Source organism: Veillonellales bacterium, from assembly GCA_039680175.1.
GTDB lineage: Bacteria > Bacillota > Negativicutes > JAAYSF01 > JAAYSF01 > JBDKTO01.
Genome location: JBDKTO010000013.1, coordinates 1 through 57,225 on the forward strand (window position 1 = coordinate 1; position 57,225 = coordinate 57,225).

Sequence of the window (57,225 nt, forward strand, 5' to 3'; positions counted from 1 at the left end):
AGACAGTCGCTCAAATTAAGGAACTGACAAAGCAGATTGAAACATCCATGAATGAGACAGCGGATGCTTCCCAATCCACCTTGGCGGTGACGGAAGAAACATCGGCGGCTGTGGAAGAAGTAAACGCAACAATTGAAGAAATGACCGGTATGGCAAATAGTTTATCCGGTATGGCGGCGAACCTATAGAAAAGGAGCAGGGAGCAATGGCGAAAGATAGTATCAAACTGGTTGTGTTTACGATGGACACAGATCAGACTGTGTACGAGTACGGTATTCCCATTGAACAAGTGCAGGAAATTACCCGGCCCAATAAAATTACCAAATTGCCGGGGATGCCTTCCTTTGTCGAAGGAATTATGAATTTGCGCAAAAGCGTGATTCCGGTTGTCGATATCAAAAAAAGATTTGATATTGGCATCACTACGGCGAAGGATACAACCCGGATTATTGTAGTACAGGTAAACGGACAAAAATGCGGGCTCATTGTTGATGATATATTGGAAATTATTCCTGTGGCAGCGGAAGATATGGAACAAACACCGTCGTTTGCAGGAGGAGTAGGCTCCGAATATATTATTGGTATCGGCAAGGTGGATGATCGACTGATTATTGCCCTTGATATGGATAAAATTCTAACCGGAAGTGAAGAAAATGAACTAGAGAAAATTGCTAATTAATAATGGTTAGAACAAGAAATATAGGCTGAAGATTTCGTTATTGCAAATACAGAAGAACGAAATGGGAAGTAGTACATATAGCCAGTGAAAAGAATAGTTTTATAAGGGCACTTAAAGAAAAAGACGGCTTGCAATAGTAAAGCCGTCTTTTTTTAGGTACATTTGTAAGTACAGGAATATTTTTGGATAAACTTGTCTTACCAGGGAGGAAAATAGTGTAAAAAGCGGAACGTGTATGTAGAAGAAAAAACAGATGGATATCATTCTATTTTCCAAGACAGGATGGGGTTTGCTTGCATTTATATATTCAACTGGAAAGTCCAAGCGGGTTAGAAGTACCGGTTCATTACAATCATATCGTACAGGCGGTTCTTTATCAGACAATTGATGCCGATTTGGCAAAATTTCTTCATGACAGCGGCTTTGTCAGTCAGGGAAGAACCTTTAAACTGTTTTGCTTTTCCCGGCTTAGGGGCAGCTTTGCTAAAAATGGGGCGGCGAACAATCTCATTTTTCGGGATAAAATTCAACTGGTGATTACATCACCGGTCGAAGAATTTTGTCAGTCCCTTGCCAACGGCTTACTGAAAAAGGGAACTCTTTTATTTGGCCGGCAGCCGGTGGAAGTGAAAGAAATTCAAGTGGAGCAGCCCCGGGCAGAAGACGAAGTAACCCAGCTCCGGACGCTGTCGCCCATTGTTGCTTACAGCACACTGCTGCGGCCCGACGGCAGAAAGTATACCTGCTATTTCCAACCGGGGGACCCTGACTACAACTCCCTGATTACAGGCAACCTGCGGAAAAAGTTCCAGGCCTGCTACGGCCGCGAAGCACCGGCAGGCGAGGTCAGAGTGGACAAGCGGGGCGAATTGCGGCAGAATATTATCCGCTACAAAGAAACGATTATCAAAGGCTATTCCGGCCGGATTCGGCTGACCGGTCCGAAAGAGCTTCTGCAAATGGCCCTGGACGCAGGCCTTGGCAGCAAAAACAGCCAGGGATTTGGCTGCGTGGAAATGGAAAAGCCACGCCGCTAGGGCGTGGGGTGAGGGAAAGATTCCTTGTAGGTAGGCTAATAAATCAATAGTAAAATACTAATTTCAATTCCTAGTAGGTATATAAATTTTATTATACATTATATTGAGTTTTGTTTCAATTTATATAAAATATGTTGAATAATTCAATTTAAAATACTATAATAGAAAATGAAAACAGGAGGTGATATAATGCTTGCAGAGTCAGTAATAAGAATAGGAAGGCCTATTATGCAAAGTGACTTATCTTTGGAAGAGCGTATTAGACTTTTAACCGATGTCTCCAGTATTAGTTGTAAAAATTATTTTCAGAATGTAATTGTAGCTGAATTAGGAAAAGATACTGATACTGTCCATTATCTTACCATCGGAATGTTTGATGGAGATCAGAAAAGCTTTCAAGTTGATGCAAGAAGAAATGTCTCTTTTCCTATCACCTTTCCTAATGGCGGGAATCCGTTGGTTCCTCAGGGCGTTTATGCATTACCTTGCTATTTAATGTGGGAGCCACATTTAAAAAAAATGATGAATGCCGAAGCTTTTGCACAGGAGATATTATTACCTAGGCTAAACAGTACAATTGGATATCGAGAATTAATGCAGGAGGAACGTGAAAAGCTTGCGTTACGAATATCTAATTTATTAGCCGAAAATACGCAGCGCTTTTTGCGAGAAGAAAAACAATTGGGAATACTTCTGGTGTTTGATTCTCGTTTAGCGGTTTATAAAATAAAAGAGCAGCTTGCAAGCGAGCCGTCTGATTTATGGATTGCAGATAGTCTGTGTATTTCGGACAGTGCATTATATTTAGATGGCGAAGAATTTTTAAATCAATTTATTACAGCAAAAATGGATGAAGCTGCTAGCTTAGGTAAAGCCCAAAATGCAGTTTCAACATTTTCTAATCAGGTCAGTACAGAAGTGGTTTCTATTTATAATAAATCCTGGTTATGGTTATCTCCCACATGGGAAATGCCTTGTTCAAATGATTGGGGTAAAACAGATTGGATTAAAGGAATTAAAGTCGATGCTGAAAATTATGCGGCTTTTTTGTATGGTAGTCAATTTCTAAAAGAAATTCAAGTCCCTCTTTCGAATAGTCTTTTGAAAGAGATGTTTGCGCCCATTATGAGCGTAGAAGCAAAAAAACATATGAAGACGACTAGTTTTCAGCCGATATATGGGATACCGCTTGTTGTCCCTTTGTTGGACGGGGACTCAAAACAAAATTTTAAAAAGTATCGCCATATGTTAAAGAATCAACAGCATTTAAGTCAAACCGATTTACATATGGAAGTTTTAGCAGGGATGAAAGGAAGCATTATTCCTCAATTCAGCGATGAACATCGACTTACTATTTTATATTATTCAGGCGATTTATCAAGGGGAGACATGCACATTCGAGCAATAATTGAGGATATTGTACCCAGTATAGCGAGTAAAATTCAATCCATTTTATGGAAAATTAAAAATTATGAATGTGGCAGTATTCAAGATGAGTTTGGTGTACAACGACAACCGTTATATAAAACAGAAACACTACCGTCTCTATTAGCTAATGCTTTTGGTCCGGGGTACGTCTGGAATGTTTTGCAAAAAGTTTTTCATAGGCAATCATTAGAAATGAAGCACTTGTTTCAGGCAACCGAAAAAAAATTAAATGAATTGGTAAATAAAGAAGATTATTGGGGGATGAAACAAGAGCTGATTTTCTTTTATGTGTTTATGCTTTTTTACAAGCTATATAATGAACAAATTAGAAATGTAAAAGGAGGTGTCAAAGATTTGGCAGATTGGAAAAAGATTATTGAACAATACTATTCTGGAGAATTAAAGGACGAGGACTTTAATTCATTGGAAAATTTGGGCTTTATAAGTGGTATGCTATTAAAACAATTTTCTCATTCCTATTACATGAAAACAAATAAGGATTTTGTTAAACAGCGTGTAATGAAATTTGGCAGTAAGTTAACTCCCGTCATGATTTGGCAACAAGGTGTACTTAGATGTCAGGAATTGGCCGATCAATGGGACTTGAAACTTGGAGTCAATTTTTGGGGCGTTTTGCCGCTGGTGTTATTAGGATTTTTATCGGCCAATGAAAAGAAAACTTTAGTATCTGAGAAAAATGTATTTATGACCGCTTTTTGGTCGGGATATTTACTTTACCGTAAACCGAAAAATGATAATGATTCAGATGGTACAGAGGAGAGTATAAAAGGAGGTAGTAACTAGTGAAGGTCAATAATGGAGAACTCGTGTTTATAAAAGCGGTAAAAGATGGTATTCCAAACAGGGATCCATTAAATGACAGTGATGCAAGAAGATTATTTTCAGAAGAAGATGGACGTATTTCATTAAGTGATGTAAGTATAAAAAGAGATGTTCGTGATTTTGTAATGGAACTTTATCCAGAGGGAGGTCCAGAACAGTCTAAATTTATTTTTGTACAAGAAAAGAAAAATGAAGCAGGAAAACTTCTGGGAAGAGGCAGTCTGGCACAATTCATTGCAAAACAAACAGGAAAAGAAAAAGAAAGTAAAACAAATATGAAAGATGTTTTACTTGAAACTTGTTTTGATGTACGTACTTTTGGTATTGTTTATTCGGTGAAACCAAAATTTAATTTAACTGGTCCAGTTCAATTTGGCTGGGCGCATTCGATGCATCCTGTTGATAGTCAATATGTTCAAGGAACTGTCGTCATGCCAAGCGCTGATACTACTGAAGAAGGAGAAGGAAAAACACAGGGAACGATTTGGACAAGCTACATTGTGCCATTTGCAGTTTTTATTATGCCCGGCGTTATCAACGCTAAAAATGCTGAACATTCGATGATGAGTGAATCTGATCAAGAATTATTATTACAAGGACTTTGGCAGGGGACTCAGCATAGACAGGCGAGAGGCAGGGGGCAGCAACAACCTTTATCGCTTGTACATGTAGAATATAAAGATCCGTTTTACCGAATCGGCTACTTAGAAGATTTAGTATTCTTGGAACCGGATGCAGAGGAATGGAAAGCTACGGGGAAACAGCCTACATCGGTTAACGAAATTAAGATTAATTTTGAAAGACTACTATCGGTTTTATCCAATCAACGCGATAAAATAGCTCGTTGTCGGATATGGTGCCATCCATCTTTAGTTATTCGGGGAGATATTAGTCAATATCAGCAGCCCTTATGGTAAGGGGGAACATGCAGTGAAAGGTGTAGTTTTTGACTTAGTAGGGACGCTAGCTCATTTTCGTAAACCAGATACTACAGCGACACAAATGACATATCCGTTTATTACTCCGACTGCTGTTAAAGGGATGGTAGGCGCTATATTAGGTAAAGAGGATTTTGTTACTCATGATATTGTTGGTATCAGATTAATGAATCCAGTTCAGATTGTTTCTCAACAAATGTCCATGTTGGGTAAGGATACTGGTAGTTCTTTTAATCGTCCGACTACTATTGAATTGTTGATTAATCCTCATTATCGTATCTATTATGCGGGAGAAGAAAATGTTGATGAACTAAGCACTTATTTGCAGAAAGAATATTCGGTTTATCCCACCTTTTTAGGTGTTGCTTATGCAGTGACAAAACCTAAATTAATTAGCGTTTGGAACCAGGTGGCTCTGGCGGTCAATGAAGCTTACGGATATATTGAAACAAAGGCTGTTGTGCCGAGTGCTCTTGTTGGAGAATTGAAAGTTACACGCGGTCAGCATTATTGCCGGGCTGGTGGCTTTATGTATTGTTATAAAGGGGCTCGTACGTTTGAAAAATCAATTGATTTTATTTACGAATGGGCAGGTAATATGATTGCGTTTAAACCTGCCAAAAAAAAATTATCTTTGAATTTGCAAATTGCTAAATTTGGAGAGGATGTTGTGTGTCTATATTGATTCCATTTAATCAATGTATAGCAAGGCCTTCAGATGAACAATTTGAATATTTTCTATCAGATCATTTGCTCCATGTGAAAAGAAATATTGAAATCCGTTTAGTTGGGTTGGATTCAACTATTGTAAATTTAGCAGGTGTGGCGGGAATTTGTCATGATTTATTAAAAAGTAATCTTGAATGGCAGTTATACATCCAAGGGAAAAAGAAAAAAGGTCCTCCTCATGCACCAGGAGGGGCTTTGCTTTTTTCGTATTTTGCCTATCATTTATTACAATTTTATGAAAAATGGGATGACTATAGCCTTTATTGGCTTTGGTTTATTCGCGATTTAGCCGATCATCATGGCAATTTGAAAAGTTTAGCAGATACTAATTGGATGATGTATCCCGAGTGGAATAAGCTGGATTGGGTGGGAATGGGACAGTTTATTAAGTCTTGTTTTTCAACAATAAAAGATTTAGAAATTTCTCCACAAGCCTTAAAACAATGGATTGGAGATTTACGGGAAATCTACGAAGACGAAAAAGAAAAACTTGATTTAAGCTATCAGCAAATTTCATCAAATATTTTAATGGATAAGCTTCAACTATGGCGAGAATGTAGCACTGCATTGATTGCTAGTGATCGATTAGACGTAGTTTCTGTGTCTGATTCTCATTTTAAAAAAGAAGATCATATAACGAATGAACAGAATTTACAAAGTTTTTGTGAAAATAATAAGCAACACCCATTATCGTATATTCGTATGAAAGCACAACAGGATATTGTTAATCAAATAAATTTTTATCCGGACAACATGGTTTATACACTTGAAATGCCAACAGGGTATGGGAAAACGATTACCGCTTTAAAACTAGCTTCAATATTAGGGAGAGAGCAAGGATATGAGCGGATTGTTTATGTTGCTCCATATTTATCGATTCTAGAACAAACGGCTCAAGTAATTGAAGATGCGATGCATGTTTTAGCTGTAGAGCAGCATTCGCTTGCAACTTTAGAGGGAAGAGCGTCAGATAAATCGGAATCTGAAGAATATCTATTGGAAACTCAGATGGCAATTGAGACTTGGGCATATCCTGTAATTTGTACTAGCTTTCAACAGTGGACCAAAGTTATCTTCCCTGAACGTGCACAGGATTTATTACGTCGGTCGTTTTTAAAAAATGGAATTATTATTATCGATGAACCACAAATTTATGCTCCAGAAAGTTGGAATGTATTCTTGTGTGGGTTAGAAGCGCTAGCGAGAAGAAATAATTTGAGGGTGTTTTTTCTTTCTGCAACAATGCCACCATTTAAATATGGGCTTTCTAAATCTAATGAACCGATACACTTAAGCATAAAAGAGGACACTCCAACTAACAGGTACCAAATTACACGTTGCCCCAGTATGGATGAAACAAGCTTAGCTGAACTTATACTAAAATATAAAAATTTTCAGCAATGTGCTATTTTAAACACAATTGCCGATGCTTATTTAGTGTATAAAAACGTTAATACATTTGATAAGAATGCTAATACCCACTTACTTCATGGCATGATGACGCCGATTCATAAAAAAATGGAAATTAATAAAATTCAGCATTATTTAAATCAAGCAGAACATCATCCAATATGTGTAATTTCTACTCAAATCATGGAGGCAGGTGTTGATCTTAGCTTTCAATATTTAATGCGTGCATTGCCAATTTTACCTTCTGTTATTCAAGCTGCTGGGCGTGTTAATCGTCATAATGAAAATGATATTGGGACTTTCTTTCTTATTCCGTTTTTTAGAAACGGGGAAAAAAATACCCGCAATTCAATTTATGATAAAAAATTACAATATATTACGGATCAATTACTTGAAAAAAAGACAATGTGGTTAGAGTCTGAGATGATGAGTTTAATTAAAATTTATTATCAAGAAATGTTTCGTAATAACACCTATGAGGCAGGAAAACAGGCTATTACCAATGCTTATGAAGGAGATTGGCCTGAGTTAGCGAATATTCAGCCATTTGGACAGGATTATTTTCGACTTCCCATTTTTATACCTTGGACTCCCAATGAGGCAGAGAAGCAGTGGCTACCTAAAACTTTCGTCAGATTACAGAAGAAAATAGGAATAAATACTCCTGAAGAGCTTTATGAAAGATATTCGGATAGAAAATATATGAATAATTTGTCTTTTCAGGCTCGTAAGGAATTTATGATTCTTTTTCATTATTACGTGATTAATGTTCCGGGAGCGTTGGCAATTAAACTTGTGAATAAAGAAGATTATCTAATTCATAAAGTTCCATGCATTCTAGGAAATGATGTGTATCATCCTGTAATGGGATTAGCGCAACGATATGTTGATGGATTTGACAATATTATATGATTATAATTACGTGATAAAAAATTTAATACGAAGGTGCATACATATGACATTTCCTCAACACATCACTGAATATCTTAATCGCCATGATCAGATAAGCGCGCCTGGCTGTTTGGGTCAGTGGCGCAGGGAAAGGCGCGGTAGGACAGTGATATTGATATTGCCATTTTGTTTGTGCCCGGATTAGCCGCAGAGGAACGATTTGATTTAAAGCTGACTATCGCTGTTGAATTGGCCGGGATAGCCGGGCGGGATGTGGATATTGTTGATATGGAGGCAGTTTCTTTTAGAGGAAAGATTTAAGCGATTTTATGATGGCCATTGACCAGTTGTTATAATGCCTGTACGGGGGAGAGTGATGGTATGGGTGAACAGGAAGTCACCGTTGGCGGTACTCTTATTTGGTATTATTACATATGTCCGCGGGAAGTGTGGCTGATCAGTCATCAGATTCAGGCGGACCAGGATAACGACAATATGATGCTGGGCCGGTTTATCGATGAACTGAGCTATTTGCGGGAGAAAAAACAATTATCCGTTGGCGGCAGCAAAATTGATGTGTTTCACATGGATAACGGTGAAATGGTGATCGGTGAGGTGAAAAAGAGCTCAAAATACCGGGAGAGCGCCCGGATGCAGCTGGCATTTTATCTGAGTGAACTGGATCGGCAAGGCATAAAAGCTAAAGGCGAACTGCGTTTCCCCCAGGAAAAGCTGCGGGAAGAAGTGGTACTGGATACAGAAATGCGAGCCAGGCTGGAAAAAACGACTCAGGAAATCTTGCGCCTTGTTTATTTGGAAAAGCCGCTGGCACCTAAAAAGATTTCCTTTTGCCGCAATTGTGCTTATGCTGAATTTTGCTGGTCGTAATTTGAGACGAGGTGGGATGATTGAAAAAGACGTTATATTTTTTTTCTAGCGGGGAACTGCTTCGCAAGGACAATACGCTTTGCTTTGAAGGCGAAAATGGCCGCCGGTATGTGCCGGTAGAGGATGTCAGTGATATTATGGTATTTAGTGAAGTAAATATCAATAAAAAGTTACTGGAGTTTTTGTCACAAAAGGAGATTATTCTTCATTATTTTAACTATTACGGCTATTACATGGGAACCTTTTATCCCCGCGAGCACTTGAATTCTGGGTACGTCATATTAAAACAAGCGGAACATTATTTGGATGAGCATAAACGGCTTGATATTGCCCGAAGGTTTGTTGACGGGGCGGCGCAAAATATAGGTAAAGTATTAAAATATTATCATAGCCGGGGTAAGAATGTAGCCGAGGAGCTGGTCGGTATCGAAACATTGCAGCAATCGATCGGCGCCAGCACGGCGATATCGGAATTAATGGCCTTCGAGGGGAATATTCGGGAAAAATACTATAAATCGTTTGACGCCATTCTTGGCAACGAAGATTTTTGTTTTGAAGAACGCACCCGCCGACCGCCGAAAAACAACTTAAACACCCTAATCAGCTTCGGTAATTCACTGATGTACACGCTTTGCCTGAGTGAAATCTATAAAACCCATCTGGATCCGCGCATTGGCTATTTGCATGCCACCAATTTTCGCCGGTTCAGTTTGAATCTTGATGTAGCGGAGATTTTTAAGCCGATTATGATCGACAGAATTATTTTTACCCTCATTGGCCGTAAAATGCTTGGTAAGAAAGATTTCGAGCATGGCACTGAAGGAATTATGATGAAGGAAAAAGCCAAAAAGATCTTTATACAGGAACTGGATTCGAAATTGAATGCTACCATCAAACACCGGGATATTGGCCGACCGGTGTCATACCGGCGGCTTATTCGCTTGGAGCTTTACAAGCTGGAAAAGCATGTAATGGGTGAAAGCTTATATGAACCTTTCGTTGCCCAATGGTAAAGTAATTTGGGAGGTCAGCAATGTTTGTTATTTTGGTCTATGATGTGAATCAAAAACGCGTGGGAAAAGTCCTCAAAAAATGCCGGCAATATCTTACGTGGGTGCAAAATTCCGTTCTTGAAGGAGAAATATCCGATGCAAATTATACAAAACTGAAGATGGAACTGGCAAGAATCATTGATCGCGAGGAAGATTCCGTGATAACATATAACTTAAGGACAACAAAATATTCAACCCGTGAGATTATGGGAGTGGAGCGTGGGCAGACAGGAAATATGATTTGAATGGTTCCGTTTCTATAGTACCCCGCTATTGCCGTCAATATAGGATAGCGCAAAAATACCGGCCGGTCGACGACACTGAAAATGCTGATAACTCAAGGATTCATCGACTTTTGGAAAATAATTTTAAAAAACCATTTAAGGTGTATTAGAAATTTTTGCTTTTGCGCTGAGCCAGAAAGATACTTGGCTTTTAGTATGTTGCTTTTTGGGAAAATGGGGGTTTTTAGCTTACCTAAGAGGAATTGAAACGCCAGTTCTAATAGCCAGGACGGAGATAAGTATCGAGTTTTTAGCTTACCTAAGAGGAATTGAAACAAGCTGGATGACTCATCAATCACAACCATGTCAAACGTTTTTAGCTTACCTAAGAGGAATTGAAACACATTTTTCATCCGTCCTATAAACGCACCTGTGAGTGTTTTTAGCTTACCTAAGAGGAATTGAAACATCCGGGTTTATTCCCGGTTCAAGCCTTCAACCTTTGGTTTTTAGCTTACCTAAGAGGAATTGAAACCGACAACGGCTTCGGAAGCTGCAGTCAAAGTGGGAAAGTTTTTAGCTTACCTAAGAGGAATTGAAACACTATATATTCCGATCCACATAGAGTACAGATGTCGGTTTTTAGCTTACCTAAGAGGAATTGAAACTGACCACCTCAAACTTCCCGTACCGCGGCCGATAGTCGTTTTTAGCTTACCTAAGAGGAATTGAAACTCAATAGTAATGCGTACCCATAACATACGTCCTTTTGTTTTTAGCTTACCTAAGAGGAATTGAAACCTGGTAATGGCTTTTTCCATAGCGGTAATGCCAAATATGTTTTTAGCTTACCTAAGAGGAATTGAAACAAATAGATGTTCCGTTTGCTGTTCGAGGTGCATAGGGTTTTTAGCTTACCTAAGAGGAATTGAAACACCCCGGAATGGTCATGGTTGCCGGTAATAAATTTCGGTTTTTAGCTTACCTAAGAGGAATTGAAACTGCGCTCCTGCACCTGATCGGCTGCTGATTGTACTGTGTTTTTAGCTTACCTAAGAGGAATTGAAACTTTTTTTCTGCTAATGTCAAGTATCCCATCCCCCTCGTTTTTAGCTTACCTAAGAGGAATTGAAACAATTTTCTTCCTCTATCCATTCAACAGGCGTTCCGCGTTTTTAGCTTACCTAAGAGGAATTGAAACTCAAACACCATGACCGGAGCGGCCTGCAAGCCTCTAGGTTTTTAGCTTACCTAAGAGGAATTGAAACATCTCCATTTGCTTGTATCGCCGCCATCGTGAACAAGTTTTTAGCTTACCTAAGAGGAATTGAAACTTGTGGCAACCTTGTATCCTGCATCCTGGTATGGTTTGTTTTTAGCTTACCTAAGAGGAATTGAAACAAAAATCTTCATGCGCTTTGTCTGCATAATCATCAAGTTTTTAGCTTACCTAAGAGGAATTGAAACCTTGCTGGTGATGGTATCAAGGCTGGTTGTGGTATCGGTTTTTAGCTTACCTAAGAGGAATTGAAACCCCGCAGCGGATGTATATTTATTTAAATATAGTCAATGTTTTTAGCTTACCTAAGAGGAATTGAAACCATAGACGGCAATTAACTCCTAGCCAGCTAGGCATGGTTTTTAGCTTACCTAAGAGGAATTGAAACCGAGCAAGGCAGAAGCATTGCCGAAAGATTTCAACCGGGTTTTTAGCTTACCTAAGAGGAATTGAAACCAAGGCCGAACGCAAGGAGAAAAAGAAAGGTTCCTTGGTTTTTAGCTTACCTAAGAGGAATTGAAACAAGAACAGTCAATTTGCAAACATTGCGGGCATGACAAGTTTTTAGCTTACCTAAGAGGAATTGAAACCAAAGCGATATTGAATAAATCTGATAATGTGCTTGAGTTTTTAGCTTACCTAAGAGGAATTGAAACACTGGAAAGACAACAAAGAATCCAATACAGGTTACCGTTTTTAGCTTACCTAAGAGGAATTGAAACTTGTGCAGTCCGGCAAAGGCTTCCGGTTTCTCTTTACGTTTTTAGCTTACCTAAGAGGAATTGAAACGGAGACGGCAAGCCCCGCTTCTTCATGTCTTTTTTTGGTTTTTAGCTTACCTAAGAGGAATTGAAACACCGACTCTGTCACTAGCTTGCTTGACCATTCCGGCGTTTTTAGCTTACCTAAGAGGAATTGAAACCTATCCACTGCCCTTGCATAGCTATACACATGATAACGTTTTTAGCTTACCTAAGAGGAATTGAAACTCCTCCATTCCATCCAATGTATACTTAATGTTAATCGTTTTTAGCTTACCTAAGAGGAATTGAAACTGTATATTCTCTGAACACCACCAGGACAACCTTCGCCGTTTTTAGCTTACCTAAGAGGAATTGAAACATTTCGGATATAAGCTGGAAAGTGTCATACTGGAAAGTTTTTAGCTTACCTAAGAGGAATTGAAACTGACAAGTTTTAAAACGTGTTCAAGCTTTTCAATGTACGTTTTTAGCTTACCTAAGAGGAATTGAAACTACCTTCAGCAACACCGGTACCGTATTTCTGAATGGTTTTTAGCTTACCTAAGAGGAATTGAAACATTACAGCTTCCGATTTTTGGAACGGCGAAACGGAACGTTTTTAGCTTACCTAAGAGGAATTGAAACTTTTTCAAACCGCTTTTCGTCCGTACGCTAACACGGTTTTTAGCTTACCTAAGAGGAATTGAAACATTTCAATTTTTGCACCTCCTTTAATGTAATTTTAATGTTTTTAGCTTACCTAAGAGGAATTGAAACGAGATATCTGTGCGATAAATCGATATTCCAAATGGGGTTTTTAGCTTACCTAAGAGGAATTGAAACCCTTTAGATTTTCAATAGCCGCCTTGACTTTTGCAAGTTTTTAGCTTACCTAAGAGGAATTGAAACTAAAACGGCTGTTAGGTTCAGCATATGTCGTTGGTAAGTTTTTAGCTTACCTAAGAGGAATTGAAACATGCAATACGCCGGATAACTTCCGGCTCCTATGGTCGGTTTTTAGCTTACCTAAGAGGAATTGAAACTCACTAGCAAGGGATGCAAGATATTCTTTGTCTTCGTTTTTAGCTTACCTAAGAGGAATTGAAACTTCAGTTTCTTGATTCCTTCCTTGGATACTCCCACAGTTTTTAGCTTACCTAAGAGGAATTGAAACGGATTCTATGTATGTCATCGGTTCTTCCCTAGAATCAGTTTTTAGCTTACCTAAGAGGAATTGAAACAAAAAAATATCGGTCTAGTCAGATATGATTCCGGTTGGGTTTTTAGCTTACCTAAGAGGAATTGAAACTTGGATTGTACTTTTCGCCGCCATTGGCAAAAAACTGTTTTTAGCTTACCTAAGAGGAATTGAAACTTTTTTGCTGTTCTTTTCTATCCATGTTCTTACCCCGTTTTTAGCTTACCTAAGAGGAATTGAAACCTCGCTGGTTGGGGTATCAAGGCTGGTGATGGTATCAAGTTTTTAGCTTACCTAAGAGGAATTGAAACTTCTGCAGAAGACATTGGGAATGAACTTGGGATATGCGTTTTTAGCTTACCTAAGAGGAATTGAAACTACAAAATGAAAATCCAAAACAATAAAAATCGAATCGTTTTTAGCTTACCTAAGAGGAATTGAAACGTGGGTACGGAATCGGGGAGTATACGGGCGTTTTAGTTTTTAGCTTACCTAAGAGGAATTGAAACCAATATGGCCAAACACCGTAAAGCGCTTGCGATCCTAGTTTTTAGCTTACCTAAGAGGAATTGAAACATCGCATTCCGATGCCGCTGAACGACGCTCAATTTGTGTTTTTAGCTTACCTAAGAGGAATTGAAACGGTAAAACAGCAATGCAATTAGAGTGGTCAAGACACAGTTTTTAGCTTACCTAAGAGGAATTGAAACATTCAATTCCAATACCCCTGCGTCCCATTTTTACCGCGTTTTTAGCTTACCTAAGAGGAATTGAAACTTTGCGGCATGAAACACAGCCTAACTTCTGAAAGAGTTTTTAGCTTACCTAAGAGGAATTGAAACGCCGCCGCAATGATGACAGCAAGGTTGCATGCACAAGTTTTTAGCTTACCTAAGAGGAATTGAAACTCAAGCAAGCTGGACATTGAAACGAACATTCCTCTGCGTTTTTAGCTTACCTAAGAGGAATTGAAACTATCTAGGTTCAACTTCATTCAAAAACTGGGACAAAGTTTTTAGCTTACCTAAGAGGAATTGAAACGCACACCAGAAATTGAATACGCCGCTCTTGCTATGGTTTTTAGCTTACCTAAGAGGAATTGAAACATTTTCATTCCACTGTACTGCATCAGAATAGGCGGCGGTTTTTAGCTTACCTAAGAGGAATTGAAACAGCAATACTCGCAAGAGTCTGCAGAAGAAATAGCGGCGTTTTTAGCTTACCTAAGAGGAATTGAAACACCAACTTTCCATCTACAACCTTCAATGTCGTGACAGTTTTTAGCTTACCTAAGAGGAATTGAAACAAATACTCATCGGCGTCAACTTATGCACAAATTACCGGTTTTTAGCTTACCTAAGAGGAATTGAAACTTTTTATCAATCCTCCTGCTATCAGCTTTTTCTCATCGTTTTTAGCTTACCTAAGAGGAATTGAAACATTACTTGAATCCACCGCAAGAAATAATCATGCTTTGGTTTTTAGCTTACTTATGAGGATTTCTGAGGGCTTCTTGTAGTTCTAAATAAAATTAGCATTTAGGGGAATTTATGTGGGAAATGGAATGAAAAACTATTGACAAGGCAATAGAGAGAGCGTATTATATTTGCAATTGAAGACGGAGCATTAAATTTCACATCGTGAAATTTAAAATGCTCTGGCAGCAAGTATAAAAATATGCTTTTGGGCGAAGATGCCGTACCAACATTGTTGGTACGGCATCTGTGCTTTTTAAGACGCCTAACAGTATATCAAAAAACGTTTTGTACAGTAAGGAGGTGAGTATTGTGGCTACTGAGCATATTCAATCATTGGAGAGAGCTTTAACTATTCTGGAATCTTTTACTTATGACAACAGTGAACTGAGTATTCGTGAAATCAGTTTGAAGGTAGGATTGCCAGCTCCCACAGTTTGCCGTTTTTTGCATACCTTTGTTAAAACAGGCTACTTAGTCCAAAATCCCCAGAATAAAAAATACCGGGTAGGACATAAAGTGCTGCATTTTGCCGCTGCCGCTTATAAGGAAATCAATCTTAGGCGGATTGCCGCCGATGTCACACGAAAAGTCCGGGATGCTATCGGGGAAACGGCTTATCTCGATATTGTGGAAAATAACGAACGAGTATGCTTGTTTTCTATTCCCGGCAGGCAGGTGTTGAGCTTGACTGTACCGGAAGGACAGCGGTCACCTCTTTATGCCGGTGCCGATTCCCGAATGCTTTTGGGGTCCTTTGCCGAAGAAGCCAGCACCCGCTATATTGATAGCACTCAACTTAAAAAATTTGCCAGCAATACAATATTATCTAAGCAAGATCTCTGTGAAGTCGTGCAGCAATCTTGGGAAGCAAATTTATCGATGAGTGTAAACGAATTTCGGCAGGGAAGTGCTTGTGTTTCCGTTCCTATCAGGGATTATACCCAGGGCATTATTGCCGTCCTTTCGGTGGCCTTTTCGGCGCAAAAAGCAGTTTCCAATACGTTAGTTCGCTATACCGAAGTTATACAGGAGGCGGCACAAGCTGTATCGGAAAGCCTTGGATATCAGAGAAAGCCCGGAAGCAAAGAACAAAACTATGTAAAAAATTGCGAACATATGGAAGAGTTATTAAAAAAGGTGTATCAAAAAAAGGATTTTACGGCAGATACGGCACCGTATTTTAACAGGAATTGAGTCATTTTCAATATTTCAAGAGTAAAAGAATGGGGGAGAGTAAATTGAGTCATGTAGCATTATCCATGGAAAGTTTAGTAGGGCGCATGGAAAGGTTGCCTTTTTCGGGGGTTCACAAGAAAGTATTCGGTCTGTCGGCTGCAGGGTATTTATTTGACGCTTATGATATGGCACTGCTCAGTTTTATTATGCCGGCGTTGTCCAAAGATTTAAATTTGTCTTCAATTCAAATCGGTCTTGTATTTAGCGTTTCTTTTTTTGGCATGCTGGTAGGGGCATTATTGGGAGGAACGGTTTCCGATTATTTGGGGCGGTTGAAGGTTTTTAAATATACGTTGCTGATATTCGCGCTGGGGACTGCGGCTACCGGTTTTGTCAACAGTTATGAAGCGCTGCTGGCACTGCGGTTCATTACCGGATTTGGGCTGGGAGGCGAACAGCCGGTGGTATTTACTTATGTGAGTGAAATGGTGCCGAATCAATACCGGGGCCGTCTTAACGGACTTACGGAGGCGATGTGGGGCTTCGGTATGCTGGTGGCAGCCGGAATATCGTTCTTATTGGTTCCAGTTTACGGCTGGCGCAGTGCTTTTTTTGCCGGCATACTTCCTGCCTGTATGATTTGGTTTTTTCGTCTGGGCATTCCCGAGTCTCCCCGCTGGTATATGATTAACGGCCGGCATCAGGAAGCGGAAGAACAACTGATTTGTATTGAAAAAGAAGTAGAAGCTGAGTTAAAGCATCCTTTGCCGGCACCAAAACCGGTAGAACCGATTTATGTTCAGGAAGGCAATAAATATTCCATTCTGTTCCGTTCCATATACGGAAAACGTACGATTATGCTGTGGCTGATGTGGTTCTGCTCGTTGTTTGGCTATTGGGGACTCAACACCTGGCTGCCTACTCTCTTAAAACAGGCCGGATATTCCATGTATGCTTCCATCGGGTATGTATTTATTATGAATCTCGTCTGGGTGCCAAGCGGTATTCTTGGGTCCTTCCTTTCCGATAAAATCGGCCGCAAAAAACCTATTGTCTTTTATCTTACCTGTGCGGGAATTACCACCCTGGTTTATGGCTGGGCTCTTGCCAACAAGCTTCCCCTTGGCGTAATGCTGAGCTGCGGAATTGCAGCGGTATTATTTATGGCGGGTGCTTTTGCTATTATTTATGCGTATACGCCGGAAAATTATCCCACAGAGGTTAGGGGAACAGGCACGGGTACGGCGAATTCCTGGGGAAGGATCGGTGGCATTTTAGCTCCTACCGTTGTTGGCGTGCTGTATCCGATGATTGGCTTATATCTGACGCTCGCTGTAGTGGCAGCTGCGTTTGTGTTAGCGGGCATTGCCGTAGCGGCCTTGGGTATGGAAACGAAAGGAAAAAATCTGGAGGCTTTGTCCGACGGGGCGAAAGCTATGGAAAAGAAAGCCGGTTAAGCGGACAGAGATACTTTGTGGTTATTCTGAAGCAAGTAAAAAAATATCGCCGGCATATTTCGCCGGCGGTAATCAAAGAAGGTGTTTGGTTATGTATAGAATTGATCTAAATTGTGATTTGGGAGAAAGCTTTGGCGTTTATAAACTGGGTATGGATGAAGAGGTTTTGAAAATTGTAACCTCTGCTAATATCGCCTGCGGTTTTCATGCCGGCGATCCGAGTGTAATGCGTAAAACAGTCAAACTGGCTTTGAACAATCATGTGGCCATTGGTGCTCACCCGGGGTTTCCCGATTTGCTTGGCTTCGGACGGAGAAATATGGCGGTTTCTCCTCAGGAAGCTTATGATATGGTTGTTTATCAAATTGGTGCCCTTGACGCTTTTATTAAAGCCGAGGGGGGAACTATGCAGCATGTTAAACCCCATGGCAACCTAAATAATATGTCCGTCAACAGTAAAGAACTTTCCGAAGCTATTGCAGAAGCTGTATATCAAGTAAATTCGGAATTAATTCTTGTAGGGCAGTCAAATAGTGAATTAATCCGTGCGGGTAAAAAAATTGGGTTAAAAATCGCACAAGAGGTTTTTGCCGATAGGACATATCAGATGGACGGAACTCTGACGCCGAGAACTCAGACGGACGCCTTAATTACCGACAAAGAAAAATCCATATTTCAGGTAGCCCGCATGATTAAGGAAGGGGTTGTTCAATCCCAGCAGGGAAAGGATATTTCGATTACAGCGGATACGGTTTGTATTCACGGTGACGGAATCAAGGCGTTGGAATTTGCCGCCCAGACAAGGAGGTTCTTGGAGGAAGCTGGCATTTCTGTAATGGCCATGGGAGAGAAATAATATCACTTCGTAAGAAGAGGGGATTTTTCATGGGAAAAGTAGCTTTTTCGACTCCTGCCCGGATTCGGGCTGCTATTAGGCGTGGGGAATGGGTTCACCCTACAGCAGGTCTGGCTCCCGGTTTTGCTCAGGCCAACATGGCGATTTTACCGAAGGAACTGGCTTTTGAATTTTTGCTGTTCTGTCAGCGAAATCCAAAGCCCTGTCCGATTCTTGACGTAACGGACCTCGGTTCGCCGGTGCCGAAAAGGATTGCGCCAGATGCGGATATCCGCACGGATTTGCCGAAATATCGGATTTACCGCTATGGCGAGCTGTCAGAAGAAGTAACCGATATCGTAGAGTACTGGCGGGATGATATGGTAGCGTTTCTCATCGGCTGCAGCTTTACCTTTGAACATTCGTTATTAAGAAATAGTATTCCCATCCGTCATATTGAAGAAAGTTGTAATGCGGCGATGTATAAGACCAATATTCCTTGCGTTCCTGCCGGAAGATTTCAGGGACCACTGGTTGTGAGTATGCGGCCGGTACCGGAAAAGGATGTTGTCCGGGCTGTTCAGGTTACTTCCCGTTTTCCTTCCGTGCACGGCGCCCCGGTTCATGTCGGCAATCCTTCCGGTATCGGAATTAAAGATTTGAGCCAGCCGGATTTTGGCGACCGGGTTACAGTGAAAGACGGAGAAGTTCCTATTTTCTGGGCCTGCGGCGTTACGCCCCAGGCCGTCGCGATGGAAGTGAAGCCGGACATTATGATTACTCATGCTCCCGGTTATATGTTTATTACCGATGTAAAAGATGAGCACTACAGTATTTTATAGAGGGAATAGGAAGCCGGCACGGCGGTTATGAATCCGAAGGGAGACGGGGCTCGGATTGTGTGCGCCGCCGGTTGTCCCGGCAATGCCATTCAGATAAGAGGGTCTAATCCTATTTATCCCAGTGATTTCAATTGGCATTTTAACAACAGCGGAGGGAAGGGATGGAATTGATTCAAACGGCAGCCATCGGGCCTACAACGGATGTGGAATTGCTTCCCTTTAGTGAAACGGCGGTTTTAGTTGAATTCGGCAAGGGAATTCATCCGGAAACGTATCGGAAAGTAAGGGCATTAGCGCAATACCTGGACAGGCATCCTTTTCCGGGAATGCGGGAATATATATCGGCCTATTCCAGCGTAACGGTATTATATGATCCGGTTCAGGTGAAGCAGGAGCAGGAGAGAATCCGGGACGACCAACCAGTTTACCAATTTGTAGCCTCTATGTTACAAGAAATGATCGACCATCTGGACTGTTCGACTCGAAAGCAGGTCAGAACAGTCCAGATACCGGTTTGCTACGGCGGTGAATTCGGCCCGGATCTGGAATATGTAGCAAGCTCTCATCAGCTTTTACCGGAAGAAGTGATTGAAATTCATTCCACGGGAAAATATTTGGTGTATATGATTGGGTTTGCTCCAGGATTTCCCTTTTTAGGCGGATTGGATGAAAGAATTGCCACGCCTCGTCGCTCTTCGCCCCGGCTGAAGATTCCGGTAGGATCGGTGGGGATCGCCGGAATGCAGACCGGGGTGTATCCGCTTGAAACGCCGGGAGGATGGCAGTTGATAGGCCGTACGCCCCTCGCTCTTTTCCGACCGGCTGAGAATCCGCCCAGCTTTTTGCGGGCAGGGGATATAATCCGGTTTTCTCCGATTTCTCCGGCTGAATATACAGCCTACAAGGAGGAGAGAACATGCAGATAAGCGTCCTCCGTCCGGGACTCCTGACAACCTTACAGGACTTGGGAAGATACGGATTTCAAAAATACGGAATTATTGTAAGCGGCGGCATGGATTTGTACTCCTTACGGATTGCCAATGTACTGGTTGGCAATGATGAAGCAGAGGCGGCATTGGAGATTACCCTGATGGGACCTTCCCTTATGCTGGAAAAAGGTACTCTTTTCGCTATCACGGGCGGGGATTTGTCGCCCAAAATTGATGGAATTCCCGTACCTACGTGGCGGCCTGTTTTTTTGCGGCAAGACAGTGAATTGCAATTCGGACCTTGTACAGCCGGATGCCGAAGTTATCTGGCTGTGGCAGGCGGGTATGGTTTTTCTCCGGTAATGGGGAGCAAAAGTACCTATCTGCGGGCGGCTATTGGAGGATTCCATGGCCGGGGACTGGAGAAAGGAGATATTTTGCCTTTAGGAAATCCGGGGAAAAAATCTCGTTTGTTGATTTGCCAATTGGAAAATAAAATGACGAAGCAGCCGTTCAGTACAACACCCTGGCAGGCAAAAGCGTCTTATATTACAAAACAGGATCGGATTCGGCAGGTACGGGTTACCCGGGGCAGGCACTTTGATTATTTTACAGAAGAAAGTCAATCCCGTTTCTTCCAAGAAGCATTTGAAATTACAAAAAACTCGGACAGAATGGGGTATCGCCTGTCAGGGCCGACTATGAAGCTGAAAGCTCCGCTGGAAATGGTTTCCGAAGGGATCGTACTAGGAACGGTTCAGGTACCGCCGGACGGAAATCCTATTGCTTTGGTGGCCGACAGGCATTCCGTAGGCGGCTACCCGAAGATCGCTCAGGTGATTATGGCGGATATTCCTGTTCTCGCCCAAATAAAGCCGGGTGAAAAAATTCAGCTGAGAGAAGTTTCTTTAGAAGAAGCAGAAAATATTTATTTAGAAAACGAGAAAATGATTCAAACGATAAAAACGGCAATCCATCTTCAAATAAGGGGTTGATGAAATTGTTTACATTGGCTGAAATAAAAGAAATTATTCAATTGGTTGACCAGGCTTCGCTTCAGTATTTTGAGCTGGAGCAATCGGGTTCGAGGATTATTCTTGATAAAGGGCAGAGGACAGAGCAGGCACAAACCGGGGAGAAAAGCGCAGCAGCTTCACCGGTTTCGGCTGCGAAGGAATCGGTTATCAAGGAAGAGCCGGATAAAGCAACTATTTTTCAGATCACCGCACCGATGGCCGGGACTTTTTATACCGCAGCCGAGCCGGGAGCGGAAGCTTTTGTAAAAGCAGGTCAAGAAGTTGCGGAGGGGACTGTTGTCTGCATTGTAGAATCGATGAAGCTGTTTACAGAAGTGGAGGCTGAGGTCAAAGGGAAAATTGTTGAAATCCTAGTAGAAAATGAAGCGACGGTCGGTTATGGGCAGCCTCTGTTTACCGTCAAGCGGATTTAACTTTTGCCTGTAAGGGGTCACAATATAGGGGGACAATAGGATGCTTAAAAAAATTTTAATTGCCAATCGTGGTGAAATTGCCGTTAGAATCATCCGCACCTGCCGTGAAATGGGAATCAGTACCGTTGCGGTATATTCCGAGCCGGACCGTCAGGGACTGCATGTAAAAATGGCGGATGAAGCATATTGCATCGGCCCCGCTCCGGCAAAAAACAGCTACTTAAATATTAGCAGTATTCTTAGTATCGCAATGGGAAGCGGCTGTGACGCTATACACCCCGGTTATGGATTTCTGGCCGAGAATGCGGGTTTTGCCAGGGCCTGCGCCGATTGCGGCATGACCTTTGTCGGGCCTGCGCCGGAGGCGATCGAGCGAATGGGGGCGAAAGCTGCAGCTCGTGCAACAATGAAGCAGGCCGGTGTTCCTACAGTTCCGGGAAGCGACGGGGTCCTTGGCAAGGCGGAAGATGCTTTGCCGGTGGCAGAGAGAATCGGTTATCCCGTAATTATTAAAGCAACTGCCGGCGGCGGCGGTAAGGGGATGAGGGTGGCTAATAGCCGGGAAGAATTGATTAAGGCGGTTCGTCAGGCCAGTAAAGAGGCGGAAACCGCCTTTGGCGATTCCGCCGTGTATATTGAAAAATATCTGCAGGCGCCCCGGCATGTGGAAATTCAGATTATGGCTGACAAACAAGGGAATGTGGTATATCTTGCGGAGCGGGATTGTTCGATTCAGCGCCGTCATCAAAAATTAATCGAAGAAGCGCCGTCACCTGCTTTAAATCCCAAACTGCGAAGCAAGATGGGTGAAGCGGCGGTTTTGGCAGCTAAGTCCGTACAGTATCATGGTGCCGGGACCGTGGAGTTTTTATTGGACCCGGCAGGTAACTTTTACTTCATGGAAATGAATACCCGGATACAGGTAGAACATCCGGTAACTGAATTGATTACTGGAATCGACTTAATTAGGGAGCAGATTGCAGTAGCGGATGGTCATTCTCTTTCCTTTGGCCAGCAGGATGTAAAAATTAACGGCTGGGCGCTGGAATGCAGGATTAATGCGGAAAATCCTGCTAAGAATTTTATGCCTTCGCCAGGAGTGATTACTGCTTATGTGCCCCCGGGAGGTTTTGGCGTGAGAATTGATAGTGCCGCTTACTCCGGTTATGAAATTTCCCCATTTTATGACTCTATGATCGCAAAGTTAATCGTGAAGGGAAAAGACAGACAGGACGCAATCTGCCGGATGAAACGGGCGCTCGGCGAATTTGTCATTCAGGGAATTGCCACAACCATTCCGTTTCACCGGAGTTTGCTGGAGCAGGAGCAATTTGTCCGGGGAATTTATAATACAGGATTTATGGAAAATGAATTTCCGTTTCAATCTCCGGCATAGGCGGCAGGAAGAGACCAATTGAAACATTCCTGACAAAAGGCAGGAATATCGGAAGGGGTATCTGTATGACCAGTAAATATGCACGACGGGTTAAGAATGCGAAACCATCGGCCATTCGGGAAATTATTAAGTTAACCCAGAAGCCGGAGGTTATTTCTTTTGCCGGGGGATTGCCGGCACCTGAGCTTTTTCCTATACAGGAAATGCAAGCAGTTTGCGATAGGGTGCTTAAAGAAAACGGTAGGCAGGCGCTGCAATATGGGACAACCGAAGGGTATATTCCCCTTAGACAATATATTGTCGATAAAATGAAAAAGCTTTCGATAGACTGCGGCATCGACAATATTGGGATTATTTCCGGTTCCCAGCAGGGATTGGATCTGACCGGCAAAGTATTTCTTGACGAAGGAGATGTAGTTCTTTGCGAAAGTCCAACGTATCCGTCGGCGGTTAACTCACTTCAGCCTTACTCCCCACGGTTTATAGAGGTAAGTATGGATGATCAGGGGATGGATATGCAGGAGCTTAAGCTGCTGCTGGAGGAGAATCCCCGAACGAAATTAATTTATACAATTCCCGATTTTCAAAATCCCAGCGGCAGGACGATGAGTTTGGAACGGCGAAAACAATTAATAGAATTGGCGAATCAGTTTAACGTAATTATTGTTGAGGACAGTCCCTATATTGATCTGCGTTTTCGCGGAGATTTTTTGCCGCCGCTAAAAGCTTTTGATACGGAGGGCCGTGTGGTGTACCAAGGGTCTTTTTCCAAAATCCTTGTTCCGGGGCTGCGGGTGGGCTGGCTTTGCGCTTCCCGAGAAATTTTAAGGAAATATACGATCTTTAAGCAAGGGGTGGATTTGCATACCAGTACCTTTGCCCAAATGCAAATCGCTAATTTTGTAGAGACATTTGATTTACCGGGTCATATCCATAAAGTGATCGAAGTTTATAAAAAACGCTGTGACGTGATGTGTAATAGTATAAAGCGGGAGTTCCCTGCGGGAATCACATACCGCCGGCCTGACGGCGGCCTTTTTATGTGGCTGGAACTGCCGGAAAGCATGAATGCGGCAGAAATTCTGCAAAGCTGTCTGGCAAACGATGTTGCATTTGTACCGGGGCATGCCTTTTTCCCTCGCGGCGGGCATTACAATACCTTGCGGTTAAACTTTGCAACGATGCCGGAAGAAAAAATAATGGAAGGAATTTCCCGGATGGGGAAGGTCCTGAAAGCGGTGTAGGAGGAAAAATGAAAATCATTGCCAGTGTTATGCCTAAATGGAGATTTGAAGCGGCAAATGTAGCCGCCCCGAATGGATGGGATATTCGTTTTATCAGCCCCAAGAAAGATGAAGAATTAATTGAGGCCTGTAAAGAGGCGGAATGTTTGTTGGTGCCCGCGGGGTTTCAAAATGTAACGGCCAATGTACTGCAGCACTGTCAACATTTAAAACTGGTGCAGACGGCGGGTGCCGGCTTCGACGGGGTGGATTATAAGGCGGCCAAAGCAGTAGGCATTCCTGTTGCCAATGTACCGGGACAGAATGCCCATTCGGTAGCGGAATATACGGTCGGACTCATGATCGCCCTGCAGAGGCAACTGTTCATTGCCGACAGGGAGACAAAAGCGGGACGGTACGTAAAAATTCGGCAAGAATTGTTTCAGCGGGGATTGACGGAGATAGCCGGGAGTTCAGTCGGTCTAATCGGTTTGGGAGCTATTGGCCAGAAAGTTGCCGTGATTTTAAGCTGTTTAGGGGCAGCGGTGAGCTATTATAGCCTTCCACGAAGTTCTTCTCAGGTGGAAGCATCCCTGCGGCTTGCTTATAAACCATTGGAACAATTATTGGCGGAAAGCGACATTGTCAGCCTGCATGTGCCATTGACCGACAAGACCCGGGGATTGATCGGTGAGAAGGAAATGCTTCGGATGAAGCCAACCGGACTTTTGGTGAATACGGCCCGGGGGGAAATTGTCGACCAGGCTGCCCTGGCTAAAGTCCTGGAGAAAGGGCGGATAGCCGGAGCAGCCGTTGATGTTTTGTATCCTGAGCCGCCGGAGGAGGATCATCCCCTGCTAACCCTTTCAGCCGCTGCCAATAACAGGCTTCTTGTTACACCCCATATTGCCGGGGTTACGGTACGCAGTTTCCGGTTGATGCTGACAAAAGCCCTGGAAAATATTGATCGGGTGTTACGAGGCGAGCATCCGGAGCACGTTGTCAATGGCTTGTAAGAGAATCGGCTATTTTGTTGGAAAAGGAAACAATATTATTTATGAAAAGTATATGTAGGTTCGCTATTATTTTTGTAGCTTTGTATCACGTACTCACGATTTTTATGCCGGTAAAAGTGCCGCTACTGCTCTTTTTGCTGACGGCTCTCCTCTTTTGTTCCGGGATTTGCCTGCAGGAAAGGGGATTCAGAAAAATTACCTTGTTCTTTTTATTGGCAGGCAGCGGGATTCTGGGTTATTACCGGCTTGCGCCGGAGGTATGGATGGAGTCCTTTGTTTCCATGACCAATGTGATTTCCATCATTGTTGTAATGCAATTTTTCACTCTTCCCATCGAACTCGGCGGATATGCGGGCAGCGTTGAATATTGGTTGAAGAAATCCTTTAAAAAGGAAAGTTCTCTGTATTTATTTGCTATGCTGGTGACCCATGCTTTTTCCAGCTTTCTGCTGTTCGGGACCGTTCCGGTTATGGTATCCTTGTTCAGCAAAGCGCTAAAGAATAATATTGCCGATCATAAACGGTTTTTAGCTACGGCAATTGTGCGGGGATACGCGCTGGTCTTGTTTTGGGCGCCGGGAGCGATTATCATGCTGCTTGTCTTGCAGGTGACTCAGGTTTCCTGGTTTGACCTGGTTGTTCCCGGTTTTTTGCTAAGCTTGATCGGGTTAGCAACGGCCTACGGGTTTGAGCATGTGACTCGGTTAAATAAAATCATTCCGGCAGCAGCGGGACGACCGGAGGACAGGCCGGAGGCTAAGTCGTTGGCCCATACCCAGGCCGTGCACATTCTACTAGTTGTTGTTGGACTTTTGTTGCTGGTAGCCTTGTTTGATGCCTTTTCCATCGGGTTCGGGACCGGAAAAATTTTACTGGCAGGATTGATTGTCGCCGGACTTTGGTTATTTTATTATCGTCGACACGCAAAAATGGGGAGTACGCTAGAGCAGTATTGGCGCGATGGTGTAATGAAGGCGGCTGATCTCTCCGTGTTCTTCATTTCTATGGGGTTATTCGCCGGAGCTGTTGATAAAAGTGGAATTCTTATGCAAATTCAGCCGATTTTGCAGCAGGGAGTTAATCAACTTGGTTCTTTTTCCATTATCGCAGTGCCGCTTCTGTTTATATTTTTAGCGATGGCGGGCATACATCCCCTGATTCTGGCTGTTATTTTTGGCAAGATACTAACAGGTTTGTCATTACCTTTGCCGCTGGTATCCATCGCCTTGCTGCTAGTCCTTGCTAGTGCCGTATCTTTTGTCGTTTCCCCTTTTGCTGGGATGGTGCTAATGACGGCTAAGTTTCTAGAGGTCAAACCTATGGAAGTGGCAGTAAAATGGAATGCGGGGTTTTGTGCTCTTTTTTTAGCCGAGGGAATCCTCTTTGCATACTTTTGGCACTAACGTTTTGTGGGTGATTCATTGTTATTTTGTAAGCAGCAAAAGATATACTGCGAAATTAAAAAGAAGAACAAGCCGATGTTGTCGCTTGTTCTTCTTTTTAATGGTGCGCCCTGGCATGGGCGCAGTCTATAATTACTGTTAAGAGGAAAAGTTTGGATAAAAGTATAGCAGCGGTCGGAGCGTTAGCCCCTATATACGAAGAAGCGGTTGCACCGGCATTTTAAAATTTAAAATACTAGTGCAACCGCCCCTCTTGAATGATTCCCTCAATACAACGTAATAAACAACTTTTCATGAAGCTGCGGCGAAGGCAATGGCGGGAAGATCATTACTGCATTAACCCGATATAGACATCCATATCGATATCGTCAACGGCAAAGGTGACTACGACCACTTTCGCTACGGCAAGCAGTACTTGTCCGTCTTTGCCAATCAGTATAGTCGGTGGTGAAATATCAAGTCCGCTAATCTCCGCCTGACTGAAAAAGGTACAGGCATTAGCACACACCATATTTCCCAGCTCGGAAATGGCACTTTGGGCCAAACTGTTAAATTCGGTAATTTCCATGCCGCCCATCATTTTTCCGGCAACTTTTTTTGCCCCGTCGAGGCTCATGCCGATTAAGATGGACCCCTTCAACGGGCCGACAACGCTGATGTTAATTAATACGCCTTTATTCAGCAGTGTGTTGCCGGATAAGGACAGCCCTTTTCTCTCAATTTTGGCAAATCCCAGCTGGGGAATAATATTGGCGAAGGCATCCAATATGGGATTGATCATTTTTACATCCATAGTACCGACTCCTTCTGGAATCCGATTCCCAGATAGATGGGTCCAAAGTTTGTAGCCCCATGGATACTTTGAATTTGCAAAGTCGGGCTGACCACTTCTGTTGGTGCACCGTAAAATACGTTGGGCGGTGCCACCCTGAGACCCAGGGCCTTTTCTTTTTTGTTCAGCATGGAACAGGCCACTCCGGCGACTATATTGGCAAATTCAGCTCCCAGAGCCAGTACTTCATCTAAATTTTTTGCCTCCCGCCGGAGAATGACCTGAGCCATTTTTTTGGCAGTATCCACCGAAAGATCCAAAATCATTGATCCTGAGTAGCGTCCAATAATCCCGATTACCACGGCAATTCCCTGAGAAGTGAACCGGGTCTCCTGGGGTGATTCATCAACAAAAGAGGCAGTCGCTTTGGTCATGCGGGTTACATTTTGCGCTAGGGCTTCTTTAAAAGCAGCGATGCCAAACGTAGTTAAGCTCTCAAATAAGGAATCCGGAGCGAGAACATTAGTCAATATCCGCCTGAGGACATCGGCATCCACCGGTTTTTGTATATAACCGACAATCCCAATTCGTTTTGCTTCTGTTTCCGTTTCTTCATCTTTCATGGAACTAACCAATACGATTTTCGCTGCCGGATCGTGCAGAAGCAGGGCCTTACTGCACTCAAAACCATCAGCGCCGGGCATTGCGATATCCATAGTTACAATATCAGGTTTACAGTTCGGGTATGTTTCCAGCATCGTTTCCAGAGATTCGGCTTCCCCGACAACTTCGCAGCCATTTTCCTGTAATGTTTCAGCGAGAAGTGTGCGAGAAAAGGGAGAGTCGTCGACGATCATTACCTTAATAAGCCCCATTCGCTATTTTCCCCCATCCCAAAATTAATTGTTCTATTATATATATTAGCAGCGGTGTTTACATTTTCCTGCAAAAAAACAATTGTTTTTCAAAAACCCTATTTCTTTGTTTCTGCTTTCAGGGAAAATACTCTGCCGCGCAGCCATTTGTGGCCGCCGCGGCTGCGGGGAATCCGGTTACACAATTCTTCCCGAATTTTTTCCACCATGTCTCGCCGTATTTTAATATAATTCGTCAAGGCCTGCCGCTCCGCTTCATTGGACAGCCATTCCTCCGGAATTTCCCCTACCAGGCCTTCGATTTGCTCATCCCTGAGCCGGGATACTTTTTCCCGATAGGGACGAAAATCCAGCGGAGTCAGATATTTTTTGAGCAATAAACTAAAGAAATAACCATAGTAGACGTTGCAACTGCTGCGCAGCCTGGCAAGAGATTCAATTGTCCAATTGCCGGAGCGGAACAAATGGGAGTTATCAATGGCATATAGTTTATATCCGGCGGGTTCTTGGCGCAGCAGGAGGTTTTTCCGGTTATAGGTGCGATCCTTATTATGAAACATATGGTCAAATAAAATGATGCCGGCCATGTCGCTGATATTGATAACCTGATTTAGATTATGCTTTTCTACATAACGGCAATTATTCAAATATTTACTGGCAAAGTGAATTCCCGGTTTTGCCCCTGCTTCCGGCAGGCAGGAATTTTTTTGCAGGAGGTCTTCCGTAATTTGAATAATGCCGCCCGGGGGAAAGCATAAGCCCAGCAGCTCGCCGATCTTTGCTGCCAGGAGCTCGCTGGCCAATACTTTAGTGCCTAAGCGGTTGTGCTGCATTTTAACGACATAAACATTTCCGTCATTTCCGCGGAAGAACTGGGGCGTTGTCACTCCCACCCCTACATTTTTCAAATATTCTACAGCCGTGAGCATGCTATCCTCTCCTTCAACTGCCAGGACTAAAAAGACCCGGTAAGGAATACTTACACGGGCCTTTCGCACTGCCTGCTTGTGAATAAGACGCGGGGAAAACACAGGAACTATCAGCCTGAGTTAACTGGGGGTGGTCGTGGATGAAGCTACGGAAGTGATTGCTTCCAGGTTGACGACTACCGTACTGATATCATCGTCGGAAATGGAAGTGCTGGTGCCTGGTCCGAATATATCCTCAACTGTCAATATCGCCAGCTCATCGTCAATAACGCCGAGGATTCCTTCAAACAAAAAGCCGCCAAGGGTGGTTATGGTTACCAGGTCTCCCAGCATCCGTTTCAGCTGGCAGATTAACAAGTGGCTTTCCTGACGTCCGGGAGGGGGTTGAATTCTATTTGGAGGCGGGAACGGCGGTCCTGGCGGGTCAATTGGATCACTGCTGATGGCAGTGCCTTTGCCGACGATAGTCCAAAGATCGACCCGGAGAAATTCAGTCGTTCTCAGTTCTCCCCCCGGAGTAAGAATTTCCACATCGGTTGTTTCTGCCGTGACGGCCGGGCCAAGAGCTGCGATACGGCAGTCTTCGATTCTTTGCAAACGGCCGAAATAGATAAACCCGTCGACGCCAAATAATAATACATCCGTATTGAGCTCGCGCTGCAGTTCTCTAATCAGGGCTTCATTGCGCAGTTCTTTAAAAATACCCATATGAATATATACCTCCTTATTGAGATAAGATAGATTATTTGTGGCTTACTATAACGTATGTAGAAGGCGGCAATAGTGTTACTTATCCCGGATGCATTTCGTAGACTTTGACAGCGATCTTTTATTTGGTTATGCTGCGCAGGTTTTTGTTGTACCAATCAACAGTCAAAGCCAGCCCCTGATGTAAACTGGTCTTAGGGGTGAAGCCGAATTTCTCTGCCGCCCGGGTTGTGTCAAGAGCCCGGCGGGGCTGGCCGTTTGGTTTAGCGGTATCCCAGCATATTTTACCAGTAAAGCCGGTAGCATGGCTGATCAACGCGGCTAATTCTTTTATAGGAACTTCGCGGCCGGTTCCCAGATTTACCGGCGCGCTGTCGTTATAATGTTCGGCGGCAAGGAGGATTCCTTCGGCAGCATCGCCGGCAAAAAGGAATTCCCGGGATGCGCTGCCGTCGCCCCACAGGGTAATCCTATCTTGCCGCCGGTCGATGGCAGCGCAGCATTTTTTGATAAGTGCCGGTATAACATGAGAAGAGTCCAGATTGAAATTATCGCCTGGGCCATACAGATTGGCAGGCAATAGAAAAATGGAGTTAAAACCGTATTGCTGCCGGTAGGCTTGGCTTTGCACCAGCATCATTTTTTTTGCCAGACCGTAGGGAGCATTTGTTTCCTCCGGATATCCGTTCCAGATATCGGTTTCATGAAAGGGAACCGGGCAGTACTTGGGATAAGAGCACACCGTTCCAATAGCCACGAACTTTTCTACGGCATAACGGCGGGCATATTCAATAAGCTGGGCTCCCATTACCAGGTTATCATAGAAATATTTGCCGGGATTTTTTTGATTTGCTCCTATCCCGCCAACGACGGCAGCCAAGTGAATCACTATATCCGGCTGGCAGTCTTCGTACATTTGGCGGACTTGATGAGCCTGGGTCAAATCGTAATTTTGGCTGCGGGGGACGAAAATATTGGCGGCACCGCGCTCAGCCAGCTGTTTTACGACATAGGTACCCAGGAACCCGGCGCCGCCGGTAACGGCAATCCGGCGCTTCGCAAAAAAGTCGCTCATGTGCTTATCCTCCCGACAAGAACCGCTTTCGCCTGTTTAAAATCTTCTTCCACCATGAGACTCACCAGTTCAGCGAAGGAAACAGTCGGCCGCCAGCCAATTTTCCGGGTGGCTTTGCTGCAATCCGCCAGCAGCAGGCTGACTTCGGTTGGCCGAAATAAGCGGGAATCAACTCGAACCAGCACTTCCCCGGTAGCTGCATTGACGCCCGTTTCCTCCAGTCCGCTGCCGATCCACTTGATATTAATGCCCACATTTTCAAAAGCCAAAGTAGCAAATTCCCGGACGGTATGGCATTCACCGGTGCCAATGACACAATCAGTTGGTTCATCCTGCTGCAGTAAAAGCCATATGGCCTGAACATAGTCACCGGCATAGCCCCAGTCCCGCTTGGCATCTAAATTTCCCAAGTAGAGCGTTTTCTGCAGTCCAAGGGTAATCCTGACAACGCCCTGCGTAATTTTTCTGGTCACGAAAGTTTCGCCCCGCAGGGGAGATTCGTGGTTGAACAGGATTCCATTACAGGCAAAGATCTGATAGGCTTCCCGGTAGTTAATCGTAATCCAGTAGGCGAACAGTTTGGCGACTGCGTAGGGACTTCGTGGGTAAAAGGGGGTTGTTTCGCATTGGGGAACCATTTGAGAATCGCCGAATAATTCGCTGGTCGAAGCTTGATAAAATCTTGTTTTTTTCGTGAGTCCAAGCATTCGGATTGCTTCCAGCAAACGTAGTGTGCCTATTGCATTTGTATTGGCTGTGTATTCCGGCGTTGCAAAGGATACTTTGACATGGCTTTGCGCCCCTAAATTATAGATCTCATCCGGTTCTACCTCCGCTACAATCCGGGTAATATTCGCTGAATCGGTGAGATCGCCGTCGTGCAGGAGCAGTCCATCTTCGCCCGGAGCGGCAGGCCGCAAGTGAGCGATGCGTTCGGTGTTGTCGGTGGAAGCATAGCGCTTTAGTCCGTGAACCCGGTAGCCTTTTTTCAGTAGTAAATCGGCAAGATATGCACCGTCCTGACCGGTAATTCCGGTGATCAGAGCCGTTTTCATCTTAGGCAGATACCTCCTGTATGTTTAGGATCGTGGCTGTGCGCCAAGTGTCATGCGCCATGCGCTAAAAAAATCCATATAAGTCGAAAGTGACACCGCCCTTAACCGGGTGTTTGCCAACGCTCCGCCGCCACAGCTTAACCTCCGCTTATGGCAAACACCCGACTAAGGCCTCCCCGTCATTTATCTTCTAAGTGCTAAGTGCCAAGTGCCAAGTGCCATGCGCCATGAGCCATGAGCCATGCGCCATGCGCCATGCGCCATGCGCCATGCGCTAAAAACGAATCTCTGTCGCATTATCCCGAATGGTATGAAACAGCAGCTGCTGATACTGGGCCATGGTTTCCGGCGTGACGGCATAGTCCGTTTCCGCATAACGGGATAGAACAAGTCCCAGCGTCTGCCACGTTTCCTGATTAGGCCGGGGTGTATGACCTACATGACAGGCAAGCGGGGACGACAGCAATTTAGCCGGTACATCGTTGGCGATGGCCAGCAGCAGCGCCCAATAGTCCCACCAGGGCAGGCCGAGACAAAAGCTTTCCATCGGGTAATCCGGGAGGACATGTTTATCAAAGAATAAATAATCAAACGCGCCGCTATGAACGGTGCTTTCAGTTGAGTCCGGGGCGGAAATATCATAGCGGGAGCCGAATATAATCGAACCGGCCGCTTCTTTTTGCAGTAAAGTGGCAAGATGGTTGTTCCGAAGAATCAGATCCGATTTTATAATTCCGCCGATATCCGCTGACTGCTCCTGGCAGCAATGGAGCAGATCGCGAAAATAGATATAACGCTGCCCGTAGCGTTCTCTCGCATCCCGGAAGGCAGTGACAAAGTCTACGTTCGGAAAGTGAGGCCGGAGAGCAGCAATATCTTCCCGGGAGTTTAGGGCAATAACACGGAATCCGGCTTGCTGCCAGCTTTTAATGGCGATCTGCTGGTTGGCGATATTGTCAGGCGACAGTGTGGTAACAAGCGGGATGGCTGCAACTGCTGTTTGCGGAACCGAGCGGGAGCGACCATCAATTTGCTGCAGGAAAAAAGAGCAGAGTTGTCCGGCAAGTTTTAGAGCTGCGGTCTGCGCTTCCTGCTTTGCCTGCTGCTCCGCCGCGTCATTGCCGCCGGGATGACAAGCTGGCAGCAGGGCCGAAATCTTTTTCGCCAGATCTTCGGGACTGCTTTTTTGGAAAACGGTTCCATATTGATGTTCCAAATGAGCGTCAATGTCACTTACGATAATGGGTTTGCCGAGACTCCGGCATTCCAGCACAATCTGGCCCAAGCCCTCGAACAGGGAAGGCTGAACAACGAACAGGCACTGGCGGATGAGCTGAATTTGATCTTCCCGGGGAATCATTCCCAGGATCGTAACTTGATCGCTGATCTTTAAATCGGCAATTGCCGACTGCAGTTCACCGAAATAGGCGGGAGCCCGGTAATCTTCCGTCGGGCCGGTGCAAACGAGCGGAATGTTTTGTCCCCGCTGTTTTAAAAGCTGGATGGCACGAAATAAGGTCAAATGATTTTTATGCAGCCAGAATTGGTTGGAGCATAAAATAAACCGTTCCGGCAGGCTATATTTCCCCCGTACCTGGTTCGGGTCTGGAAGGTACCAGTTTTCATCGGGGTAAGATACCGGCGTAAACACGACTGCTTCGGCGGTGGATTGGGGATAAAATTTCCGGAAATCTGCAGCGGCGGCCTGGGTGCTGAACATGATCAGCCGCGATTGCTCGGCTATTTTTTTGAATTGGGATTCCCGGAACTGATATTCGTAATTGGAGAAAAACTCCGGTAAATACCGGTGCTGAAAATCAGGAATCCAGGACATGGCTTTAGCTGTCACTAAAGTGTCGCTGTTGACAGGAAAATAGAAATCAACCAGGGAAAAAACTTCCTCCCAGGACTGACAGTGAATAGAAGGGGATCCCAACTTTTTATTCAGTAATTCCGGGTTCGGTCCGACAAACATAATTCCGTCAAACAGGTGGGCAAAGGGCTGGTAAAATTCAAAATCAGACTGGGTTTTGTCGGTAACCACCAGGTAGAGTTGAGGCCGGTCTTCTTTTGGCAGGGTACATAAACACTGGACAAGGGCTCTTATATGGGAAACGCCGCCATACCAATGCTTGCCGCCGGTCAGCTGAATTCCGATGCGGGTATCTGCAATCATCCAAGTTTCCTTCTTTCGGGCTATTTCGTAGCCATAAGTTTCAGGAGGCTTTCCCAGAGCTTGCTGCAGCCCCTTGCGTACCGATTCAATGTAGGCACCGGGGCTGTAACGCTCACGGATTACTTCCAGTGAACGGATGCTTTGTTTGCGTATCCAGTCAGCAGGCATCCGGGAGAATCGGTCAACGGTTTCCGCAATACAGTCGATACTGCAGTTCTCGAGAAATTGCCCCTCGTCCTCATTGATGCCGCATTCTTTGCTCAGTAAGGGAATGAGACCGAAGGACATGGCGGTCAGCGCGCTGCCGGAAATTCCCTCCGAACAGGAAGGTAGAATCATGTAACTGCAGTGCCGGACTATTTCCCTGAAGATCGGTCCCGAGGTGTCTAAAAAACCAATGGGCTTAATGTTGTGGCAGTGAAATAACTCCTGCCGGTATAAGGTGCAAAAGTCCGGCTCACGCTCAAACAAGCTGCACACATACAAAGTGGTCTGGGGGCTGCAGGGAAAAACCTCCAGCAAAAGATCCAGCCCTTTTAAAACTTGGGGCTGACTGGCCAGAAATAAAAAATTGCGGGGCGATTTTAAGGAAAAATCGAGATCGGGTACAATGATACAGCCATTGTTTTTAAGCAAGGATACTTTTGTTTTTTCTACATTTTCAAAGGTTTCCAGGGTATGCTGATTGCCCATCAGCAGCAGGTGATCGAAGTCGTTGGGATGAGGGTACTCGTATTCCTGTTTTGTCTGTGTTTTTAGTTTCACACCGCACCGCTCAAAGAGGGCAGCCTGACGGAGTTTTTCCTGCCGGTACTGCCACTGAGGGGAAGAGCCGGTGGCATACAGAAGCTCACGGCAGTCCGGCCGGAGGCGGGATTCATATATCTGCCGGTTGTGCGGGGAGATATCGACGACCAAATCATATTCCTTAGTAAAGTCAATCCGGGCTGCAAACCAGTCGATGACGTCCACGTTATAACCCCATTCGCCGATTAGACCGGCAAGAGCAGAAACCTGCCAGAGGTTTTGATGCCAGGGACGGCTTGGAACCGGCTGCCGGAAAGGACCGGTGATATACTTCAGCAAACAATTTTTAAAATATCCGGTCTTATTTACATTTTCCACAATAATATCACTCATATAAATCCTCCGCCGGCAGGCTTAAAACCAGATATCACTGGCGTCGTTATTAATCTTTTGAGCCAGAGTATGCAGATATTTCAGCATCGTATCGTTCGTCAGAGCAAAGGGACAAGGCACATAATTCGCCAGCACCGTCCCCAGCGTAAGCCAACTCTCTTTCGTCCAGGCCGTTTGGTGGGAAACATGAACAGCAGCGGGAGTAATCAGCCGCTTTACCGGCCAGCGTCTCTTTAGCGGCATCAGGGCAGCCCAGTAGTCCCACCAGGGAAGGCCAAGACAAAAGGCTTCCTGGGGAAAAGATTGCAGCAGATCCTGACTGAAGAAAAAGCAGTCAAAGCCGAGAGGATACCATTTCCCTTCCCGGGATTCAGGGGTGGGTACGTCAATCCGTGATGTGAAGAGAACGGTTTTATCTGACTGAACAGCGATAAAATCCAACAGCTTGGGCTCAAGGAGATAAATGTCCGAATTAATAATGCCGCTGATTTTTGTCTGAGTGCGGGCTAAACAAGCGAGAAGATCATCGAAATAGATATAGGGATGCTGAAACTGGCGGCGGGCATCCCGGGCTGCTACGCGAAATTCTACATCCGGGAAAGCGGACTGCAATTGTTCGATTTCTTCCTGCGGATTGAGGGAGATGACTTGAAAGCCTGCGGCAAGCCAGGTAGACAGTGCAGCCTGCTGCAGTGCTTGATTGCGGGGCGCAATAGAGGTGGCTACATATATCCGGTTCGGCAGCAGAATCTCCACGCGGCCCAGTTTTTTGAGCCGTATTTTTTTGCCGGAATCGGCTGGCGGAAGCTGTGGGTGAGAAATGCTTGGCGGACTTTCCGCGGACAGCAGTTGGAACAGGGTATTTTCAAAAGAAGGCTGGGCCGCCGGTCCGTTGAACAAAGTGTCCATCGCCTTTTTCTTGATTTTTTGGGAAACCCGCCAGCGAAGCTGGCTGTCTCCGGCGAGACGGACAGCCCAGGCGATATACTCTTCCTCATTGGCGCCGATTCCTTCGCTGATACCCAGGGCTCGCAGCATACCGGCGCCCCAGCGGCTTCGCGACAGTTCCCCTTCCTGGGTGACAACCGGCAGCCCCAGAAACAGGGCTTCCAGATTAGTGGTCCAGCCGCCGTAAGGATACGTATCCAACTGAACATCGGCTATCGACAGCAGTCCCAGCACATTGCGGTAGTTCCCCAACGCGGGTAGGATTAACAGCCGTTTGCCTACACCTGCTTCGTCAGCCAGGGTTCGCAGCCGTTTGGCCATTTTGGCATCAATGCCGTCCCTGGTAGTGTATGGTTTCAGCAATATCCAGGCATTGGGCGCCTGTTTAAGAATTTCCACATAAACCTCATCCCGCTCCGGGCGCTGCTTAATGCCGTTGGCGCAGGAGATAAAGAGGACCGCATCGTCGGGAATGCCTAATTCCACCCGGGAGGTAGCGGCGGCGGGACTGTCGGGCAAATATTGGGCGGCACCCAGATTCGGCAGCCGAATCAATTTTTCCCGATACTGGGACTGGGCGTCGGGGTGTTCGAAGTCCCCGCTGATATAGTAATCGATTGTCGGCAGTCCGGTAGTCGTGCCATGGCCGACCATGGCACATTGGATCGGTGCCATTTTCAGTCCGGCCAGTATATAAGTTACAACATCCATACCGATGTCGGTAAAAATGAGAATATCCAGCTTGCTGTTGATAACGCTGTTGATAATGGCCGAAAAATTTTGCAGATTCGTGAACTGTTCAAAGTGCTCGCTGTTTTTTGCATACATGTCGGTAAATTCATCTTTGTATTCACCCAGGGCATAGACGAATACTTCAAAACGGCTGCGGTCGTGATAAAGAATGCGGTTGATCATGTAGTAACTGACGGCCTGGCGGAAAAAGTTCCGGGAGATGTAGCCGACTCTTATTTTTTCGCCGGGATGAATAGTGCGGGACACCATCTTCGGCAGCTGGGGGCAAAAACGGTGGATGGTTGTTGAAATGGTATCGCCGAAGGCGGACAATGCGGTCAGATTATTGCCGCCGATATAGGAGGCCCGCCAGAAACCAGTCATGACCTCCTGGACTAACGTGACAAAATAAGCTTGAGATACAATCTCCGGATGGCTTGTTATGGCCCGGCAGATTTCCGGAACGTAACGCACCAAGCGGTCGCGGTGTTTCATGGTGCCGCTGAAATAAGGAATATATATCATCCAGCGCAGCAGAATAGTTTTGCATAAAAAGGGCAGGTTTGACGCGAAAAGCTCCATACTGTCGATATTAAAATCATCTGCATCTGCCGGGTAATACATGCTGGCAACAAGAAGGCCGGGGTAGCCGAACTTCTTCCAGCCGGCAGGCTGGAAGGGGAGGGAGGCTGGTTGTCGGTTCAGCATATGAAGCGGGGAAAACAGGTTTAAAAATACCTGCGGCCATAATTCCAGCATGATCTGCTGGTAGTTTTCCGGCAGCTCAGATAGAGAAAGGCAGTTCGGGTGCAGCAAATGTTCCCGCAGTTTTTCCCTGAGTCTCAGGCAGACGCAAACCGCAGCGGCCTGCTCTTCCTGGGGCAGGGCGGGATAGCGTTCCGGCAGTTTCCGCCAGGTGCGCCACTTGCCGATTAATTCCCAGAGAATGAGGCTGCTTTCAGGCGGCACATGGGATAAAAAATAACACATAGACAGATCGATGGTAATGTGCCTTTCCGTTTCACTTTGAAAGGGGTGGTTCTGACATAGTTCCTCGAATTTTTGCCATACCGGCTGCCAGCCGCCGACGGCGGCTGCCTCGACCAGCTGAGCCAGATTGTATTGCTGAAACAGCTGCTGCCAGGAAGATTCTGCATCGGTGGTTGATTCCATCAGCTATTCACCTCGGGTCTGATATCGGATTATCCTATTCCGAATCAGGGAAAGATGTGAAAGAATCCACCCGCAACTGCGGGTGGATTCTTTGCTATATCGCTGTTCATCTTTCAAAGCTGTCATTGCGAGCGATAGCGAAGCAATCTTTCTATTGCAGATTGTCTTCTCCAGCGTTGAGAGCGCCCACGGCTAGCGCCTCGCGATGATAGTTAAGTGGGTGAAGCCATTGTATTTTTTAGAGCGAAAAAAGTCCCAGCCCTGCGGTAGGGCCTTAATCTTGTTATGGAGTAAAAGAACCGAATTTCGGGATAAAATCAACGCTCTTAACATCAGTTCCAGCAATTTGAGCGCCAGTGTTATTCGCCTGTATTGCACCGGGATAGAGGCCAGCCACCATGTTAGTGATCAAGATTTCAAATTCACTGGATCCACTGAGGGAAATGTTTCTAAACTCATTGGCACTGAACGCATTTATCGGTAATGGTTGATTAAATATTTCAGTAAACGGGCTGGTATCCAGGCTGAAAGCCCTAACCCGTACTGTCTGAGGAGTGCGATTATTGTTCAGAACTTTAATAGTTAAAGTTTCGGAATTTGGTACGACGAATATCGGGCCGGAAGTTACATCCGCTGTAGTATGGAGGACGGCATTTTCGAGGAAGCGAACTTCGTTCTTAATCTCATTGAGACCGAAGGTAGGGCTGTTGACGCTGTTGTTGATAGCAATGACTTCGTTGAAGAGATTGCGTAAGCCGAAGGTGCTGTTGTTAACGGTATTGTTAATAAGGGTCACTTGGTTTTCAACGAAGCGAACCTCGTTCTTAATCTCATTGAGGCCGAAAGACGGGCTGTTGACGCTGTTGTTAATAAGGATCACTTCATTTTCGACAAATCGTATTTCGTTCTTTACTTCGTTTAAACCAATTAACGGATTGTTAAGAATATTGTTGATGTCAACGGCTTCATCGGCAATTTGATTTAGTATGTTATTAATAAAAATAACTTCATTCCTGATGAAGATTACGGAATTTTCGACAAAACTAACTTCGTTTTTGATTTCATTCAGGCCAATTAGCGGGCTATTAATCGTATTGTTAATGAGAACAATTTCATTTTCGATGAACTTTATTTCGTTTTTTATTTCGTTGAGACCAAAAATAGGACTGTTAACAGCAGTATTAATCTGTTGGACTTCATTCTCAACAAATCGGACTTCGCATTTAATTTCTTTCAGACCAAAGCACTTGTCGGTCAGCAGTTTTTCGATTTCCCGGGTTTCACATTTAATTTCTTTCAGGCCAAAGCACTTGTCGGTCAGCAGTTTTTCGATTTTTCGGATGTCGTCCAGGAGAATGCAGGTAAATGTTTGGAGCTGACGCCTGGTACCGGGAGATACCCTCAGACATTTTGCAACTTCTTCCGCCGTTAGTTTCAATTGCTTAACACAAGCGGCGATGCGTTGAATATCCCGATCGTGGAGGTGGTTGGCGGCGTGACACTCCTGATGCTTCGGACAAGTATTGCATTCATCCCATTCGTGGTGATGCTCATCGCAGACGCATTCACAAGGATCTTGTTTTTTGGGGGGACACTCGTGGTGGTGTTCGTCGCATTCACAAGGATGTTGTTTTTTCCATAGAGGACAATCGTTGTGCTTTGGGCAGGTAGGGCATTCGTCGTACTCGTGGTGATGCTCATCGCAGACGCATTCACAAGGATCCTGTTTTTGGGGGGGACACTCGTGGTGATGTTCATCGCATTCATAAGGATGTTGTTTTTTCCATAGAGGACATTCATTGTGCTTTGGGCAAGTATAGCACTTAAGGAAATCTCCGTTATTCGCCTGAGCCCGACGGTATTGCTCGCAGTTTTTCTTATCCGTTTCATTGACAGGGGCTGTATATTTGGTTTTATCTATAGGGCGGTCCACCTTATCACCTGCTTTATAATTTAGTCATGATATAATATGTAGTTTTAGCGTAAAGCGTGAGGCGGTGAGAAAGAAAATACCGCTGACGCGGTTTTGGGGAGGACTGATATCCGGTTATGGTTAAACTGTCGGCCGGTCCTTTACGAGTATACTAACGGGGGTAATACATTGAAGGAGTGGGTAAGCCCTGCGCCTTTTCCTAAGAATGACGTAAGCCGAGCTGATTTTGTACTCAAAATGGTACAGTTCTACCAGCTTTACGAAGGATAAGTGAATAAAAATGGTACATAAATGAAAAAGTTATCAGGGAACAAAGTAGTAGCAATGCCTGTTTTACTTGATTTTTAAAATTAGAAAATGTTGGCATACAATATGCTTATATTAGTACATGGCATGAGATGATATCCCATAATATAAATTAATATTCCAATCATTGTGTAAATTAATGATATATATGGAAGGAATGTACAGATTTCCCGAGAAGGATATCTTGTGGAAGCAGGAGGTGGTTTCGTGCAAAGAGCAGCAAAAAGGGTGGAGCAAAGTTATGAACTTGCTCAAAAAAACTTGAAGCAGATATTTGATAATCTGCCAGATGCGATCTTTGTAACGGATAAGTACGGCAATGTACTGCTCTCGAATTCAACGACGGCTTTGACCCTCGATATGTCATTAGATCGATTGCTAAAATCGAATATGGGAGATTTGGTAAAGAAAGGTTTCTATAGTAATTCATATGCGTTGGAGGCTGCAGAAAGGAAATGCGTTCGGAGCGGAGTGCTAAGAACGAAGCTTAATTTTGTTCAGTATTCAAGCAGTACGCCAATAATCGATGATACCGGAGAAGTAATTTTGGTTGTAACTCACGCCAGACCTTATCATAAGCACGGAGTTTATGTTAGCCTTGAAGAAAAGGAAGAAAATAGTTGTCGCAGGCGAGAGATGGAGTATTTAAGAAGTTGTGTTCTAGAGACCGAAACGATTGTGGCTGAAAGCAAGAAAATGAAGCAGGTATTATTAAAGGCCCATAATGTGGCGCAGGTTGACAGTACAGTCTTACTCACTGGGGAATCGGGAACGGGAAAAGAAATTTTAGCTAAATATATACATCGGCATAGTAAACGATCGGGCGAGGCCTTTATTGCAGTTAATTGTGCCAATTTGCCGGAACAGCTTGTTGAATCGGAATTGTTCGGATATGAAAGAGGGGCTTTTACGGGGGCGAATACGGAAGGAAAGGCGGGATTATTTGAAGCCGCCGATCATGGCACCTTGTTTTTGGATGAAATTGCCGAGCTTCCTTTTTCACTGCAAGCAAAATTGCTTAGAGTGTTAGAAACGTGCGAAGTTCGGCGAATCGGAAGCAATATCGATCGGAAGATGGATTTTAGACTCATCACAGCAACGAATAAAGACTTAAAAAAGATGGTGGATGCGGGACAGTTTCGAAGTGATTTGTATTATCGTCTTAACGTTATACCTGTAGCGATACCACCGCTGCGGGAGAGGCCGGAAGATGTTCTGGTGCTGGCATTAAAGTTTTTAGACAGTTTTAATAAAAAGTATGGGTTGGAAGTTGAATTTAGTTCTGAGACCTTTGAAGCCCTTCAGAGTTATAAATGGCCGGGAAACGTGCGCGAGCTAAGAAGCTTTGTCGAACGAAAGGTGATCAGCAGTTTGCAAGTGGGTCAGGCCTCTTTATTGACACTTGATGCCATTGAAAAAGAAAATGGAAACCAGTGCAATATTTTTAACCTGTTGGGATTAAATGGAACCCTAAGAGAAGTTTTAAAAGCGGTTGAAAGAAAATATATCGAGTACATAGTAAAAGAATGTGATGGGAAAATTGGAAAGGCGGCTGAACGCCTAGGCATTTACCGTACGGTTCTGTACCGGAAATTGAAAGAAATAAATGAAAAAACGCTATGAAAAACTACTGAATTAAAAGAGGAGTGCATTGTAACGGCACCTCCTCTTTTATTACTAAGGAGCAACGTCAATGTACCTAAAAAGGTATATTGACGTTTTTTCTTTCAATATAAATTGAAAAAAATGGTACATAAAGCCAACGATACATATGGCACAAAGTAGTTGCAACCGTTGATATTATTGAACTTTCCGAATTAATAATTTATTGGCACGCATTATGCAATATATTGCAGTGTAACAATAATTCAAATAAAAAGGAGTGCATTAAGTATGTCAAAAGTGATAACCGCTGACCAAGCTGCCGCGCTGATTAAAGACAATATGACAATGGCGACTACCGGTTTTGGACTTGCCGGCTGGGCCGAGGAAATCGCGGAAGCTCTCGAAAAAAGATTTACTACAACCGGATCGCCGAGAAATCTAACGTATGTGCAAGCTTCCGCCACCGGTGATTGGAAAGATCGCGGTACGGTTCGAATCGGCTATGAGGGCTTAATCAAACGATGGATCGGTGCTCATATCGGATCGTCGGCAACGATGTCAAAGCTGGTATCTGAGAGCAAGATTGAAGGTTATTGTCTGCCGCAAGGTGTACTTGTTCAGCTTTACCGGGAAACAGCCGCAAAAAGGCCCGGCTTGCTTACCAAGGTGGGGATGGGCACATTTGTTGATCCGCGTCTGGATGGCGGCAAAATGAACGCCAAGACAACGGAGGATATTGTTAAGGTAGTAGAATTCGCTGGCGACGAGTGGCTTTATTACAAGACCATACCGATTGATATAGCATTTATGCGGGCAACTACCGGCGATGAAAATGGCAATCTTACTACCGAAAAAGAGTCTGTTATGCTGGAAATGCTGGAGATGGCTCAAGCCGTTAAAAATAACGGCGGCATAGTGGTTGCCCAGGTTGAGTATCTGGCTAAAGCAGGCTCACTGCATCCGCGGGATGTTAAGGTTCCCGGCGTCTTAGTGGATCACATTGTCGTGGCAACAGACCCAAGATGCTGCTGGCAGACGGAAGGCCTTTATTTCAATCCGGTTTTTTGCGGCGATATTAAAGTTCCGCTGTCCAGCATTCCCGAATTGCCGTTGACAGAACGCAAGGTGATTGCCCGGCGGGCTGCAATGGAACTGGTTCCGGATGCTCTTGTAAATTTAGGGGTAGGTATACCGAGCGATGTTGCTTCCATCGGGGCGGAGGAACGGGTTTCAAATATGATGACTTTTACTACCGAGGTCGGAGGCTTCGGCGGAGTGCCGGCGAGCTTGCCTCATTTTGGTCAGTCCTATAACGGTGAAGCCGTTGTTGGACACGCGAATCAGTTTGACTTTTATGATGGCGGCGGGCTTGATGTGGCATTTTTAGGCCTTGCTCAAGTCGATAAGGCCGGCAATGTGAACGTCAGCAAATTTAAGGGCCGGGCTATGGGCCCCGGAGGCTTTATCAATGTCAGCCAGGGTTCTAAGAAGGTAGTCTTCTGTGGCACTTTTACTGCCAAGGGCCTTGATGTCGCCATCGAAGACGGCAAAGTAGTGATCAAGCAGGAAGGAAAAAGCGTAAAATTCATTGACCAAGTTGAACAGGTAACTTTCAGCGGAAAATATGCCGCAAAAACGAACCAAGCAGTCGTGTATGTTACGGAACGTGCTGTTTTTATTCTGGAAGATGGTCAAGTGACATTGAGCGAAGTTGCCCCTGGTATTGATTTGGAGAAGGATGTGCTGGCATTGATGGATTTCAAACCAAGGATTTCGCCAAATTTGAAGCAAATGCCGGCTGAGATTTTCCAACCAAAATGGGGACAGCTAAAGCCGGTTATTGAAGCAAAAACGAAAGGTTGATGCGATAATGGTTGATAAATCTCTTACTGCCGAGCAGCAAAGATTACAACAGTTGGCCCGGGATTTTACAAAAGAACATATTATTCCGGCAGCCAGCGAGTACGACCGTACCGGAGAATTTCCCACGTTTATTCTCGCAGAATCGAAAAAAGCCGGACTGAATTGCATGACGGTACCGGCAGAATACGGCGGACCCGGGTATGATTCTGTTGCCCAAGCGGTAGTTGTTGAAGAATGGGCTTATGGTTGTGCGGCATTTGCGACAACTCTTAATGGCAACGGACTTAGTGCCTATCCCTTACTTATTGCGGGAAATGAAGAACAAAAAAAATTATATTTTAGCTGTCTTGTTGCCGGCGGGTTGGGCGGATTTTCCCTGACTGAGCCGGGAGCCGGGTCGGATGCAGGCGCTGTTGCAACGACTGCACAACTAGCTGGCGATGAATGGGTGCTTAACGGCACAAAATGTTTCGCCACTACCTGCGGTTATGCCGACATTATGGTCATATTTGCCGCCACTGATCCCAGTAAGGGAGTAAAAGGCCTTAGCGCTTTTATTGTAGAGAAAGAGCGAGAGGGGCTGTCTGTTGGGGCAGTTGAGCATAAAATGGGTATTCGAAGTTCCAACACGGTGGAGTTGTTGTTAAAGAATGTAAGAATACCCCAAGATCATCTATTGGGCAAAGAAGGAGAAGGAATGAAAATCGCTATGAAAACGTTGGATTTAGGACGTCCAATGGTAGCGAGTATCGGTGTTGGCATAGCCCAGCGGGCTTTAGACGAGGCGGTTAAATATGTCAAGGAACGGCTGGATATAAGCGGCAAGCCGTTGGCAGCTCACCAAGGGGTTGGGTTCAAAGTAGCCGATATGCAAATTCAGGTTGAGGCGGCCAGACAGCTTGTGCGAAATGTATTTCGTTTGAAAGAAGCCGGATTGCCCTATACGAAGGAGGCGGCGATTGCCAAAACATTTGCCACGGATACCGCCATGCGGGTTGCGGCGGATGCCGTGGGCCTGATGGGCTCCTTTGGCTATTCCAGGGATTCTATCGTTGAAAAACTCATGCGTGACGCAAAGGTGACCCAAATTTACGAAGGTACAAATCAAGTTCAGCGGATTGTCATTTCCGGACAGCTGCTTCGTTCTTGCTAAGCAGAGTATACATAAAAGAGGAGGGTAACGCATGAGCTATGCATTGACAGAAGAACAACAACTAATCAAACAGAGTGTCAGGGATTTTGCCCTGGAATTTGTGACGCCAGCCGCTGCTGAAATCGACAATAGCGGCGATTATCCGGAAGACGTTGTCAGGATGATGGCCGAACATGATTTTCTTGGCCTTTTCCTGCCGGCGGAATTCAACGGAGCGGAAGCGGGGTATCTCAGCTATATTCTTGCGGTAGAAGAATTGTCCCGTGTAAGCGGAGGGGTAGCCTCGATTTTGATTCAGCATGCGTCTTTTGTCGCTTACGCAATAAACCGCTGGGGGTCGCCACAACAAAAAGAAAAATATTTGCCGGCTATGTGCCAGGGAGATAAGCTTGGCGCATTTGCTCTGAACGATCCCGCAGCGGTTATTGCCGGTAAGGAAGGCGACGGGTATGTGCTGAATGGATGTAAATCCTATGTCGCTAACGCCGGTGCAGCCGGGGTTTATATTGTTTTTGCTTTAACCAATCCGGAGGCCGGTCCCAAAAAAGGAATGAGTGCGTTCCTTGTCGACGCTGAAACCCCTGGCTTGACTGTAGGACGGCAAGTTGAAAAAATGGGACTGCGCGGCTGTCAGTCCGCGGAAGTTACTTTTGAAAATGTGAGGCTGTCTCAGGAAAGTTTACTTGGATCAGAAGATGCCGGTCTTGTGATAGCTACGGAAACGCTTGCTGTTGGAAATATTGCGGCAGGTGCTCAAATGGTAGGAATTGCCCAAGCGGCTATGGAGGATGCGGCAAAGTATGCGAAGCAAAGAGTCCAGTTTGGCCGGCCAATCGCCAAGTTTCCGGCTATTCAAACTATGCTTGCGGAGATGGCAGCAAATATTCACCTGGCTCGTTTAGCCATCTACAATGCAGCTCAACTGATTGAGAAGGGTGAACCGGTTATGACGGAAGCTGCCATTGTCAAGTTCAGTGTTTCTCGCATTGGACAAAACGCCTTAATTGATGCGGTTCAGATTGAAGGCGGCTACGGGTATAGTGAGGAAATGCCAGTATCCCGGTTTTACCGTGATGTCAAGGGCACAGCGATTATGGACAGTTCTCTGGAATTTCCGGAAAAAGTAATTGCCGATAGTGTGCTTGAATAGTGAGCGCATTTCAATAGCAAACACAGTTGACGGGAGGGGGGAGTTCCACCCTCCCTGAGGAGGGAGTAATACAGATGCCAAAAGTTCTTGTCTGTTACAAGTGGGTGTTGGACGAACAAGATATAAAAATCAAAGCGGGGGATTTGTCCCTTGATTCCGGCAGGGCAAAAGGGAAGATCAGTGATTATGATAAAAATGCTATTGAGGCGGCAGTGCTGCTGGTAGAAAAGTACGGCGGCAGTGCTGCTGCGCTGACCTTTGGCAATACCAAGGTCAAACAATCCCTTAAAGATGCGCTATCCCGTGGCCCAGGTCAGGCATACTGGATTGGCGATGATGCAATTGCCGATAAAGCAGACGCGTTTATAACGGCCAATATTCTCGCAGCCGCAATACGCAAAACCGATTCTTATGATTTGATTCTCTGCGGTGAGGGCAGTTCTGATGTTTACAACCAGCAGATTGCTCCCCGAATTGCCACTCTTTTGGAAATTCCGATAGTTACCTTTGTTAAGGAAATTGGGATTGAAACTGAGAAGGTTATTGCTACCCGCAAGTTGGGTGAATGTACGGAAACAATTGAAATAAAAGGACCGGCGGTGATTAGCGTACTGCCCGAAATTAACAAGCCGCGTATACCCAGCTTAAAGCAAGTGATGGCTGCAGCAAAGAAACCGTCAGCGGAAATAAAGGTGTCTGATTTGGGCTTAGCACGGGACGATCTGGAGGCGAAAGTTGTTGTTTTATCGGATGCCGGGTATGTCATGAACCGAAAGAACATCTTATTCAAAGAGGCCAGCCAGGCAGATAATGTTGCAAAACTTGTCGCTAATCTTGCCCAAGAGGGTATCAGCTAAGAGAGGAGTAAGGAACATGCCAGGAATTTGGGTTTATTCGGAAGATAATACTCTTGCCAGACAATTGCTTACCGCGGGGCAGAAATTGAAGGAGACGATGGGACAGCCGCTGGGGGTTATCGCAATTTCCGGTGAGGAGATACACGCTTTTATTGCAGCCGGGGCTGACAAGGTGTATGTCCTGCAGGGAGAAAATTCGTGGCCGGAAAGTTATGCGGGTGCAGTGGCTGATATTATCAGCAAAGAAGCGGCAAGTGTACTGCTTATTGGCGGTACTTTGCGCGGCAAAGATGTGGCCGCGAAAGTTGCCGCAAAACGTAAAACGGGTTTGGTAACAGATGCTTTGACTGTAAAATATGCAAACAATCGGATTGAAACAACAAGACTTGTTTACGGCGGTTTGGCAGTACGGACAGAGGCTGTCTCTCTGCCGGCATTAGTTACCATACCCCCACGGACATATGCTGAAGCTGAACCCGCAGCCGATAGGCAAGGTGAAATCAGTACGATTGACGCCGCTAATAAAGACACCCGGCTGGAAATCCGTAATGTATGCCCGATTGTCCGTGAAGCGGTCGATATTTCAACCGCTCAGAGAATTGTCTGTGTGGGGCGCGGCCTTGCCAAAAAAGAAGATCTTGCAGCGGTTGAAAAACTGGTAAAAGCAATCGGCGCGGAAATCGGCTGCACCAGGGGCCTTTCGGAAGATTATCATTGGCTGCCCAATGAGCGGTATATCGGAATTTCCGGCCAAAAAGTGAAACCTGAACTGTATATTAGTTTGGGAGTTTCCGGTCAAGTTCAACATGTTGTAGGTATGAGGGATTCGAAGCTTATTGTCGCCGTTGATACCAATGAAAAAGCGCCAATTTTTGCGGCCGCCGATTATGGCATCGTAGGTGATCTTTACGAGGTACTGCCTTTGCTAACCGAAGCAATGGCAAATAAATAGGCTGTTGCCACGTTGAGGGGGTTATAGAAATGTCGGACGACGAAAAATTTGATGCCATAATTATCGGCGCCGGACCGGCGGGGGCGGCTTGTGCCTATTTATTAGCCAAAGCGGGGAAAAGTGTAATCCTTATTGAGCGCGGGTCGACCGCCGGCGAAAAGAATGTTACCGGCGGACGCTTATACACGTATGCATTGGAACTTGTTGAACCGGGCCTTTACCAGCAGGCTCCGCTGCAAAGAAAGGTTATACGCGAACAAATTGTGATGATGAGTCAACATAGCGCTATGACAATGGATTATGTGGACTATGATTTTGGCGCGGAAGTGCCGCAATCCTTTACTGTTTTGCGAGCGACCTTTGACGAGTGGTTTGCTGCACAGGCAGAGGAACAAGGCGCCATGCTGGCGATTGGAATTTTAGTGGAGGACTTAATCGAGGAAAGGGGGAGGATTATCGGCGTAAGAGCCGGCGATGATGAAATATATGCCAATGTGGTCATTGCCGCTGACGGCGTAAATTCATTTATCGCACAAAAAGCAGGACTTCGCGGCGATATTACTGCCGATTCCGTAGGAGTATGCGCAAAGGAGGTGATTGAACTTCCACCGGAAGTCATTGAAGCCAGGTTTAATCTGGCGGCAGATGAAGGCGTGGCCAGAGTCATGTCGGGAGGAACAGACGGAGTCCCGGGAGGAGCTTTTCTTTACACTAACAAAGACAGCATATCCCTTGGCGTTGTCGTAAATCCTGTAGAAGCTGCCCAGCAGGGGAAAAAGGTTCAAGAAATGCTTCAAGATTTAAAGATGCACCCGGTTGTTTATCCCTTCATTAAGGAAGGAACGACAGTGGAATACGGTGCGCATCTGGTTTCGGAGCTGGGAATTAACGCAATGCCGAAAAAGCTGTATCGGGACGGACTGCTTTTGATCGGCGACGCCGCCGGGTTTGTTATTAATACCGGTACGATGGTGCGAGGCATTGATTTGGCAATTGTGAGCGGAGTGGCCGCAGCCCGGGCCGTCTTGGCAAATGAAGGTTCCACTAATGTTGGCACTGCTTATCTTAAAGAACTGGAAGATTTGGCGCTGCTGCCTACTATGCGCCTTTATGCCAAGTGGCACGATATTGTCGGCAATCCCAGGATGGCAGCCACGTATCCCAATATGATGAATGAAATGATAAAAAATATGTTTTTCGTTGACGGCAAGCTGCCGAAACGGATTGATAAAGCAATGCTGAGTATTGTAAGAAAGCATGTCTCAATCGGACAATTAGCAGCCGATGGCTGGAAGGGGTTCAGAGCGATATGACGGTAAAAAAACTTTCACCCGAGGAACTTTTGGGGCTGAATAAATTCGCTGTCGACGAAGCAGAACCCCATATTGTGCTAGACAAGGCGATTTGTGCTAAGTGTGCAGAAAAGCCGTGCCTGGTTGTTTGTCCCGCCGTTTTATATTCCTTGAAGGACAACGAAATGAACTTTGATTACGCGGGATGCCTGGAATGCGGCACTTGCCGGGTTGTTTGCAAAAATAAGGGCATTATCAAATGGAATTATCCTCGGGGACCCTTTGGCGTTGCATTTCGCTGTGGTTAAAAATAAGGGGGGAAACAAATGGAAAATAGGCAGAGTTTCTACGGCTGGAAATTGGTCGGGGCACTGTGGTTTCTGTACTTGCTGAACATGGGCTTTCCACTTTACGGCGGTGCTGTAATTAACACGTATACGATGAAAGAGCTGGCCATGGATCGGAGCACTTTCGGATTGGGATTCACGCTGCTGAATTTTTTTGTCGGCGTTCCGTCGATGATTATTGCGGCGGCGATCGTTAGGTGGGGGATTAAAGCAACTTTTGGCATCGGGTCTACCTTTATCTGCGTCGGTGCATTGTGGATGACTTTCGTCGCGTCACAGCCTTGGCACTATCTGGTAGGGTTTGGCGTTTTAATCGGCACAGGCATTGGTTTTGGTACCATTGTGCCGTTGTCGACTGCGGTTACCCGCTGGTTTAAGCGTTATAGGGGCAGGGCAATGGCCCTGGCAATGACCGCGTCAGGGTTTGCCGGTTTCATTGGCGCTCCTTTAATGAACAAAATATTAGCTTCTAATGGGGGCGACTGGCGGCAGGCCTGGTTAATTGTTGCTGGAATTGCAGTCGTCGGGGCAATTATTGCTTTCCTGTTTGTAAAAGAACGTCCGGAAGATTCAGGCCAGATTGTCGATGGTGAACCGGAGCCGGCTCCATCTATGCAAGGTACGTCAAGTGCCTTATCCACTAAATACCCATGGACTCCGGGCGAAGCTTACGGAACGAGAGCGTTCTGGATGATTGTGGTTGGTTCTATTGCCAGCCAATTCCCCTTTTTCTTCTTTACCGCTCACTGGATCATGCATTTGAAGGGTGTTGGCATTACGGCTGCAGATGCTGCTCTGGCTATGGGCTTGTTCACTATGGGTGGAATCGCCGGTCGGTTAATCGGCGGCTGGCTGATGGATAAAATGGCAGCCCGGTTTGCCTTTATGCTGGGTATCTGCTGCTATTTTATCGGCTCTTTCCTGGCAATTGGCATTACCGCAAGCACTCTTACGGTTGCTTTCGTTGCGGCGATACTGTACGGCGCAGGATTTGGCTGGAGCTTTGTCTGCCTGAATACGATGGTCGGCAACTACTACGGGCCGGCAGCATTCCCCAAGGTAAACGGTATGGTGCTTCTGATTTCGGCGATTGCTTGCTCGCCTGCCGGAATAGTAGGGGGGAAGCTGTTTGATATGTTCAAAAACTACACACCGGCGTTTGAACTCAATGTTGGTATCTGCGTTGTTGGGGTCATAGCTTTAATTTTTGCGACAATGCCGCAACAGCCCAAAGACGTAAAAGCTGCGAAAGGGGCTAATGTTTAGGCGGCAGTTTTACATTACGCTTAGCTATTGGATTTGGTTGATGGGAAGCGTATAAAAGGAGGTGATTAAAAAAATATTTCGTATTTGTAAACCGATTTTACCGAGGGCTTGAATCGAATCAATTGGAGGTGCAGCAGTGAAGAAATGGTTTTCGTTTCTCTTGGTCACAGTACTTATTGTTACGTTGACAGGAATTACTTACGCCGCCAGTGCGTCGTTCAGTGATGTCCCGGCTAAGCATTGGGCATATGACGCTGTAACCAAACTAGCAGACGCGGGATTAATCGATGGTTACGGGGATGGAACTTTCCGTGGCGATAAGGCCATGAATCGCTACGAATTTGCCGTAATGACCCAAAAAGCAATGGAAAAGTATGAACAGGCTGATGACGCCAACAAAAAATTAATTGATAGTCTATCGGCCGAGTTTGCTACCGAATTAAACCGGATGGGTGCCCGGATTGCCAAGGTAGAGGCTAAGACCAATACATGGATAGGCGGCGATACGCGGATGCGTATCCTGGGCAATAGCCCTAAAGTCGGTAATAAGCTGCGCGGAGCGGATAGGTATGATTTTCGTCAGCGAATCAAGTTTTGGGGCACTATTAATGACAACATGATGTGGCAGGGCCGTTTAAGCAGCAACTGGGGCAATAAATGGGGTAATACCGATAGTTCTTATGGTTCAACAGCCTATTTTGACATTATGAATGTGACGGCAAAAAATGTTCTTGGTCTCGACAGCATTCGCGCCGGCCGGTCAGCCCTTGATGTGATTGGTTATGGCTTTATTGGCAAGCCAATGGCGGTTGATGGGGTGCTGATTAACAAAAAAATCGGCGATGCGAAATTCAGCGCTTATACCGGCAATATAAAATCGGATACGGCACTGGGTACTGGCGTGACTGGTACTGATAGCGGCAATTCCAATCAGCTTACTACCGGTCAGGTGAGGTTTAATGTTAATAAAAATCTGGACATGGGATTAGGCTACTACTGGGCCGATATTCAGGGTACTAGTACCAAAACCGGACTCGGTACGCTGAATACTAATATTGGCAGTTTTACAAGGTCTAAAGGATACGACTTATCAGTCAAGTACAAGATGGGTGATTTAACGCTTCTCGGTGATTATATTGATACTAAGCTGGTCAACCCGGTAGGGTTGCCTGACAGTCCTAACGGCTGGGTTGTCCAATTAAGCAACGGCAAAGGACCGGGGGCGACCGCCGTATACTATAACGCAGCTTTGCTGGTAGATCCGGCGAAGAAAGGGTCTGACGCCTGGTCGGTTTCCTATCGCAGCGTTGACCCCGGAACGATCCCAAGTGGCGGCGGTGGTTTTGACACTACGGCGGTAGCATATCCGACTCAGCCTTACAACATATTTACCCATAGCACCGATAATGTGAATGCATGGTACTTAACGTATGAAAACGTGTTGGCAAAGAATGTCGTTCTCTCTTTGGAATATCAGGACTTCAAGGTGAAAAACCGGTCTCTGACCAATCTTACTTCCGACAATTTAGATAAAGCTTATAGGATGCAATTTGAATTCTTCTATTAAATCTAATAGTTCCAAGAGCAGAAATAGATGTTTTGTATAAGACCATGGTGTTAGTTGCTGAAATGGGATTAACAGTGAAGGTAGAAGGGCTTTACCACTTAAGTAAGGCCCTTCTCTTATAACTATGGTTATATATCCGGGGAGATGATGTAAATGAAGAAAGTGGAGGCAATTATAGCTGCCGCGGAATCCCTTAGGAATGCACTCCCAATTGATTTCGACATCGTAGTCTGCGATGCGGAGGCAAGATTTCTTCATCATGTACAACCGAAAACATTTACTACTTCCAACATCAAAATTGGCGAGATCGCTTCAGGCGGAGTGATTAGGCAGTGTATCGATACTCAAAAAATAGTCAAGGGCATGATACCTGAGCATGTTTACGGGGTAAAGTTAAACTCAATTATTTGTCCTATTTTTGAGGAAGACGGTGAATTTGCTGGAATCATTGGTACGGCTACCAGTTATAAAACACAGGCGGCATTGCAGGAAGCTGCTCAGGCCATAGCGCTCACAACGCAGCAAATAACGGCAACGTTGGAAGGATTAGCAAACTCGGCGAACCAATTGGCCGATTATCTGGCTAAAGTTAGAAATGACGAGGAGAATGTTCTTGTTTGGATTAATAAAACCCACGATATCTTGCGATTTATCAGTGATGTGGCGGACAATTCCAACTTGTTGGGACTCAATGCTGCAATTGAGGCGGCACGGGCGGGAGAACAGGGACGCGGGTTTGCTGTCGTTGCTGATGAAATTCGTAAAATGGCTGTGAACAGTGCACAATCGGTCAAGCAAATAAAAGTGATTTTGCAAAATGTGCAGAGCGAAACAAAGTCTGTAGTTGATACCATAATGAGCACAGCAGAATTAGGCGAAAAGCAGGCGACCTCTACGGAAGAATTATCGGCGGCTATGCAGCAGTTAGCAGCAGCAGCAACGGATATTGAAAAAATTTCTATGACACTGTAATGTCCGAGCAAGCAGAAAAATCTTTATTAACGTAATAAAATGAAAGAAGAGCGGATAAAAGTGAGTGGGATTGGATATTGGGTAACGAAGAGAGCTCAATTAAGTAATAACAAAGTGGCTGTAATTTTTAAAAATCAAAAACTGACGTATAGTCAATTAAATAGCCGTATCAATTGTTTGGCGAACGGATTAACGCGGAGCGGGGTGGAAAAAGGAACCCGGGTAGCGGTATTTCTCTTGAATGGGAATGAGATTTTAGAGGCAATGTTTGCTTGCGCCAAAATAGGAGCGATCTTTGTTCCGCTTAACTTTCGCTTAAGTGTTGAGGAAGTAGTGCATATCTTGAATGATTGCGGTGCTACGGTATTTCTTTATCAAAGTGAATGCGCGCCGTTCGCTTATGAAATTCGCAACAAAACTTTTGTATCCTATATAATCAATGCTGGAAATCAGACGTTGGATGATAATGCTCAATACGAGGCATTTTTGGCGAGAAACGCTGATACGGAACCTGACGTTAACGTAGATGGGGAAGAAGTGCATATGATCATGTATACGTCAGGGACTACCGGGCGTCCTAAAGGTGCAATGCTTACTCATGCTAATATGTTTTGGAATATTATTCAGGTTCTAATCGCTCATCCCATTTTGGAGACGGATACTACTTTTACGGTGGCTCCCATGTTTCATAGTGGCGCAATGACAATTCTAACTTTGCCGTTATTATATAAAGGCGGCACGGTTTTTATCGATAATAGGTTTGATCCAATTCGGGTTTTGGCAACCATTGAATATGAGAAAATAACATGTATGTTTATGGTGCCTTCGATGTGGCAGGCAGTCACGCAAGTGGCTGATTTTGCTGAATACCAGCTGAGGTCATTGCGCTTAACTATTTCCGCAGGAGCTCCCTGCCCCGTAACAGTCATAAAATTGCTGCAAGAGAATGGAATATCATTAATTCAACAATTTGGTTTGACGGAGGCAGCACCGGTAACTATCCTGAATATTCGAGATGCCGCTCGCAAAATGGGTTCAGTAGGTAAAGCTGCCTTTTATGCTGATGTGCGGATTTTAAATAAAAGCGGCAAGGATGCTTCCAGTGGAGAAGTTGGCGAGCTAGTGGTTCGCGCTCCCAATGTAATGATCGGATATTGGAAAAAACCGCAAGCAACGCAGGATGTTTTGCAAAACGGGTGGTTTTCTACCGGAGATTGCGCCCGGTGCGACGAAGAAGGCTACATTTATATTGAAGGCCGGAAAAAAGATGTGATTATCACCGGGGGGGAGAACGTTTATCCGGTCGAAGTGGAGCAGGTATTATACCGTCATCCCAATATAAAGGAAGCTGCCGTAATCGGAGTGCCTGATGACAAATGGGGTGAAGCCATTAAAGCGGTTATTGTCTTAAAGGATTCAAGCTGGAAATTGAGTATAGCCGATATTAAAGTTTTTTGTGAAGACAAACTGGCACGCTATAAAATGCCTAAGATACTTGAAATCGTAGCAGCATTGCCCCGTAATGCCGCAGGGAAAGTAATGAATAATTATCTACGGCGTAACCAAGTGGAACTGCCAAGTGCTACTCAGACTGCCACCCCAATTTTTGCCAATCCTACTATGCATAGAAAAGAAGCCATGCGAGAATGAATGCATGGCTTCTTTTCTTAAGGATCAATTAACTGTATGCTGTTGTTAAGGCTGGCGATACTAGCTGAAACCGCGACAATACCGGTGAGATTGGTCGCTGGGTCCGCTGCCAGCTGCTCCAGAATTTCCTGCAATACCAGCATAGTAAAAAGAGCAATCGTGTTGCCGTTGGTTGCGGCTGAAACCGAAAATGCGGCTAATTTTCTGGCTCTTTCCTCTAATTCCTCCGGACAGAAGATCCTGCAGCGTTTTGTATATTCAGTCGTTGTCACTTCCCGTTCCTCCTGTGCAGCTTCATCTTTGCCATTATTCTATGAATATAAGCCGCTAGTTGTCAAAGTCGAACAAAAATAAACAGGAAAATTCGATTCGGTTCAGAATATATACAGGTTAGCTTAAATAATAGAGGTGGAATTTTGAACTGGAAAAGAAATTTATGGTCGTTATGGTTAGGCTGTATTTTATCAAGCGCAAGCTATACCATGATTATCCCGTTTTTACCCTTATACTTGCTTGATCTGGGGGCAGCAGAGCAGGATGTTACAGTATGGTCGGGACTGGTTTTTTCCATTACTTTTTTTGTCTGCGCGCTGCTAGCACCTTACTGGGGTCGGCGGGCGGATAAGAAGGGCAAGCGCCGGATGGTGATCCGTGCCGGGTTTTGTCTGGCAATTGTATATTTTTTAGGCTCGCTGGTGCGGAACCCGCTGGAGCTATTTATTGTCCGGCTGCTGCAGGGGTTTGCCGCCGGTTTTGTTCCGGCTTCTATGGCGATTGTGGCTTCTTCAGTGCCGGAAGATAAAATGGGGTTTAGCCTGGGTATCATGCAGACGTCCATGCTGACGGGCGGTATTATCGGACCGCTGTTTGGCGGGGTATTATCTCATGTCTTCGGTATCCGGGCCTCCTTTGTAGTCGCAGCCGCCAGCATATTTTGCGGTACGGTGGCGGTGAGACTGCTGGTCACGGAACCAACCCGCAGCGAAATGCCTCAGACCGGCGGCAGCGTGATCAATGATCTGAAAATCGCCTTTCGCAACCGGCTGCTGCGGGAAATGCTGCTTTTGCTGATCATTGTTCAAATGGCGGTGATGGTATTGCAGCCGCTGATTACTTTATATGTCGCTCAGCTTCAGGGACAGTTGGAGGGTGCCGGGCTGGCGGCCGGCATTGTTTTCAGCCTGGCCGGCATTGCCGGCGCCATCGCCGCGCCTTTATGGGGGAGAATTGGTCAGAAAAAAGGCTTCTTCACCATTCTCAGTCTGTCGTTTTTGGGTGCCGGAGTGTTTAATATTTGTCAATATTTTGGGCAGAATATCTGGCAGTTCGGTGCGCTGCAGTTTATTTATGGACTATTTCTTGCCGGTGTTTTTCCGGCCATCAATACCATTGTGGTCAATAATACGGACGCCGATTTCCGGGGGCGGGCCTTTGGTCTCACGATGAGCGCCAATCAGGTTGGATCCATGCTGGGGCCGCTGTTTGGCGGGATAGTCAGCGTCTGGCTGGGAATCCGGCCGGTTTTTATTTGTGCCGGCGCCCTCTTGCTCATTACCGGTATTGTTGTCCGGAGCCGGTATGACCCTGAGACAGTAAAAAATAAAACGCAATAAAGGATTTATATGAATTTTTCGAGAAATAATCAGAAGAAACAGCCGTTACATTTTGCGTTGATTCAAAAGCTGAACGGCCACTTTTAGCAGGGGCAATCTTCTAATTTGGATAAGGGGGCTACAGAATGAGTGATGGTTCGACAGACATCCGGGATTCCCGGCCGGTGCCGCTTGCCGACAATAAACCGATCGGCGTCAATGCCAAAGAGAGGGAAGGCGTTTTTATCAACGGCTTTATCTGTCAGTATTGCGGACTGCATTTTAACTTGTTTTCATGGAAAGCGGATCGTCACCGCTCGGCCAACACCTACTGCCCGGAATGCGGGCGAAAGGGCTCGTTCCTGCACTATCGGAAAATATTAAGTACCAAACAGAAACGGGCTGATAATTCCAAAGAAGAAATTTTCGGTCAGGTTCCCTGGCCGGGCAGCAAGCTGGTGAACGACTCCGTCATTTTTTCCGACGAGGCAACACCGACGGGAAAATAATACTGGAAACTAAAAAGGGAAGCGCCCATAATAGGAGCGCCTCCCCTTTTTCATATAAGAAAGGAGTCATTGTTGGGGTTTCCA

The 57,225-nt window shown here is 45.2% G+C and carries 47 protein-coding genes and 1 CRISPR repeat array; of the genes, 37 read left to right on the plus strand and 10 right to left on the minus strand.

All coding sequences use genetic code 11. The features are described 5' to 3' along the window. The 23 genes from ABFC84_02080 to ABFC84_02190 form a co-directional block, all read left to right on the plus strand. Positions 1-188, plus strand: a 188-nt coding sequence (locus tag ABFC84_02080) for a hypothetical protein (GenBank protein ID MEN6411534.1), incomplete at its 5' end; no start/stop codon positions are given. 17 nt (positions 189-205) lie between these two features. After that, on the plus strand, positions 206-679 hold the full coding sequence (locus ABFC84_02085) for a chemotaxis protein CheW (GenBank protein ID MEN6411535.1): 474 nt from the start codon (positions 206-208) through the stop codon (positions 677-679). A 293-nt stretch (positions 680-972) separates the two neighbouring features. Beyond that, positions 973-1,716: a CRISPR-associated endoribonuclease Cas6 gene (cas6, locus tag ABFC84_02090; protein ID MEN6411536.1), complete on the plus strand. Its 744-nt coding sequence runs from the start codon at positions 973-975 to the stop codon at positions 1,714-1,716. Positions 1,717-1,905: 189 nt separating this feature from the next. Next, positions 1,906-3,948 (plus strand): hypothetical protein, encoded by a 2,043-nt coding sequence (locus ABFC84_02095; GenBank protein ID MEN6411537.1) that lies wholly within the window; start codon positions 1,906-1,908, stop codon positions 3,946-3,948. Continuing rightward, positions 3,948-4,904, plus strand: coding sequence for a type I CRISPR-associated protein Cas7 (locus ABFC84_02100; protein ID MEN6411538.1), 957 nt, complete (start codon positions 3,948-3,950; stop codon positions 4,902-4,904). Before ABFC84_02095 ends, ABFC84_02100 begins: the two co-directional genes overlap by 1 nt. Positions 4,905-4,917: 13 nt before the next feature. Then, positions 4,918-5,610, plus strand: a complete 693-nt coding sequence (gene cas5, locus ABFC84_02105; GenBank protein MEN6411539.1) for a CRISPR-associated protein Cas5 — start codon at positions 4,918-4,920, stop codon at positions 5,608-5,610. Beyond that, a complete protein-coding gene (cas3, locus tag ABFC84_02110; protein ID MEN6411540.1) occupies positions 5,598-7,976 on the plus strand; it encodes a CRISPR-associated helicase Cas3' in 2,379 nt (792 codons plus the stop codon). The genes cas5 and cas3 overlap by 13 nt, the downstream gene beginning before the upstream one ends. 171 nt (positions 7,977-8,147) lie before the next feature. Beyond that, a complete protein-coding gene (locus ABFC84_02115; protein ID MEN6411541.1) occupies positions 8,148-8,276 on the plus strand; it encodes a hypothetical protein in 129 nt (42 codons plus the stop codon). Between the two features lie 60 nt (positions 8,277-8,336). Then, the gene (cas4, locus tag ABFC84_02120) at positions 8,337-8,843 is read left to right on the plus strand and encodes a CRISPR-associated protein Cas4 (GenBank protein MEN6411542.1); all 507 of its coding nucleotides are present in this window, start codon (positions 8,337-8,339) and stop codon (positions 8,841-8,843) included. A gap of 20 nt (positions 8,844-8,863) precedes the next feature. Next, positions 8,864-9,856, plus strand: a complete 993-nt coding sequence (cas1b, locus tag ABFC84_02125) for a type I-B CRISPR-associated endonuclease Cas1b (protein MEN6411543.1) — start codon at positions 8,864-8,866, stop codon at positions 9,854-9,856. Positions 9,857-9,876: 20 nt separating this feature from the next. Beyond that, positions 9,877-10,140, plus strand: a complete 264-nt coding sequence (gene cas2, locus ABFC84_02130) for a CRISPR-associated endonuclease Cas2 (GenBank protein ID MEN6411544.1) — start codon at positions 9,877-9,879, stop codon at positions 10,138-10,140. Between the two features lie 219 nt (positions 10,141-10,359). Continuing rightward, a CRISPR array of direct repeats spans positions 10,360-14,846; the repeat unit is 30 nt; unit sequence GTTTTTAGCTTACCTAAGAGGAATTGAAAC. A 280-nt stretch (positions 14,847-15,126) separates the two neighbouring features. Continuing rightward, positions 15,127-16,011 carry an IclR family transcriptional regulator gene (locus ABFC84_02135; GenBank protein ID MEN6411545.1) on the plus strand — a complete coding sequence of 295 codons (885 nt, stop codon included), beginning with the start codon at positions 15,127-15,129 and terminating at the stop codon, positions 16,009-16,011. A 44-nt stretch (positions 16,012-16,055) separates the two neighbouring features. Next, positions 16,056-17,450 carry an MFS transporter gene (locus ABFC84_02140; GenBank protein ID MEN6411546.1) on the plus strand — a complete coding sequence of 465 codons (1,395 nt, stop codon included), beginning with the start codon at positions 16,056-16,058 and terminating at the stop codon, positions 17,448-17,450. Between the two features lie 91 nt (positions 17,451-17,541). Further along, positions 17,542-18,306 carry a 5-oxoprolinase subunit PxpA gene (locus tag ABFC84_02145; protein ID MEN6411547.1) on the plus strand — a complete coding sequence of 255 codons (765 nt, stop codon included), beginning with the start codon at positions 17,542-17,544 and terminating at the stop codon, positions 18,304-18,306. 29 nt (positions 18,307-18,335) lie between these two features. Continuing rightward, positions 18,336-19,127, plus strand: a complete 792-nt coding sequence (locus ABFC84_02150; GenBank protein ID MEN6411548.1) for a putative hydro-lyase — start codon at positions 18,336-18,338, stop codon at positions 19,125-19,127. Positions 19,128-19,154: 27 nt separating this feature from the next. Then, positions 19,155-19,298, plus strand: a complete 144-nt coding sequence (locus ABFC84_02155) for a hypothetical protein (GenBank protein ID MEN6411549.1) — start codon at positions 19,155-19,157, stop codon at positions 19,296-19,298. Continuing rightward, positions 19,289-20,053, plus strand: coding sequence for a 5-oxoprolinase subunit PxpB (gene pxpB, locus ABFC84_02160; GenBank protein MEN6411550.1), 765 nt, complete (start codon positions 19,289-19,291; stop codon positions 20,051-20,053). Before ABFC84_02155 ends, pxpB begins: the two co-directional genes overlap by 10 nt. After that, on the plus strand, positions 20,044-21,051 hold the full coding sequence (locus ABFC84_02165) for a biotin-dependent carboxyltransferase family protein (protein MEN6411551.1): 1,008 nt from the start codon (positions 20,044-20,046) through the stop codon (positions 21,049-21,051). The genes pxpB and ABFC84_02165 overlap by 10 nt, the downstream gene beginning before the upstream one ends. A gap of 5 nt (positions 21,052-21,056) precedes the next feature. Then, positions 21,057-21,506 (plus strand): acetyl-CoA carboxylase biotin carboxyl carrier protein, encoded by a 450-nt coding sequence (gene accB / locus ABFC84_02170; protein MEN6411552.1) that lies wholly within the window; start codon positions 21,057-21,059, stop codon positions 21,504-21,506. A 40-nt stretch (positions 21,507-21,546) separates the two neighbouring features. Then, positions 21,547-22,902 carry an acetyl-CoA carboxylase biotin carboxylase subunit gene (accC, locus tag ABFC84_02175; GenBank protein MEN6411553.1) on the plus strand — a complete coding sequence of 452 codons (1,356 nt, stop codon included), beginning with the start codon at positions 21,547-21,549 and terminating at the stop codon, positions 22,900-22,902. A gap of 65 nt (positions 22,903-22,967) precedes the next feature. Further along, on the plus strand, positions 22,968-24,146 hold the full coding sequence (locus ABFC84_02180) for a PLP-dependent aminotransferase family protein (GenBank protein ID MEN6411554.1): 1,179 nt from the start codon (positions 22,968-22,970) through the stop codon (positions 24,144-24,146). A gap of 8 nt (positions 24,147-24,154) precedes the next feature. Then, on the plus strand, positions 24,155-25,141 hold the full coding sequence (locus ABFC84_02185) for a 2-hydroxyacid dehydrogenase (protein ID MEN6411555.1): 987 nt from the start codon (positions 24,155-24,157) through the stop codon (positions 25,139-25,141). Between the two features lie 41 nt (positions 25,142-25,182). After that, complete coding sequence (locus ABFC84_02190) at positions 25,183-26,544, plus strand: hypothetical protein (GenBank protein ID MEN6411556.1); 1,362 nt, start codon at positions 25,183-25,185, stop codon at positions 26,542-26,544. Between the two features lie 328 nt (positions 26,545-26,872). Here the strand turns inward: ABFC84_02190 and ABFC84_02195 are convergent, their stop codons facing one another. The 9 genes from ABFC84_02195 to ABFC84_02235 all read right to left on the minus strand — a co-directional run bounded on the left by ABFC84_02195 (position 26,873) and on the right by ABFC84_02235 (position 40,060). Beyond that, on the minus strand, positions 26,873-27,337 hold the full coding sequence (locus ABFC84_02195; protein ID MEN6411557.1) for a chemotaxis protein CheX: 465 nt from the start codon (positions 27,335-27,337) through the stop codon (positions 26,873-26,875). Beyond that, positions 27,328-28,191: a response regulator gene (locus ABFC84_02200; protein ID MEN6411558.1), complete on the minus strand. Its 864-nt coding sequence runs from the start codon at positions 28,189-28,191 to the stop codon at positions 27,328-27,330. The genes ABFC84_02195 and ABFC84_02200 overlap by 10 nt, the downstream gene beginning before the upstream one ends. Positions 28,192-28,289: 98 nt before the next feature. Continuing rightward, entirely contained in the window at positions 28,290-29,189 is a 900-nt protein-coding gene (locus ABFC84_02205) for a HipA family kinase (protein ID MEN6411559.1), read from the minus strand. Between the two features lie 51 nt (positions 29,190-29,240). Next, positions 29,241-29,828: a hypothetical protein gene (locus ABFC84_02210; protein MEN6411560.1), complete on the minus strand. Its 588-nt coding sequence runs from the start codon at positions 29,826-29,828 to the stop codon at positions 29,241-29,243. Between the two features lie 121 nt (positions 29,829-29,949). Next, positions 29,950-30,903: a GDP-L-fucose synthase gene (locus tag ABFC84_02215; protein MEN6411561.1), complete on the minus strand. Its 954-nt coding sequence runs from the start codon at positions 30,901-30,903 to the stop codon at positions 29,950-29,952. Then, entirely contained in the window at positions 30,900-31,958 is a 1,059-nt protein-coding gene (gene gmd / locus ABFC84_02220; protein MEN6411562.1) for a GDP-mannose 4,6-dehydratase, read from the minus strand. The genes ABFC84_02215 and gmd overlap by 4 nt, the downstream gene beginning before the upstream one ends. Positions 31,959-32,232: 274 nt before the next feature. Then, a complete protein-coding gene (locus ABFC84_02225; GenBank protein MEN6411563.1) occupies positions 32,233-35,274 on the minus strand; it encodes a glycosyltransferase in 3,042 nt (1,013 codons plus the stop codon). A 21-nt stretch (positions 35,275-35,295) separates the two neighbouring features. Continuing rightward, on the minus strand, positions 35,296-38,127 hold the full coding sequence (locus ABFC84_02230) for a hypothetical protein (protein MEN6411564.1): 2,832 nt from the start codon (positions 38,125-38,127) through the stop codon (positions 35,296-35,298). 283 nt (positions 38,128-38,410) lie between these two features. Then, a complete protein-coding gene (locus tag ABFC84_02235; protein ID MEN6411565.1) occupies positions 38,411-40,060 on the minus strand; it encodes a hypothetical protein in 1,650 nt (549 codons plus the stop codon). A gap of 513 nt (positions 40,061-40,573) precedes the next feature. On the opposite strand from ABFC84_02235, the gene ABFC84_02240 reads away from it, so the two are divergent. The 12 genes from ABFC84_02240 to ABFC84_02295 all read left to right on the plus strand — a co-directional run bounded on the left by ABFC84_02240 (position 40,574) and on the right by ABFC84_02295 (position 55,040). After that, a complete protein-coding gene (locus ABFC84_02240; protein MEN6411566.1) occupies positions 40,574-41,989 on the plus strand; it encodes a sigma 54-interacting transcriptional regulator in 1,416 nt (471 codons plus the stop codon). Between the two features lie 270 nt (positions 41,990-42,259). Then, the gene (locus tag ABFC84_02245; GenBank protein ID MEN6411567.1) at positions 42,260-43,834 is read left to right on the plus strand and encodes an acyl CoA:acetate/3-ketoacid CoA transferase; all 1,575 of its coding nucleotides are present in this window, start codon (positions 42,260-42,262) and stop codon (positions 43,832-43,834) included. A 7-nt stretch (positions 43,835-43,841) separates the two neighbouring features. Beyond that, a complete protein-coding gene (locus ABFC84_02250; GenBank protein MEN6411568.1) occupies positions 43,842-44,987 on the plus strand; it encodes an acyl-CoA dehydrogenase family protein in 1,146 nt (381 codons plus the stop codon). A gap of 31 nt (positions 44,988-45,018) precedes the next feature. Then, complete coding sequence (locus ABFC84_02255) at positions 45,019-46,137, plus strand: acyl-CoA dehydrogenase family protein (GenBank protein ID MEN6411569.1); 1,119 nt, start codon at positions 45,019-45,021, stop codon at positions 46,135-46,137. Between the two features lie 74 nt (positions 46,138-46,211). Continuing rightward, a complete protein-coding gene (locus tag ABFC84_02260; protein MEN6411570.1) occupies positions 46,212-46,994 on the plus strand; it encodes an electron transfer flavoprotein subunit beta/FixA family protein in 783 nt (260 codons plus the stop codon). Between the two features lie 16 nt (positions 46,995-47,010). Then, a complete protein-coding gene (locus tag ABFC84_02265; GenBank protein MEN6411571.1) occupies positions 47,011-47,946 on the plus strand; it encodes an electron transfer flavoprotein subunit alpha/FixB family protein in 936 nt (311 codons plus the stop codon). A 29-nt stretch (positions 47,947-47,975) separates the two neighbouring features. Continuing rightward, positions 47,976-49,259, plus strand: a complete 1,284-nt coding sequence (locus tag ABFC84_02270) for an FAD-dependent oxidoreductase (GenBank protein ID MEN6411572.1) — start codon at positions 47,976-47,978, stop codon at positions 49,257-49,259. Further along, complete coding sequence (locus ABFC84_02275; protein MEN6411573.1) at positions 49,256-49,546, plus strand: ferredoxin family protein; 291 nt, start codon at positions 49,256-49,258, stop codon at positions 49,544-49,546. Before ABFC84_02270 ends, ABFC84_02275 begins: the two co-directional genes overlap by 4 nt. Before the next feature lie 18 nt (positions 49,547-49,564). Then, positions 49,565-50,851 (plus strand): MFS transporter, encoded by a 1,287-nt coding sequence (locus ABFC84_02280; GenBank protein MEN6411574.1) that lies wholly within the window; start codon positions 49,565-49,567, stop codon positions 50,849-50,851. A 136-nt stretch (positions 50,852-50,987) separates the two neighbouring features. Next, the gene (locus tag ABFC84_02285; GenBank protein ID MEN6411575.1) at positions 50,988-52,418 is read left to right on the plus strand and encodes an S-layer homology domain-containing protein; all 1,431 of its coding nucleotides are present in this window, start codon (positions 50,988-50,990) and stop codon (positions 52,416-52,418) included. 153 nt (positions 52,419-52,571) lie between these two features. Beyond that, entirely contained in the window at positions 52,572-53,390 is an 819-nt protein-coding gene (locus ABFC84_02290) for a methyl-accepting chemotaxis protein (GenBank protein MEN6411576.1), read from the plus strand. Positions 53,391-53,429: 39 nt separating this feature from the next. Next, entirely contained in the window at positions 53,430-55,040 is a 1,611-nt protein-coding gene (locus ABFC84_02295) for a long-chain fatty acid--CoA ligase (protein MEN6411577.1), read from the plus strand. A gap of 17 nt (positions 55,041-55,057) precedes the next feature. Here the strand turns inward: ABFC84_02295 and ABFC84_02300 are convergent, their stop codons facing one another. After that, a complete protein-coding gene (locus ABFC84_02300) occupies positions 55,058-55,312 on the minus strand; it encodes a hypothetical protein (protein ID MEN6411578.1) in 255 nt (84 codons plus the stop codon). Positions 55,313-55,456: 144 nt separating this feature from the next. Here ABFC84_02300 and ABFC84_02305 point away from each other — a divergent pair, with 144 nt between their 5' ends. Both ABFC84_02305 and ABFC84_02310 read left to right on the plus strand, forming a co-directional pair. Next, positions 55,457-56,653, plus strand: a complete 1,197-nt coding sequence (locus ABFC84_02305; GenBank protein MEN6411579.1) for an MFS transporter — start codon at positions 55,457-55,459, stop codon at positions 56,651-56,653. 125 nt (positions 56,654-56,778) lie between these two features. After that, positions 56,779-57,141: a hypothetical protein gene (locus ABFC84_02310; GenBank protein MEN6411580.1), complete on the plus strand. Its 363-nt coding sequence runs from the start codon at positions 56,779-56,781 to the stop codon at positions 57,139-57,141. Positions 57,142-57,225 lie beyond the last annotated feature (84 nt).

Excerpts from the sequence above, each read along its gene's own strand:
- ABFC84_02085 (MEN6411535.1), top strand. The coding sequence starts at position 206 with ATGGCGAAAGATAGTATCAAACTGGTTGTGTTTACGATGGACACAGAT.
- ABFC84_02095 (MEN6411537.1), top strand. The coding sequence starts at position 1,906 with ATGCTTGCAGAGTCAGTAATAAGAATAGGAAGGCCTATTATGCAAAGT.
- cas4 (MEN6411542.1), top strand. The coding sequence starts at position 8,337 with ATGGGTGAACAGGAAGTCACCGTTGGCGGTACTCTTATTTGGTATTAT.
- cas2 (MEN6411544.1), top strand. The coding sequence starts at position 9,877 with ATGTTTGTTATTTTGGTCTATGATGTGAATCAAAAACGCGTGGGAAAA.
- ABFC84_02145 (MEN6411547.1), top strand. The coding sequence starts at position 17,542 with ATGTATAGAATTGATCTAAATTGTGATTTGGGAGAAAGCTTTGGCGTT.
- ABFC84_02150 (MEN6411548.1), top strand. The coding sequence starts at position 18,336 with ATGGGAAAAGTAGCTTTTTCGACTCCTGCCCGGATTCGGGCTGCTATT.
- ABFC84_02155 (MEN6411549.1), top strand. The coding sequence starts at position 19,155 with ATGAATCCGAAGGGAGACGGGGCTCGGATTGTGTGCGCCGCCGGTTGT.
- pxpB (MEN6411550.1), top strand. The coding sequence starts at position 19,289 with ATGGAATTGATTCAAACGGCAGCCATCGGGCCTACAACGGATGTGGAA.
- ABFC84_02165 (MEN6411551.1), top strand. The coding sequence starts at position 20,044 with ATGCAGATAAGCGTCCTCCGTCCGGGACTCCTGACAACCTTACAGGAC.
- accC (MEN6411553.1), top strand. The coding sequence starts at position 21,547 with ATGCTTAAAAAAATTTTAATTGCCAATCGTGGTGAAATTGCCGTTAGA.
- ABFC84_02180 (MEN6411554.1), top strand. The coding sequence starts at position 22,968 with ATGACCAGTAAATATGCACGACGGGTTAAGAATGCGAAACCATCGGCC.
- ABFC84_02185 (MEN6411555.1), top strand. The coding sequence starts at position 24,155 with ATGAAAATCATTGCCAGTGTTATGCCTAAATGGAGATTTGAAGCGGCA.
- ABFC84_02190 (MEN6411556.1), top strand. The coding sequence starts at position 25,183 with ATGAAAAGTATATGTAGGTTCGCTATTATTTTTGTAGCTTTGTATCAC.
- ABFC84_02195 (MEN6411557.1), bottom strand. The coding sequence starts at position 27,337 with ATGGATGTAAAAATGATCAATCCCATATTGGATGCCTTCGCCAATATT.
- ABFC84_02200 (MEN6411558.1), bottom strand. The coding sequence starts at position 28,191 with ATGGGGCTTATTAAGGTAATGATCGTCGACGACTCTCCCTTTTCTCGC.
- ABFC84_02210 (MEN6411560.1), bottom strand. The coding sequence starts at position 29,828 with ATGGGTATTTTTAAAGAACTGCGCAATGAAGCCCTGATTAGAGAACTG.
- ABFC84_02215 (MEN6411561.1), bottom strand. The coding sequence starts at position 30,903 with ATGAGCGACTTTTTTGCGAAGCGCCGGATTGCCGTTACCGGCGGCGCC.
- gmd (MEN6411562.1), bottom strand. The coding sequence starts at position 31,958 with ATGAAAACGGCTCTGATCACCGGAATTACCGGTCAGGACGGTGCATAT.
- ABFC84_02225 (MEN6411563.1), bottom strand. The coding sequence starts at position 35,274 with ATGAGTGATATTATTGTGGAAAATGTAAATAAGACCGGATATTTTAAA.
- ABFC84_02230 (MEN6411564.1), bottom strand. The coding sequence starts at position 38,127 with ATGGAATCAACCACCGATGCAGAATCTTCCTGGCAGCAGCTGTTTCAG.
- ABFC84_02245 (MEN6411567.1), top strand. The coding sequence starts at position 42,260 with ATGTCAAAAGTGATAACCGCTGACCAAGCTGCCGCGCTGATTAAAGAC.
- ABFC84_02250 (MEN6411568.1), top strand. The coding sequence starts at position 43,842 with ATGGTTGATAAATCTCTTACTGCCGAGCAGCAAAGATTACAACAGTTG.
- ABFC84_02255 (MEN6411569.1), top strand. The coding sequence starts at position 45,019 with ATGAGCTATGCATTGACAGAAGAACAACAACTAATCAAACAGAGTGTC.
- ABFC84_02260 (MEN6411570.1), top strand. The coding sequence starts at position 46,212 with ATGCCAAAAGTTCTTGTCTGTTACAAGTGGGTGTTGGACGAACAAGAT.
- ABFC84_02265 (MEN6411571.1), top strand. The coding sequence starts at position 47,011 with ATGCCAGGAATTTGGGTTTATTCGGAAGATAATACTCTTGCCAGACAA.
- ABFC84_02270 (MEN6411572.1), top strand. The coding sequence starts at position 47,976 with ATGTCGGACGACGAAAAATTTGATGCCATAATTATCGGCGCCGGACCG.
- ABFC84_02275 (MEN6411573.1), top strand. The coding sequence starts at position 49,256 with ATGACGGTAAAAAAACTTTCACCCGAGGAACTTTTGGGGCTGAATAAA.
- ABFC84_02280 (MEN6411574.1), top strand. The coding sequence starts at position 49,565 with ATGGAAAATAGGCAGAGTTTCTACGGCTGGAAATTGGTCGGGGCACTG.
- ABFC84_02290 (MEN6411576.1), top strand. The coding sequence starts at position 52,572 with ATGAAGAAAGTGGAGGCAATTATAGCTGCCGCGGAATCCCTTAGGAAT.
- ABFC84_02295 (MEN6411577.1), top strand. The coding sequence starts at position 53,430 with ATGAAAGAAGAGCGGATAAAAGTGAGTGGGATTGGATATTGGGTAACG.
- ABFC84_02310 (MEN6411580.1), top strand. The coding sequence starts at position 56,779 with ATGAGTGATGGTTCGACAGACATCCGGGATTCCCGGCCGGTGCCGCTT.